Annotated in this window: 41 protein-coding genes and 3 rRNA genes (2 of these 44 cut by a window edge); 10 read left to right on the top strand and 34 right to left on the bottom strand. The window is 70.4% G+C overall.

Annotation, left to right across the window (positions count from 1 at the left end):
- The 5 genes from hflX to miaA all read right to left on the bottom strand — a co-directional run.
- Positions 1-730 carry the 5' portion of a GTPase HflX gene (gene hflX / locus FB465_RS24580; protein ID WP_145793921.1) on the bottom strand. Its footprint begins 776 nt before the window's first position, so only the first 730 of its 1,506 coding nucleotides appear in the window; it begins with the start codon at positions 728-730; its stop codon lies beyond the left edge, outside the window.
- Between the two features lie 38 nt (positions 731-768).
- The gene (locus tag FB465_RS24575) at positions 769-3,081 is read right to left on the bottom strand and encodes a RelA/SpoT family protein (RefSeq protein WP_246192815.1); all 2,313 of its coding nucleotides are present in this window, start codon (positions 3,079-3,081) and stop codon (positions 769-771) included.
- A 155-nt stretch (positions 3,082-3,236) separates the two neighbouring features.
- Positions 3,237-4,118 (bottom strand): diaminopimelate epimerase, encoded by an 882-nt coding sequence (gene dapF / locus FB465_RS24570; RefSeq protein ID WP_145793918.1) that lies wholly within the window; start codon positions 4,116-4,118, stop codon positions 3,237-3,239.
- 17 nt (positions 4,119-4,135) lie between these two features.
- The gene (locus FB465_RS24565; protein WP_145793915.1) at positions 4,136-4,621 is read right to left on the bottom strand and encodes a hypothetical protein; all 486 of its coding nucleotides are present in this window, start codon (positions 4,619-4,621) and stop codon (positions 4,136-4,138) included.
- 217 nt (positions 4,622-4,838) lie between these two features.
- The gene (miaA, locus tag FB465_RS24560) at positions 4,839-5,777 is read right to left on the bottom strand and encodes a tRNA (adenosine(37)-N6)-dimethylallyltransferase MiaA (protein ID WP_145793913.1); all 939 of its coding nucleotides are present in this window, start codon (positions 5,775-5,777) and stop codon (positions 4,839-4,841) included.
- 125 nt (positions 5,778-5,902) lie between these two features.
- Here miaA and FB465_RS24555 point away from each other — a divergent pair, with 125 nt between their 5' ends.
- Entirely contained in the window at positions 5,903-6,148 is a 246-nt protein-coding gene (locus FB465_RS24555; RefSeq protein WP_145793911.1) for an antitoxin, read from the top strand.
- Here FB465_RS24555 and FB465_RS24550 read toward each other — a convergent pair.
- Positions 6,138-6,848 (bottom strand): class III extradiol dioxygenase subunit B-like domain-containing protein, encoded by a 711-nt coding sequence (locus FB465_RS24550; protein ID WP_145793909.1) that lies wholly within the window; start codon positions 6,846-6,848, stop codon positions 6,138-6,140. The genes FB465_RS24555 and FB465_RS24550 overlap by 11 nt on opposite strands.
- 19 nt (positions 6,849-6,867) lie before the next feature.
- Entirely contained in the window at positions 6,868-8,364 is a 1,497-nt protein-coding gene (gene miaB / locus FB465_RS24545; RefSeq protein WP_281292355.1) for a tRNA (N6-isopentenyl adenosine(37)-C2)-methylthiotransferase MiaB, read from the bottom strand.
- Between the two features lie 78 nt (positions 8,365-8,442).
- On the opposite strand from miaB, the gene FB465_RS24540 reads away from it, so the two are divergent.
- The gene (locus tag FB465_RS24540) at positions 8,443-9,453 is read left to right on the top strand and encodes a TAXI family TRAP transporter solute-binding subunit (RefSeq protein WP_145793907.1); all 1,011 of its coding nucleotides are present in this window, start codon (positions 8,443-8,445) and stop codon (positions 9,451-9,453) included.
- Between the two features lie 50 nt (positions 9,454-9,503).
- Here FB465_RS24540 and FB465_RS24535 read toward each other — a convergent pair whose 3' ends face one another.
- A complete protein-coding gene (locus FB465_RS24535; protein WP_145793905.1) occupies positions 9,504-10,934 on the bottom strand; it encodes a sensor histidine kinase in 1,431 nt (476 codons plus the stop codon).
- A gap of 6 nt (positions 10,935-10,940) precedes the next feature.
- Positions 10,941-11,663, bottom strand: a complete 723-nt coding sequence (locus FB465_RS24530; RefSeq protein ID WP_145793903.1) for a response regulator transcription factor — start codon at positions 11,661-11,663, stop codon at positions 10,941-10,943.
- Positions 11,664-11,997: 334 nt separating this feature from the next.
- Between FB465_RS24530 and FB465_RS24525 the strand changes: the two genes are divergently transcribed.
- The 5 genes from FB465_RS24525 to FB465_RS24505 all read left to right on the top strand — a co-directional run bounded on the left by FB465_RS24525 (position 11,998) and on the right by FB465_RS24505 (position 17,147).
- Entirely contained in the window at positions 11,998-12,726 is a 729-nt protein-coding gene (locus FB465_RS24525; protein WP_211786002.1) for an amino acid ABC transporter ATP-binding protein, read from the top strand.
- A gap of 141 nt (positions 12,727-12,867) precedes the next feature.
- On the top strand, positions 12,868-13,779 hold the full coding sequence (locus tag FB465_RS24520; protein WP_145793899.1) for a glutamate ABC transporter substrate-binding protein: 912 nt from the start codon (positions 12,868-12,870) through the stop codon (positions 13,777-13,779).
- 43 nt (positions 13,780-13,822) lie between these two features.
- Entirely contained in the window at positions 13,823-14,473 is a 651-nt protein-coding gene (locus FB465_RS24515; protein WP_145793897.1) for an amino acid ABC transporter permease, read from the top strand.
- The gene (locus FB465_RS24510) at positions 14,470-15,369 is read left to right on the top strand and encodes an amino acid ABC transporter permease (RefSeq protein ID WP_145793895.1); all 900 of its coding nucleotides are present in this window, start codon (positions 14,470-14,472) and stop codon (positions 15,367-15,369) included. The genes FB465_RS24515 and FB465_RS24510 overlap by 4 nt, the downstream gene beginning before the upstream one ends.
- Before the next feature lie 110 nt (positions 15,370-15,479).
- Entirely contained in the window at positions 15,480-17,147 is a 1,668-nt protein-coding gene (locus FB465_RS24505) for an FAD-dependent monooxygenase (RefSeq protein WP_145793893.1), read from the top strand.
- Between the two features lie 27 nt (positions 17,148-17,174).
- Here the strand turns inward: FB465_RS24505 and rny are convergent, their stop codons facing one another.
- From rny to FB465_RS24475, 6 genes are all read right to left on the bottom strand, one after another.
- Positions 17,175-18,710: a ribonuclease Y gene (gene rny / locus FB465_RS24500; RefSeq protein WP_246192814.1), complete on the bottom strand. Its 1,536-nt coding sequence runs from the start codon at positions 18,708-18,710 to the stop codon at positions 17,175-17,177.
- A gap of 140 nt (positions 18,711-18,850) precedes the next feature.
- Positions 18,851-19,591 carry a regulatory protein RecX gene (locus FB465_RS24495; protein ID WP_145793892.1) on the bottom strand — a complete coding sequence of 247 codons (741 nt, stop codon included), beginning with the start codon at positions 19,589-19,591 and terminating at the stop codon, positions 18,851-18,853.
- Positions 19,592-19,598: 7 nt separating this feature from the next.
- Complete coding sequence (recA, locus tag FB465_RS24490) at positions 19,599-20,720, bottom strand: recombinase RecA (protein ID WP_145793890.1); 1,122 nt, start codon at positions 20,718-20,720, stop codon at positions 19,599-19,601.
- Positions 20,721-20,868: 148 nt separating this feature from the next.
- Positions 20,869-22,044, bottom strand: coding sequence for an AI-2E family transporter (locus tag FB465_RS24485; RefSeq protein ID WP_170290682.1), 1,176 nt, complete (start codon positions 22,042-22,044; stop codon positions 20,869-20,871).
- Between the two features lie 179 nt (positions 22,045-22,223).
- On the bottom strand, positions 22,224-22,418 hold the full coding sequence (locus FB465_RS24480; RefSeq protein WP_145793886.1) for a DUF3046 domain-containing protein: 195 nt from the start codon (positions 22,416-22,418) through the stop codon (positions 22,224-22,226).
- A 52-nt stretch (positions 22,419-22,470) separates the two neighbouring features.
- A complete protein-coding gene (locus FB465_RS24475; protein ID WP_145793884.1) occupies positions 22,471-23,979 on the bottom strand; it encodes a S8 family peptidase in 1,509 nt (502 codons plus the stop codon).
- Positions 23,980-24,132: 153 nt separating this feature from the next.
- On the opposite strand from FB465_RS24475, the gene FB465_RS24470 reads away from it, so the two are divergent.
- Positions 24,133-28,755, top strand: coding sequence for an ATP-dependent helicase (locus tag FB465_RS24470; protein ID WP_145793882.1), 4,623 nt, complete (start codon positions 24,133-24,135; stop codon positions 28,753-28,755).
- 205 nt (positions 28,756-28,960) lie between these two features.
- On the opposite strand, the gene FB465_RS24465 is transcribed toward FB465_RS24470, so the two are convergent.
- From FB465_RS24465 to FB465_RS24425, 9 genes are all read right to left on the bottom strand, one after another.
- Positions 28,961-29,191 (bottom strand): hypothetical protein, encoded by a 231-nt coding sequence (locus FB465_RS24465; RefSeq protein WP_170290439.1) that lies wholly within the window; start codon positions 29,189-29,191, stop codon positions 28,961-28,963.
- A gap of 62 nt (positions 29,192-29,253) precedes the next feature.
- Entirely contained in the window at positions 29,254-29,622 is a 369-nt protein-coding gene (locus FB465_RS24460; RefSeq protein WP_145793878.1) for a helix-turn-helix domain-containing protein, read from the bottom strand.
- 274 nt (positions 29,623-29,896) lie between these two features.
- A complete protein-coding gene (locus FB465_RS24455; protein ID WP_145793876.1) occupies positions 29,897-30,388 on the bottom strand; it encodes a CinA family protein in 492 nt (163 codons plus the stop codon).
- A 46-nt stretch (positions 30,389-30,434) separates the two neighbouring features.
- Positions 30,435-31,073 (bottom strand): CDP-diacylglycerol--glycerol-3-phosphate 3-phosphatidyltransferase, encoded by a 639-nt coding sequence (gene pgsA / locus FB465_RS24450; protein WP_145793874.1) that lies wholly within the window; start codon positions 31,071-31,073, stop codon positions 30,435-30,437.
- Entirely contained in the window at positions 31,070-32,527 is a 1,458-nt protein-coding gene (gene rimO / locus FB465_RS24445; RefSeq protein WP_145793872.1) for a 30S ribosomal protein S12 methylthiotransferase RimO, read from the bottom strand. The genes pgsA and rimO overlap by 4 nt, the downstream gene beginning before the upstream one ends.
- 94 nt (positions 32,528-32,621) lie before the next feature.
- On the bottom strand, positions 32,622-33,497 hold the full coding sequence (locus tag FB465_RS24440) for a helix-turn-helix domain-containing protein (RefSeq protein WP_246192813.1): 876 nt from the start codon (positions 33,495-33,497) through the stop codon (positions 32,622-32,624).
- 228 nt (positions 33,498-33,725) lie between these two features.
- Complete coding sequence (locus FB465_RS24435; protein WP_145793868.1) at positions 33,726-36,383, bottom strand: DNA translocase FtsK; 2,658 nt, start codon at positions 36,381-36,383, stop codon at positions 33,726-33,728.
- A 129-nt stretch (positions 36,384-36,512) separates the two neighbouring features.
- The gene (locus FB465_RS24430) at positions 36,513-37,148 is read right to left on the bottom strand and encodes a response regulator (protein ID WP_145797561.1); all 636 of its coding nucleotides are present in this window, start codon (positions 37,146-37,148) and stop codon (positions 36,513-36,515) included.
- Positions 37,149-37,402: 254 nt separating this feature from the next.
- Complete coding sequence (locus FB465_RS24425) at positions 37,403-41,902, bottom strand: HAMP domain-containing protein (RefSeq protein ID WP_145797560.1); 4,500 nt, start codon at positions 41,900-41,902, stop codon at positions 37,403-37,405.
- A gap of 577 nt (positions 41,903-42,479) precedes the next feature.
- Here FB465_RS24425 and FB465_RS24420 point away from each other — a divergent pair.
- Together FB465_RS24420 and FB465_RS24415 are read left to right on the top strand one after the other, a co-directional pair.
- Positions 42,480-45,044 (top strand): SpoIIE family protein phosphatase, encoded by a 2,565-nt coding sequence (locus FB465_RS24420; RefSeq protein ID WP_145793866.1) that lies wholly within the window; start codon positions 42,480-42,482, stop codon positions 45,042-45,044.
- Positions 45,045-45,371: 327 nt separating this feature from the next.
- Positions 45,372-45,932: an acetate uptake transporter gene (locus tag FB465_RS24415; protein WP_145793865.1), complete on the top strand. Its 561-nt coding sequence runs from the start codon at positions 45,372-45,374 to the stop codon at positions 45,930-45,932.
- Between the two features lie 72 nt (positions 45,933-46,004).
- On the opposite strand, the gene FB465_RS24410 is transcribed toward FB465_RS24415, so the two are convergent.
- From FB465_RS24410 to FB465_RS24360, 10 genes are all read right to left on the bottom strand, one after another.
- A complete protein-coding gene (locus FB465_RS24410) occupies positions 46,005-46,844 on the bottom strand; it encodes a phosphatase PAP2 family protein (protein ID WP_145793863.1) in 840 nt (279 codons plus the stop codon).
- Between the two features lie 154 nt (positions 46,845-46,998).
- Positions 46,999-47,115, bottom strand: a 5S ribosomal RNA gene (rrf, locus tag FB465_RS24405).
- Between the two features lie 83 nt (positions 47,116-47,198).
- A 23S ribosomal RNA gene (locus FB465_RS24400) occupies positions 47,199-50,320 on the bottom strand.
- 282 nt (positions 50,321-50,602) lie between these two features.
- Positions 50,603-52,126: ribosomal RNA gene (locus FB465_RS24395) — 16S ribosomal RNA — on the bottom strand.
- Together the 16S, 23S and 5S rRNA genes form the textbook arrangement of a ribosomal RNA operon.
- A gap of 446 nt (positions 52,127-52,572) precedes the next feature.
- Positions 52,573-54,258 carry a ribonuclease J gene (locus tag FB465_RS24385; protein WP_145793859.1) on the bottom strand — a complete coding sequence of 562 codons (1,686 nt, stop codon included), beginning with the start codon at positions 54,256-54,258 and terminating at the stop codon, positions 52,573-52,575.
- 174 nt (positions 54,259-54,432) lie between these two features.
- Positions 54,433-55,332: a 4-hydroxy-tetrahydrodipicolinate synthase gene (dapA, locus tag FB465_RS24380; protein ID WP_145793857.1), complete on the bottom strand. Its 900-nt coding sequence runs from the start codon at positions 55,330-55,332 to the stop codon at positions 54,433-54,435.
- A 216-nt stretch (positions 55,333-55,548) separates the two neighbouring features.
- Positions 55,549-56,283, bottom strand: coding sequence for an FAD-dependent thymidylate synthase (gene thyX, locus FB465_RS24375; protein ID WP_145793855.1), 735 nt, complete (start codon positions 56,281-56,283; stop codon positions 55,549-55,551).
- A 120-nt stretch (positions 56,284-56,403) separates the two neighbouring features.
- Positions 56,404-56,847, bottom strand: a complete 444-nt coding sequence (locus tag FB465_RS24370; RefSeq protein WP_145793854.1) for a tetratricopeptide repeat protein — start codon at positions 56,845-56,847, stop codon at positions 56,404-56,406.
- A gap of 7 nt (positions 56,848-56,854) precedes the next feature.
- A complete protein-coding gene (gene dapB, locus FB465_RS24365; protein WP_145793852.1) occupies positions 56,855-57,601 on the bottom strand; it encodes a 4-hydroxy-tetrahydrodipicolinate reductase in 747 nt (248 codons plus the stop codon).
- A gap of 13 nt (positions 57,602-57,614) precedes the next feature.
- Positions 57,615-57,671, bottom strand: the 3' portion of a protein-coding gene (locus tag FB465_RS24360) for a M16 family metallopeptidase (RefSeq protein WP_145793850.1). Its footprint extends 1,296 nt past the window's final position; 57 of the gene's 1,353 nt are visible here — the last part of the coding sequence; its start codon lies off the right edge, out of view; its stop codon occupies positions 57,615-57,617.

Below are 57,671 nucleotides of genomic sequence, written 5' to 3'. Positions count from 1 at the left end.
CGGTCTCGATCTTCGTCTCACCGGGACCACGGGTGGCCATACCGCCGCCGGACGAGCCGGAGCCACCACCACCCATCTGCCGGGAGAGCGACTGGCCCCAGCCTCGCAGCCGGGGAAGCATGTACTGCATCTGCGCCAGCGAGACCTGCGCCTTGCCCTCTCGGGACTTGGCGTGCTGGGCGAAGATGTCCAGGATCAGGGCCGTCCGGTCGACGACCTTCACCTTGACGACATCCTCGAGGTGGATCAGCTGGCCCGGGGTGAGCTCACCGTCGCAGACCACGGTGTCGGCACCGGTCGCCGCGACGATGTCGCGAAGCTCCTTCGCCTTGCCGGAGCCGATGTAGGTGGCGGCGTCGGGCTTGTCACGGCGCTGGATCACGCCGTCGAGCACCTGGGAGCCGGCGGTCTCGGCCAGCGCGGCGAGCTCGGCGAGGGAGTTCTCGGCCTCCTCGGCCGTGCCGTCCGTCCATACACCGACGAGCACCACGCGCTCCAGGCGGAGCTGGCGGTACTCGACCTCGGTGATGTCCTCGAGCTCGGTCGAGAGGCCGGCAACACGGCGGAGGGCCGCGCGGTCGCTGCGGTCGTACTGCTCGCCGTCGAAGTGCTGGTCGAGGTCCTCGTCGATCGCCGCGAGGTCCTCGTCCATGAGGGCTTCCGCCCTGAGGTCCGCGAGTCGCCGGGCGGACTCGCTGGAAGTGCTGCGGCTGTCGAACGTGGAGGTCATCTTGTCCTTTGCTTGATCGGGAGGCCGGTGCGCATCCCCTACCCCTGTGGGCCGCGGTCGACACCGGCGCTTCTGCCTCCGGTGAACACCACGGACCGGCCGTGAATTCCCTTCGATGGTCGCATGCCCGACGTGACCGGGTCATCCCCATTTCCGCTGCGGAAGCCCGGACGGCACACGTCGTACACCCCGGAGACCCGCAGCATGGCGCGCATCACCGCAGGCAGCGTCTCCGCCGTGGGGAGCTCGATGGTGTAGGTGTGCCGCACCCGGAGCTCCTCCGGCGGCTCGACGGAGGCCGAGATGATGCCGATGCCCTCGGCGGACATCACAGCCGTCAGGTCCGCCAGCAGCCGGGGGCGGTTGAGCGCCTCGGCCTGCAGGGTGACGCGGTACCCGCACGGGGGGCAGGCCCCGGCGACCCAGGCCAGCTCGACCGGGCCTCGCCCGGCCGCGCGCATCTGCTCCCCGTCGGGGCAGCCCGTACGGTGCACCGCGACGGCGCCGCCCCTGATCACGAAGCCGGTGACGGCGTCCGGGGGTACGGGCGTGCAGCAGCGGGCCAGCCGGACGAGCGCACCCGGCCGGCCCGCCACGGCCACCGGGGATTCACCGCGCCGGGTGGCCGGCGAGGCGGCCGGCAGGGGGTGGGCGCCGGACGGACCGGTCTCCTCGTCATCGGGGCCCGGCCCTGTTTCCGGGTGGTCCGCCAGCCAGCGTTCGATGGCGAGCCGGGCACGCGGCGTCCGGACGTGCTCCAGCCACTCGGGGGACGGCCCCGAGGGCTCGGCGCCGGGCTCGGCCTGGCCGCCCTGCTCGGTGAGGACGGCCACCACGTCGCCGTCGCCGAGGGCGGTGGAGAGCGCGACCAGGCGTCCGTTGACCCGAGCGCCGAGACATCGGTGGCCGGTCTCCTCACCGAGCAGGTAGGCGGCGTCCACACAGCTCGCCCCGGCGGGCAGCTGCAGGGTCTCGCCGTCCTCGGTGACGGCGGTGATCTCGCGGTCGTCGGAGAGGTCCGCGGTGAGGGCGGACCAGAAGGTGTCCGGGTCGGGCGTCTCCTGCTGCCACTCCAGCAGGCGGCTGAGCCAACCGGGGCGGGCCGGGTCGGTCCGGTCGAGTTCGTCGCTCTGCTGTCCTCCCGGCTGGTGCGGGTCGCCGAGGGCGACCACGCCGAACTCGGCCACCCGGTGCATCTGCCGCGTCCGCACCAGCACCTCGACCACCTCGCCGCCGGAGAGCGAGACGGCGGTGTGCAGCGACTGGTACAGATTGAACTTGGGCGCGGCGACGAAGTCCTTGAACTCGCCCGGCAGCGGGGTCCAGCAGGTGTGCAGCTCGCCGAGGACGGCGTAGCAGTCGGCGTTCTCCTCGACGACCACCAGCAGGCGGCCGAAGTCGGCGGGCTGCAGGCCCTGTGGGAGGCCGTCGGGCCCGGCCGCGGCGGTGCGCTTGAGCAGCACCCGGTGCAGCGAGACCCCGTGCCGGGGCCGGACCAGCACGGTGGCGGTGACCCCGGCCTCGGCGAGCTGCCGGGTGAGCGCGTCCGCGAAGGGCTGGAGCAGCTGGTCGGGCTCGGCCTCGTGGGCGGCGACCAGCGCACGGGTACGGGCGTGCTCCTCCGGGTGGAGGGTGGCGAAGACGATGTCCTCCAGCTCGGCCTTGAGCACCTGGATGCCGAGCCGCTCGGCGAGCGGGATCAGCACGTCCCGGGTGACCTTGGCGATCCGGATCCGGCTGGCGGGCTTCATGTGACGGATCGTCCGCATGTTGTGCAGCCGGTCGGCGAGTTTGATCACCATGACCCGGACGTCGTCCCCGGTGGCGACCAGCATCTTGCGGAAGGTCTCGGCCTCGGCGGCCGCACCGAAGTCGACCTTCTCCAACTTGGTGACGCCGTCGACCAGGTACGCCACCTCGGGGCCGAACTCCGCGCTGACCTGGTCCAGCGTCACCTCGGTGTCCTCGACGGTGTCGTGGAGCAGCGAGGCCACCAAGGTGGTCGTGCCGGCGCCCAGTTGGGCGAGGATCATGGTCACCGCGAGCGGGTGGGTGATGAACGGCTCGCCGCTCTTGCGGGTCTGCCCGCGGTGGCTGGCCTCGGCGGTGCGGTAGGCGCGGCTGAGCAGCGCGAGGTCGGCCTGCGGGTGGTGGCGCCGGTGGGCCTCGACGACGGGCTCGATGGCGTCGGGTACGGGCGTACGGCCGGTGGCCAGCAGCGCCGCCCGGCCGGCCCGGCCGAGCGCGGCGCGGTTCAGCCGGCCCAGCGGGCGCTTGGCCCCGGCAGCAGGACCGGTCTCGGACGGGACGGCTTCCGCTAGTCGCCCGCTCGCCTCGGGGCGGATGGTCATCTGCACCTCCGGCAGCGATCCACCGGAGCGACTCCCGACCCGGTGGTCCATGCTACCGAGCACAGCACGTTCCGCGATGGGTTGCTTCCCGTCCGTCAGCGAGATCACTCGATCGGGGGGATTCACTCATCGCGGAACGGGGGAAAGCGGACGCCTCAGCCGGACAGCAGGCCCGGCTCGATGACGCCCTCGGCGACGATCTCGGCCGGGCCGGTCATCTCGACCCGCCCGTCCGGGTGCTCCGCGATGACCAGGCGGCCGCCCGGGACGTCCACCGTGTAGGTGACCGGCTCGCCCGTGACGGCCGGGTCGATCCCCTCGCGACGGGCGGCGGCCACGGCCACCGCGCAGGCGCCCGTACCGCAGGAGCGGGTCTCGCCGGAGCCGCGCTCGTGCACCCGCATGGCGACGTGCCGCGGCCCGCGGTCCACCACGAACTCGACGTTGACGCCCTCCGGGTACACCCCGTCCGGGCTGGTCAGCGGCGCGGTCCACAGGTTCCCGGCCTGGTCGAGGTCCTCGACGAAGGCGACCGCGTGCGGGTTGCCCATGTTGACGTTGCGAGCCGGCCAGCTGCGGTCGCCGACCATGACCTCGATCCCGTCCGGCCCCGGCAGCAGCGCCCGGCCCATGTCCACGGTGACCTCACCCGAGTCGCCGTCGGCGACCACGACCTGCCGGACGCCCGCCCGGGTGGCCACCGCCAGCGGTCCGGGCTTGGCCAGGCCGGCGCGGACCAGGTAGTGGGCGAAGACCCGGACACCGTTACCGCACATCTCGGCGATCGATCCGTCGGAGTTGCGGTAGTCCATGAACCACTCGGCCCGGTCCGCGAGGGCCGCTGCCTCCGGGTCCGCGGCGGAGCGCACCACGCGCAGCAGGCCGTCGCCGCCGATGCCCGCCCGGCGGTCGCACAGCCTGGCCACCGCGGCCGGGCCGAGGTCGAGCAGGCCGTCCGGGTCGGGGACGATCACGAAGTCGTTCTGGGTGCCGTGGCCCTTGAGGAAGGGGAGACCGGCCGAGGTGGATGCGCTCACAGAGCCGATAGTACTGATCAGCCCCGCAGGTGGACGACCCGCCAGACGGCCAGCGCCACCGCGACCACGGCGAGCAGGGTGTAGACGACGACCGCGCGCCGGCTCGCCCGGCGGCCGCTGCCCCGGCGCGGCAGGCCCGGCCACTTGTAGCCGGCGACCCTGGCGGCCATCGCGCCCCAGCCGACCGAGGCCGCGGTGAGCAGCAGGCCGAGCATCCCGATCATGGACGAGGCGCCGTCACCCGAGCCGAAGGCGAGCGGGAAGGCGAACATCAGCGAGCCGAGGGTGGCCACCAGGGCGATCGGCAGGGTCTGCCACCAGCGGAGCCTGCGGCGCGGGCGGATCTCCCGCTCGTGCACCACTCCGGGGGCGGCCAGGTCGGTGAGCGCGGGCAGGGCGATCGCGTACGAGGTCGGCATCGTCAGTTCGGGCAGGGTGAGCTCGGTGCTGTCGGCTGCACTGTGCGGCAGCTGCTCGGTTTCGGGGCCGGTACCCGTCGACACGCGGCCTCCCCTGACGGTTCGACACGAGTTCGCGGATTTGCGAACGGTGAGGCCGGCCCGCGCGACTGACCCCTGATGCCCTCGATAATGGCATGTCCAGAGCCGCCGACAGGGCGTCCTGAGGGGTAGGCGGGTGATCCGTGGCCAGGACGTGATGCGGCCGTAACCCCCGGTTCGTCATGCACCTGCAGCTGCACCGGACGATGGCCGGAACCGGTCAGATCTGAGGCCGGATCAGTTCGAGCGAGCGGGCCAGGAGCTCGGCCGGGTCGGCGCCGGCCGGCCGGGAGAGCCAGTGGATGCGGTCGTCGCGGCGGAACCAGGACTCCTGGCGGCGGGCGAAGCGCTTGGTCGCCCTGACCGTCTCCACGCGGGCCTCCTCCTCGCCGCACTCCCCCGCGAAGTGGGCCAGCACCTGCTGGTAGCCGAGCGCCCGGGAGGCCGTCCGGCCCTCCCGCAGGCCCAGCTTCTCCAGGGCGCGGACCTCGTCCAGCAGCCCGGCCTCCCACATCCGGTCGACCCTCAGGGTGATCCGCTCGTCCAGCTCGGGCCGCGGCACCTGCACGCCGATCTGCACCGTCTCGTACACCGCGGTGTTGCCGGGGAGGCTGGCGGTGAAGGGGCGGCCGGTGATCTCGATGACCTCCAGGGCACGGACGATCCGGCGGCCGTTGCTGGGCAGGATGGCAGCGGCGGCGGCCGCGTCGAGAGCGGCGAGGCGCAGGTGCAGCGCACCGGAACCGGCCTCGGCCAGCTCGTCCTCCAGGCGGGCCCGGACGGCCGGGTCAGTGCCAGGGAACTCCATCTCGTCGATGGCGGCCCGCACGTACAGGCCGGAGCCGCCGACCAGGACGGGGGTGCGGCCGTCGGCCAGCAGCCGGTCGATCTCGGCGCGGGCCAGGCGCTGGTACTCGGCGACGCTGGCCGCCTCGGTGACGTCCCAGATGTCCAGCAGGTGGTGCGGGATGCCGCCGCGCTCGTCCAGGGTGAGCTTGGCCGTGCCGATGTCCATTCCCCGGTACAGCTGCATCGAGTCGGTGTTGATCACCTCGCCGCCGAGGCTGGTGGCGATGGCGACGGCCAGGTCGGACTTGCCGGCGGCGGTCGCGCCGACCACGGAGACGACGCGGGGCTGGGGGACACGGGAGCTGCTCACGGATCAAGTCTCCCAAAAGCGCGAGTGGCGACGTGTCTCAGCTGATCTCCATGGGGAAGGATATGGATGGTTTGGGATGGTTACGGCGGGTTCCTACCCGCGAACCCGCGCAAGGAGACGAAGCCATGAGCCTGAAGGACACCCTCAAGGGCAAGGCCGGGGAGCTCAAGGAGAAGGCCAGCGAACTGACCGGCAAGCACGAGGAGAAGATCGACGACGTGGTGGACAAGGCAGGCGCGGCCGCGGACAAGGTCACCAAGCACAAGTACACCGAGAAGATCGAACACGGCACCAACAAGGCCAAGGACGCGGTCGACCACTTCGCCAGCAAGCCCAAGCCCAAGGACGAGGAAGAGGGCCCTACGAGCTGATCAGCGACCAGGAGGCGACGAAGTAGCCGACACCGTACGGCGCCTCGTCGTGGCGCAGCCGTGCAGTCAGCCCGGCACCCTGGGCAGCGCCCGCGAGCACCTGCCAGGGGGCTCGGCCGTCGGCGAGCAGCTCGGCCGAGAGCACCGGGTCGAGCGCCGCCAGCGCCTCCGTGTCGGCCGCGCCCAGGGCCCGGGCGGCCGCCGCGTCATAGCCGTCGGCACGCTCGTCCAGGTAGCCGGGCGCCTTGACCGAACGGCGGGCACTGCCGTCGCCCAGCACCAGCAGCCCGACCCGGTCGGCGAGGTCGGCCAGGCCCTTGCCGAGGCCCAGCATCCGCGCGGACGAGGCATCCGCGGGCACCGCACAGGCATGGGTCGGCAGCACCGCACCGGCCTGCTCGAGCAGCCAGGCCCCGACCGTCAGCGAGGGTGACAGCTCCGGCCCCTCCACCCCACCCGACGGCAGCCGGACGGCCAGCTCGACCCCGTACCGGTGGAACGACCCGGCTCCGCCCTCGGTCCAGACCTCGGGGGTGGGACCGGTGCCGACCACCACGATCAGTTCGGCGCCGGAGGCCAGCAGCTCCCCGACCGCCTCCGCGCAGGCCGCGCGCAGCGGCTCCAGCTCGGGCGCCGCCCCGGCGGCGACCTCGGGTACGAGCAGAGGCGGGCAGGGGCAGACGGCAGCGGCAACCAGCATGCCGATCACTCTAGACGGATCAGGCTCCGCAGCAGTCGCCGCCCGCTGCGGCCGGCAGCGGTGCGGGCGCACCGATGGTGGGCAGCCCGAGCATCACGCCCGCGGGCTTGGCGGCGGGCGCAGCCTGGCGCTTCTCCCAGGCGTCGCCCGCACGCGTACGGCGGACGGCCAGGGTCGGCCCCTCGGCGAGCAGGTGGTGCGGCGCGGCGTAGGTGATCTCGACGGTCACCGTGTCGCCCGGCCGGACCGGCTCGGTGGGCCGGGTGAAGTGCACGAGCCGGTTGTCGGGTGCCCGGCCGGAGAGCCGGTCCGTACGGTCGTCCTTCTTGCCCTCGCCCTCGGCGACCAGGATCTCCAGCGTCCGGCCGACCTGCTTCTTGTTCTCCTCCCAGGAGATCTCCTCCTGGAGGGCGATCAGCCGGTTGTAGCGCTCCTGCACCACGGCCTTAGGGATCTGGTTCTCCATCTCGGCCGCCGGGGTCCCGGGCCGCTTGGAGTACTGGAAGGTGAAGGCGTTGGTGAAGCGGGCCTCGCGGACCACGTGCATGGTCTGCTCGAAGTCCTCCTCGGTCTCGCCGGGGAAGCCCACGATGATGTCGGTCGAGATCGCCGCGTCGGGCATCGCCGCGCGGACCTTGTTGATGATCCCGAGGAAGCGTTGCTGCCGGTACGAGCGCTTCATCGCCCGCAGCACGGTGTCCGAGCCGGACTGCAGCGGCATGTGCAGCTGGTGCATCACGTTCGGGGTCTCGGCCATCGCGGCGATCACGTCGTCGGTGAAGTCGCGCGGGTGCGGCGAGGTGAAGCGGATCCGCTCCAGGCCCTCGATCTGCCCGGCGGCACGCAGCAGCTTGGAGAAGGCCTCGCGGTCGCCCAGGTCGGAGCCGTACGCGTTGACGTTCTGGCCGAGCAGGGTCACCTCGATGACGCCCTCGTCGACCAGCGCCTCGATCTCGGCGAGGACGTCGCCGGGGCGGCGGTCCTCCTCCTTGCCGCGCAGTGCGGGGACGATGCAGAAGGTGCAGGTGTTGTTGCAGCCGACCGAGATCGCGACCCAGGCGGCGTACGCGGACTCGCGGCGGGTGGGCAGCGTGGAGGGGAAGGTCTCCAGCGACTCCAGGATCTCCACCTGGGCCTGCTGCTCGACCCGGGCGCGCTCCAGCAGCGCGGGCAGGTGCCCGATGTTGTGGGTGCCGAAGACCACGTCGACCCACGGCGCCTTGCGCACGATGGTGTCGCGGTCCTTCTGCGCCAGGCAGCCGCCGACGGCGATCTGCATGCCCTTGTTGCGGGTCTTCGCCGGTGCGAGCTGGCCGAGGTTGCCGTACAGCTTGTTGTCGGCGTTCTCGCGCACGGCGCAGGTGTTGAAGACCACCAGGTCGGGGTCACCGTCCTGGGCGGCCTTCACGTATCCGGCGTCCTCCAGCAGCCCGGAGAGGCGCTCGGAGTCGTGGACGTTCATCTGACAGCCGTACGTGACGACCTTGTAGCTCTTGGAATCCTGGCTCGTACCCACGGACCCAAGAGTACGAGACCACGGTCCGCACCCGTGACCCTCTCCCGTTCCAGGGCCGGGCCTGGCAGTATCCAGCGCATGACTTCCGCCCCGACCGCCCTGCTGCGCGCGGCGGCCCGCAGCAGACTCTGCCGCGCGGCCGCCGCGTTGCTGCTGGTGGCCGGGGCTTTCGGCGGCTGGTGGCTCTCCTCGCCCGACACCGCCGGCTACCCCAAGGGCGAGAGCGGGTTCGCCACCGGTGTGCCGCGCGGGGTGTACGACAAGTACGGGCAGCTGCTGCGCGAGTACCTCGGCACCTCGATGCCCGGGGTCCGGCTGCGGCTCGACAACTCCCAGGGGTCGGTCGACAACCTGGAGCGGGTGGCCTCCGGCCAGGACTCCTTCGCGATAGCGACCGCCGACGCCGTCGCCACCTACCCGGGGCCGGGCAAGGACCGGCTGCGGGCGATCGCCCGGCTGTACGACGACTACCTGCAGCTGGTCGTCCCGGCCGGCTCACCGGTCAAGCGTGCGGCGGACCTCAAGGGTCTGCGGGTCGGCGTCGGCCAGAGCAAGTCCGGCGTGAACCTGGTGACCAAGCGCCTGCTCGCGCTGGCCGGGCTGGACCCGGACCGGGACGTCACCGCCTCGATGCTGGGCGTCGGCGACGCCGCCGACCAGCTGCGCGCGGGGAAGCTGGACGCCTTCTTCTGGTCGGGCGGCCTGCCGACCGCGGCGCTGACCGACCTCTCCGAGCAGTTCCCGATCCGGATCGTGCCGCTGGGCGACCTCGCCGAGGCGGTCCACCTTCGGGAGGGCGGCGGCACCGACGCGTACCGGGCCGCGACCATCCCCGCCGACGCGTACCCGCAGGCGCACCCGATCGCTACGGCGGTGGCCACCCTTGCCGTCCCGAACCTGCTGGTCACCCGCGACGACGTCGACCCGCTGCTGGTGCAGGGCATGACCCGGGCCGTGATCGACAGCCGCGACCTGATCGGCGCCCGCGTCCACGCGGCCCAACTGGTGGACCTCCGCACGGCCGTCTACACCGACCCGCTCCCCCTCCACGAGGGCGCCCGCCGCTACTACACCTCCGTGAAGCCGTAGCGGCACAGGAGCCAGACGCGTCCTGCGGGATAACCCCAGGGGCGCGCGGGTCAGCTCTTGAGCCGTGGCACGGTCAGGTGGACGGCGAGGCCGGTCGGGTCGACGGGGGCGAAGTCGAGGGAGCCTCCGCCTGCGAGCAGCAGGGTGCGGGCGATCGAGAGGCCGAGGCCCGAGCCGTCCACGTTCTGGTGGCGGGGGCTGCGCCAGAAGCGGTCGCCCACCCGGGCCAGTTCCTCCTCGGTGAGGCCGGGCCCGGCGTCGGCGACCGTCACCGTGACCTCCCGCTTGCGCGTCTCCACGCCCAGCCGGACGTGCTCCCCGGCCGGGGTGAACTTGAGCGCGTTGTCGAGCACGGCGTCCAGCGCGCTCCCCAGGCCGATCGGGTCGGCCAGCCCGAGCGCGGACGGCGGCCCGTCCCAGTCGAGCCGGATCCCCCGCTGCTCGGCCACCGGGCGCCAGGCGTCGATCCGGGCGAGCACCAGGGCGGTGAGATCGACGGACTCGGGCTCGGGCCTGGCGTGCTCGGCGGTGGCCAGGCCGAGCAGGTCGTCCAGCACCCGCGCCAGTCTGGTGCCCTCCTCGCGGACGCCGCCGAGCTCCTCCTCATGGCCCTCGGGGAGCTCCATACCGAGCAGCTCGACCCGCAGCAGCAGGGCGGCCAAGGGGTTGCGCAACTGGTGCGAGGCGTCCGCGACGAAGGCCCGCTGCTGGTCCATGGCGAGCACCACGTTGTCCGCCATGTCGTTGAACGAGCGGGCCAGGCGGCGCAGTTCGGGCGGTCCGACGCTGGCCGCAACGCGGGCGTTCATCCGGCCGGTGGAGATGTCGTGGGTGGCCCGGTCCAGCGTCCGGACGGGGCGCAGGACCCAGCCGGTGAGCCGGATCGCCAGCAGGATGGCGACGATCATGGCGAGGACCTCGCCCGCGCCGAGCAGCATCCAGCGGTGCAGCACCCTGGCGCGCAGCGGTCCGGTCGGGGAGTCGGTGAGCACCACGGCGATCACGTCGCCGTCGCGGACCACCGGGGCGGCGACGGTGAGCGTACGGTCCGGCGTCCAGGGCCAGACCTGGGGCGGGTTGTGGCTGCGCCGCCCGTCCAGCGCCTCCTGGAAGGCCTGCGAGCCGAAGCCGCCGCTCGGGACCTGCCAGTTGTCGGGCGCTATGGCCACCGCGCTGCCGTCCCGGTGGAAGATCCCGACCCGCACGCCGTACAGCTCGTGGTAGCGGGCGGCCTCGGTGGTCAGGGCGTGCAGGCGGCTGGTGTCGCCCTGCAGCGGGGTGGAGTCGCCCTTCATCGCGGCACCGGCCGTCGGCCGGCCCTGGGTGGGCATGTCCTGAGCGAAGCGGGCCGCGTCGTCGATCCGGTCGACCACCACCTTGCTCTGCTCGGCGGCCGCCACGGCGACAGCCAGCGGCACCCCGAGAGCCGCGAGCACGCAGGCCATCAGGGAGAGCAGGATGCCGAGCAGGCGGTTGCGCACGAGCGGTCAGCGCCCCGGTTCGGTGTCGGCGGGCTGCTCGGGGATCAGCCGGTACCCGACCCCGCGCACGGCCTCGACCAGGCCCGGCAGCGCCAGCTTGGTGCGCAGCGAGCCGATGTGGACCTCCAGCGTGCGGCCGTTGCCCTCCCAGCCGCTGCGCCAGACCTCGCTGAAGATCTGCTCGCGCCGGTAGACCACGCCGGGGCTCTGGGCGAGCAGCGCGAGCAGGTCGAACTCCTTGCGGGTGAGCGGCACGTCTCGGCCGTGCACAGTCACCCGGCGGCGCTCGCGGTCGATGCTGATGCCGCGCGCCTCCAGCGGACCGGGCGCCGGCGGCTGCTCGGTCGGCTCCGGCGCCGCGGCGAGTCCTCGGCGGGCCACCGCGTGGATCCGGGCGAGCAGCTCACCCATGTCGTACGGCTTGGTGACGTAGTCGTCGGCGCCGAGGTTGAGGCCGTGGATGCGCGAGCGGACGTCGGCCCGCGCGGTCACCATGATCACCGGGACGCCGCTGTGGGCACGGATCCGGCTGCACACCTCGAAGCCGTCCCGGTCGGGCAGCCCGAGGTCGAGCAGCACCACCCGGTACGGCTCGTTGCCGTCGGGCACCAGCGCATCGAGCGCCTCGTGCCCGCTGCGGGCGTGGCGGACCTGGAAGCCGTGCCGGCCCAGCACGGCGACCAACGCCGCGGCGACCCTTTCGTCGTCCTCGACGAGCAGCAGACGCACCCCGGCCTCCTTTCCGTCGGATCCATGAGTCAGGCCTGGTCCTGCGGAGTATTGTCCAGTCCGCCCGTCCTGTCACCACGCCCCCTGGATCACACCCGCCCGGCGGAGCCGCGTGGCCGGATCGTGATGCTCAAGTTCCGCTCAGATCGGCTGACGTGACATTGTCAGCCCTTCTATGGTCGGCCCACCGGGGGCTGCGAGCTCCGCCGGCTTCCAGCCCCCGGCACCAGCACTACCAGCACTGCAGCCCGGAGGAGTCCGCCCCCGGGTCACACACGAGGGAGCCAGGCGCGCGATGACCGAGACCACCGTCAGCGACACACGGCCCGCTCCGCTGGTGAAACTGAGCGGTGTCAACAAGCACTTCGGGGCGCTGCACGTGCTTCAGGACATCAACCTGGACATCGCCCAGGGCGAGGTCGTGGTGCTGATCGGCCCGTCAGGTTCCGGCAAGTCGACGCTGTGCCGCACGATCAACCGGCTGGAGACCATCGACTCCGGCTCCATAGCCATCGACGGCCGCCCGCTGCCCGCCGAGGGCAAGGAACTGGCCCGGCTGCGCGCCGAGGTCGGGATGGTGTTCCAGAGCTTCAACCTCTTCGCGCACAAGACCGTGCTCGAGAATGTGATGCTCGGCCAGATCAAGGTCCGTAAGGTCGCTCGCGACCAGGCCGAGAAGACCGCCCGCGCCCTGCTCGACCGGGTCGGCGTGGGCGCCCAGGCGGACAAGGTCCCCTCACAGCTCTCCGGCGGCCAGCAGCAGCGCGTGGCGATCGCCCGTGCGCTGGCGATGAACCCCAAGGTGATGCTCTTCGACGAGCCCACCTCGGCCCTCGACCCGGAGATGATCAACGAGGTCCTCGAGGTGATGCGCCAACTCGCCGCCGAGGGGATGACGATGGTGGTGGTCACGCACGAGATGGGCTTCGCCCGCTCCGCGGCCAACCGCGTGCTGTTCATGGCGGACGGCCGGATCGTCGAGGAGAACACCCCCGAGGCCTTCTTCACCGCGCCGAGCAGCGACCGCGCGAAGGACTTCCTTTCGAAGATCCTGCACCACTGAGGCCTTCACTGATCTAGCGTCAGAGCCGATCGGGCGGCCGAGCCCGTTGACGTGCCCGGCCGGGCCGCACTGCGCCCGCCCGGAACTTCAAGCCCACAGCGCCCGGTTGACCCGTGGCCAAGACCGAGGAGAGCAACCCTCATGAGGACTCGTCGCACCATCGCCGCCGCACTGTCCGTGCTCGCGCTGACCGCCGTCGCCGCCTGCGGCAAGGACGGCTCGCCGAACGCCGCGGCCGGCGACAACGCCCCCAAGCTCCCGACGTACCAGGTGAAGACGGACGTCAAGCTGGACGGCTCGAAGACGTGGGCCGCCGCCAAGTCGCGCGGCAAGCTGATCATCGGCGCCAAGGCCGACCAGCCCTACCTCGGCTTCGAGGACCTGTCGACCAACACCCGCAACGGCTTCGACATCGAGATCGCCAAGATGATCGCCGCCGACCTGGGCTTCTCCTACCCCAGCCAGGTCGAGTTCAAGACGGTCGTCTCGGCCAACCGTGAGAACGCGATCTCCCAGGGCCAGATCGACTACTACGTCGGCACCTACACCATCAACCCCAAGCGCAAGGAGTCCGTCTCCTTCGCCGGCCCGTACTTCGTCGCCGGCCAGGACCTGCTGGTGCGCAAGGACAACACCGACATCACCGGCCCGGACTCTCTCAAGGGCAAGAACGTCTGCTCGGTCACCGGTTCCACCTCGGTCAAGCAGATCCAGCCGTACGTCGGTGCGGACAAGAAGGTCACCCAGTACGACACCTACGCCCAGTGCGTGGACAAGCTGCTGACCAACGAGATCGACGCGGTCACCACCGACGACGCGATCCTCATGGGCTACGGCGCCAAGAACGCCGGCAAGACCAAGGTCGTCGGCAAGCCGTTCTCCAAGGAGCCCTACGGCGTCGGCCTGAACAAGGACGACCAGGTGCTCCGTAACGCGATCAGCGACGCGCTCAAGGCCCACGAGGACAACGGCGACTGGAAGAAGGCCTACGACGCCACCCTCGGCCTCTCCGGCGCAACCGCCCCCGCGATCCCCGCCCTGGAACGGTACTGACCGGGCTCTGACAGCCCCTTAGATCGAAAGGAGGGCCGCCGGCATGGGCATACTCTTCGAGGACGGCAACTTCGCGCTGTTCCGCGACGGCTTTCTGCAGACGGTCGAGCTCAGCGCGATCAGCGCCCTGCTCGCCCTGCTGATAGGCACCCTGCTGGCGGCCTTCCGGGTCTCCCCGGTGCCGGCGCTGCGCGCCTTCGGCACCGTCTGGGTCAACGTCTTCCGCAACACCCCGCTGACCGTGCTGTTCTTCGCGGTGGTCTTCGGCCTCCCCAGGCTCGACGTCCACTTCGACAACTTCACCTTCGCGGTGATCGCGCTCAGTGCGTACACCGGCAGCTTCGTCTGCGAGGTCCTCCGCTCGGGCATCAACACCGTCCCGATGGGCCAGGCGGAGGCCGCCCGCAGCCTCGGCATGACCTTCGGCCAGACCCTGCGCCTGATCATCCTCCCGCAGGCGGCCCGTACCGTGCTGTCGCCGATGAGCAGCATCTTCATCGCCCTGCCCAGGAACTCTGCGATCGCCGGTGCGTTCAGCGTGAGCGACCTCTACTTCACGCAGATGACACTGACCGACCGGGGGTACGCCATCTTCGCGATCTTCTTCTGGGTGGCGCTCGCCTACCTGGCCGTCAGCGCCACCGTCGCCCTGCTCTTCCGCTACCTGGAGACCCGCCTGGAGGTGGCCCGATGAGCAGCGACTCCAGCGTCCTGACCGCTCTGCTCTCCGGTAACGAGCCCGGGCGCACCCCCCGGGTGAGCAAGAGCTCCAGCGTCCTGTACGACACCCCCGGCCCCCGCGCCAGGGCGCGGTACCGGGCCTTCGGCGTCCTCTCCGTTCTCGGCATCGCCGGCCTCCTCTGGTACGCCTACGACAGCCTGGCGAGCGCCGGGCAGTTCTCGGCCGCCATGTGGGAGCCGTTCCAGTACACCGCGGTCCAGCAGCGCATCGTGGACGGGCTCCTCGACACCCTGACCGCCTTCGGCGTGGCCGCGCTGCTCTCCCTCGTCCTCGGCGCGCTCCTGGCCGCCGGCCGGCTCTCCGACCACAAGCCGCTCCGCGCCGTCGCCACCGCCGTGGTGCAGTTCTTCCGCGCGATGCCGCTGCTGATCATGATCTTCGCGCTGTACCACTCGCTCTTCGGCACCTCGCCCTTCTGGGCCCTGGTGACCGGGCTGACGCTGTACAACGGCTCCGTCCAGGCAGAGATCATCCGCTCCGGTGTCAACGCCGTGCCCCGTGGCCAGAGCGAGGCCGCCTACGCGATCGGGCTGCGCAAGACCCAGGTCATGCTCACCATCCTGGTCCCGCAGGCCGTCCGGTCCATGCTGCCCGCGATCATCGGCCAACTGGTCGTCACCCTCAAGGACACCTCGCTCGGCTTCGTGATCACGTACACCGAGCTGCTGTACGCCGGGAAGCTGATCGCCAGCAACACGTCCACCGCGGACGGGTATCCGTACATCCCCGTGGTCATCGTGATCGGCACGATCTACATCGGCATGTGCCTGCTGCTCACCGCGCTCGCCAAGTGGATCGAGGCGCGCGGACGCCGCGGCGCGAACCGGCGCACACCTGCCGCTGCTTGACGGACACGCAGGTGATCTGTTGCATTGCTCTTCGTGACACCACCAGGGACCTCCCCCGCCGCAGCTGACGCCGCATCGGCCGCTCTGTCCGTACACCCGGAGGCCCTGCCGTGGACCCGGTGATCATCGTCGGGGCCGGGCCGGTCGGCCTGGCCCTGGCGCTCGCCCTGGCCCGGCACGACGTCCCGAGCATCGTGCTGGACGAAGGCACGGGTGTCTGCCCCGAGGGGCCGCGCAGCGTCGTCCTGACCACCGACACGACCGCGTTCCTCACCCGCCTCGGCTACACCCGCGCCGCCTCCGACGCGGCCCGCTGGGACGCCTTCACCATCTGGCGCCGACGCACCGAGGTCCTGCGGCTGCCGCTCGCCGACACCCCGGTCCTGCACCTCCCGCAGCACCGCCTCCAGCGCGGCCTGCGCGACGCCGTCACCGCCACCCCCCTGATCCAGCTGACCCCGCTCACCCGGGTGGCCGAACTTGAGCAGGACCGCGACGGCGTCAGCGTCCGCACCGTCAACACCCAGGACGGCAGCTCCACCTGGTGGCGCGGCAGCCACCTGGTCGGCTGCGACGGAGCGCGCTCCACCGTCCGCAAGCTGCTCAAGATCCGCTTTCCCGGCCGCCCCGCCGTCGACCGGCACGCCGTCGCCACCATCCGGGTCGACCTGCCGTTCACCGAGGCGCGCCTGCACCGCGAGCCCCCGTGGCGCGGCGACCGCGAAGCCTCCGCCCGCCCGCTGCCCGACGGCCTCTGGCGCCTCGACTGGCGGCTCCCTCCGGGCCGCCCGGCGCCCGCCACCCCCGTCGACCCGCACGCCACCTGGCCCGGCATCGTCACCGGCGACACCCTCCTCGCCCGCGTCAAGGCGACCCTCACCGGCTGGTGCGACGAGCTGCCCCCGTACGAGCTGCTCGCCGCCGCCGACCAGACCGCCCAGCACCGCCTCGCCGCCCGCTTCCGCAGCGGCCGCTGCTTCCTGGCAGGCGACGCCGCCCACCTGCACGGCGCCCTCGGCATGCAGAACCTCGCCGACGGCCTGCGCGACGCCGACAACCTCTCCTGGCGCCTCGCCCTCGCCTGGCATCTCCACGCCGGCGGCCCGCAGCCCGGCGGCTCCCTCCTCGACGGCTACGAGACCGAGCGCCGCGGCGCGGTCGGCGCCCGCCTGCGCGCGGTCGACCAGGCCATGCCCCTGCTCCGCCCGCTGCGGGGCTGGCAGCAGACCCGCCGCTCCCTGCTCACCGGTTCCTTCCGCAAGCACGCCGTCCTCCTCGCGGACGGCCAGCTCGGCACCGGCCGCTTCGGCGGCGCCCCCGCCTACCCGGCGGCGCCCTCCGGCGTCCCCACCCGGGTACCGGTCCAGCGCGGGACCCGGGCCACCTCGCTCACCGAGAGCCTCCCCCCGACGGCACCCGGCGTGCTCGTCGCCGATGTCCCGGTGCTCACCACCGACGGCTCCAAGGACTTCCTGCACGCCCGCCTCGGCGCCGGCTTCCTCCTGCTGCTGGTCGCCCCGGGCACCACGGTCTGGTCCTCCCAGCACTGGCTGAGCGCGGGCCTGATGCCGCGGCTGTCGGAGGTGGCCGCCGCCCTCCCCGTCCCCGCCGAGGTCCTGGTCGCCGAGAGCTACCCCGAGGCCGGCCCGCACACCGTCCTGCTGGTCCGCCCCGACGGCCACCTGGTCGGCACCACCCAGGGCTGCGACGCCGAGGACCTCCAGGCTCTGGCACACCGGGCCCGGGGCGGTCCGGCCACCCTCACCGGGGCGAGCTGAGGCGGCCGCCCCATGGACCGACCGGTCTCAGCGGGCGAACTCCGTCGCACGGCTCTCCCGCACCACCGTTATCCGGATCTGCCCCGGGTAGGTCAGCTCCTCCGCGACCTGCTTGGCGACCTCGCGCGCGATCACCTGCGCGCCCAGGTCGTCGACAAGCTCCGGCTGCACCATCACCCGTACCTCGCGACCCGCCTGCATCGCGAACACCTTCGCCACCCCGTCGTGCGCCCCGGCGATCTCCTCCAGCCGCTCCAGCCGCCGGACGTACGACTCCACCGACTCCCGGCGCGCCCCGGGCCGGCCACCGGAGCACGCGTCGGCCGCCTGCGTCAGCACGGCCTCGACCGTCCTCGGCTCCACCTCCCCGTGGTGCGCCTCGATCGCGTGCACGACCTCCGCCGACTCCCCGTGCCGCCGCGCGAACTCCGCGCCCACCGCCGCATGGCTCCCCGCCACCTCATGGCTCAGGGCCTTGCCGATGTCGTGCAGCAGCGCCGCCCGCCGGACCAGCTCGGCGTCCACCCCCAGCTCCGCCGCCATCATCCCGGCGATGTGCGCCGACTCCACCAGATGCCCGAGCACGTTCTGCCCGTACGAGGTCCGGAACCGCAGGGTCCCCAGCAGCCTGACCAGCTCCGGCCGCATCTCCCCCACCTGCGTCGCCAGCAGCGCGTCCTCACCGGCCCGCACGCACAGCCGCTCCACCTCGGCCCGGCTGCGGTCGTGGAGCTCCTCGATCCTCGCCGGATGGATCCGCCCGTCCGCGACCAAGGCCTCCAGCGTCAGCCGCGCCGTCTCCCGGCGGACCGGGTCGAAACAGGAGAGCTGCACCAGCTCCGGGGTGTCGTCGACGATGAGGTTGACCCCGGTGACGGCCTCGAAGGCCCGGATGTTCCGGCCTTCCCGCCCGATGATCCGCCCCTTCAGATCCTCGCTGGGCAACCGAAAGGCGGACACCACGGTGTCCGCCGTCTGCTCCGCCGCCAGCCGCTGGATCGACCCGGCGATGATCTCCCGGGCCCGCTGGTCCCCTTCGGACTTCGCCCGCCGCTCGATCTCCCGTACGGCGACCGCCGCCTCGTGCCGCGCCTCGGCCTCCGCGAGGCGCACCAGCTCGGCCCTGGCCTGACCAGCGGTCAGACCGGCGGCCCGCTCCAGAACGCGCCGCTGCTCGGCCTCCAGCTCCCGGACCTCCGCCCTCAGCTGGTCCAACTCGGCAGCTCGCCCGGCCAGTTCGGCCTCCCGGGCGCGAAGGCGTCCCAGCTCCTCGGTGAGCCGTTCCTCCCGGCGGTCGAGCTCGGCGCGCAACTGCGCGGCCTGCGTCTCTGCCCACTCCCGGGCCCGCGCCGCCTCGCCGACGGAGCGGCGCTGGGCGGACTGCAGCCGACGGATCATCAACCAGGTGAGCACCAGGACGAGGCAGAGCGCCCCGGCCGACATCACGGCGGCAACCGATCCGACACCCATCGCGATCTTCATCCGGCGCCACTCCCCGTCCCTGCGCGCTCCGCTGCTGCGACGGTGAGGGAGCTGCCGGGGCCGCAGGGTGTTGAGCAGCACGGAACCGACTCCGACCGGCCCTGTGCATGCCTGCCCGCGGCATGATCGAAGTGATCCCTCACTGCTTGTGAGGCTAAGTGCAGGTTACGAAACGGTCAAGATGCGATCGAGAGTTGACCCTCCCCGGACCTGACCGGGCGTCACCACTCCTCCACCACGTCCTCGCCCTCCTCACGCAGGGCGTCCCGCACCACCCGGAAGGCCAGGCCCTCCGGGTAACCGCGCCGCGCCAGCATCCCGACCAGCCGACGCGTCCTGGCCTGCTGCTCCAACCCTCTGGTGGCGCGCAGCTTCCGGTCGACCAGCGCCCGCGCCGCCTGCGCCTCGTCGTCCGCGTCCACCTGCGCGACGGCCTGCTCGACGACCTCGCCGGACACTCCCCGGGTACGGAGCTCCTGGGCCAGCGCCCGCCGGGCCAGGCCCCGCACCGCGTGCCGGGACTCGACCCAGGCCGCCGCGAAGGCCGCGTCGTCGATCAGCCCGACCTCCTCGAGACGGGCGAGCACCTCCTCCGCGACCTCGTCCGGGATCTCCCGCTTGCGCAGGGCGTCGGCCAGCTGCTTACGGGTCTTCGCCGTCCCGGTGAGCAGCCGCAGACAGATGTCCCGCGCCCGGACCGCCGGATCGACGGACTCCTCCTCCGGGCGCTCCCGCTTCTTCTTCCGTCGCTCACGCGGGGGCTCGGGCGGCGCAGCCTCGGGGGCCCGCTCGTCCCGTTCGGCCGTACGCCGCCGGCGCCGGCCCGCGGGCAGCTCGGAAGCCGGCACGACAGCCGGCAGCTCGGCAGCCGCCTCGCCGACCCACCAGTCCGGCGGCCCCCCGTCACCGGGCTCGCTCGGCTCCCCGACCGAGCCCGGCACTCTCTCGTCCCTGTGCTGCATCGACGACTCAGGCCTTGGCGGCAGCCGTCTTCTTCGCCGCGGTCGTCTTGGCAGCCGTCGCGGTGATCGGCTTGGCCGCACCGTCGGCCTCGGCCGCCGGCGCCGCAGCAGCACCCTCCGCCGCCGCCTCGGACTTCGGGCCGATACCCAGCTTCTCCTTGATCTTCTTCTCGATCTCCTCGGCCAGCTGCGGGTTGTCGCGCAGGAAGTTGCGGGCGTTCTCCTTGCCCTGGCCGAGCTGGTCGCCCTCGTACGTGTACCAGGCGCCGGCCTTGCGGATGAAGCCGTGCTCGACACCCATGTCGATCAGGCCGCCCTCCCAGCTGATGCCGTGGCCGTAGAGGATGTCGAACTCGGCCTGCTTGAACGGCGCGGCGACCTTGTTCTTGACGACCTTGACACGGGTGCGGTTGCCGACCGCCTCGGTGCCGTCCTTCAGCGTCTCGATCCGGCGGATGTCCAGGCGGACCGAGGCGTAGAACTTCAGCGCGCGACCACCGGTCGTGGTCTCCGGCGAGCCGAACATGACGCCGATCTTCTCGCGCAGCTGGTTGATGAAGATCGCGGTGGTGTTCGACTGGTTCAGCGCACCGGCGATCTTGCGCAGCGCCTGGCTCATCAGACGGGCCTGCAGACCGACGTGCGAGTCACCCATCTCACCCTCGATCTCCGCACGCGGGACGAGCGCCGCGACGGAGTCGATGATCACCAGGTCGATCGCGCCGGAGCGGATCAGCATGTCGGTGATCTCCAGGGCCTGCTCGCCGGTGTCCGGCTGGCTGACCAGCAGGGCGTCGGTGTCGACGCCGAGCTTCTTGGCGTACTCGGGGTCGAGGGCGTGCTCGGCGTCCACGAAGGCGACCGTGCCGCCGAGCCGCTGGGCGTTGGCCGCGGCGTGCAGGGTCAGCGTCGTCTTACCGGAGGACTCCGGCCCGTAGATCTCGATGACGCGGCCGCGCGGCAGGCCGCCGACACCGAGCGCCACGTCCAGCGCGGTGGACCCCGTGGGGATCACGTCGATCGGGGCGCGGGCCTGGTCGCCGAGGCGCATCACCGAGCCCTTGCCGAACTGCCGCTCAATCTGGGCGAGTGCGGTCTCAAGAGCCTTCTCGCGGTCCGTACCTGCCATGGCTTCCACCCTCGGGTTCTGTGCTGTGCGCTTCATCGTCCTCGACGCTAGCGCGTCCCACTGACAAACGACCCGGATCGGGTTCAGCCTGTGGAAAACTCGCCACCAAGCAGTATAAAGAACATGCGTTCGAATCGAACGCGCAGCCCTACTTCTCCTGGTCACCACCGCCCTGACCTGCGGAGTCCCCCTCCGGGCCGCCCCCGACCATGCGCCGCAACCGGCGCGCGGTCTGCCGTCTGCGCTCCCTCGCCGCCCGGCGGCGCTCCGCACCCCGGTCGATCCGGGGATCGGTCGCGACCTCGTACCGGCGGACATAGGTCCCGACGAAACCCTGCAGCGTGGCGGCAGCCGGGATGGCGATCAGCGCACCGACCGCGCCGAGCAGCGCCGCACCCGCGATCACCGAGCCGAAGGCCACCGCCGGGTGCACGTCCACCGTCCTCGCGGTGATCCGGGGGTGCAGCAGGTAGTTCTCGACCTGCTGGTAGACGATCACGAAGGCCAGCACCCACACCGCGTCCACCGGCTGCACGGTGAGCGCGACCAGCACCGGCAGCGCCCCCGCCAGATAGGTACCGATGGTGGGCACGAACTGCGACATGACCCCGACCCAGACGGCCAGTGCCACCGCGTACGGCAGGCCGATGATCTGGAACATGATCCAGTGCGCGATGGTCGAGGCGACGGCCAGCAGCGCCCGGGAGTAGAGGTAGCCGCCGGTCTTCGCCAGCGCGATCTCCCAGGCCCGCAGGACCTCGGCCTGCTTGGCGGGCGGCAGCAGCGAGCACACCGTCCGCCGCACCCGGGGCCCGTCGGCGGTGAAGTAGAAGGTGAAGAGCCCGACCGTGAAGGCCTGGAACAGCCCGCCGATCAGCGTGCTGGACAGGCCCCACACGTTGTCCGCGGCCTGCTGGGCGTACTTCTCGATGCTCCCGGAGTCCTTGAGCACCTTCTCCTGGAGCTGGTCCATCGACAGGTTCTGGTGGAAGGTCCGGTTGATCCAGTCGATCAGGTTGTTCACCAGGTGCGGCAGGTCCCCGGCGATCTTCGCCACCTGGTCCACCAGGAGCGTGCCGAGCGCGGCGAGGAAGCCCGCGATGGCGACCGCCAGCCCGATGAAGACCAGGAAGGTACCGAGCCCGCGGCGCACTCCGCGGGCGGCCATCCGGTCCACCGCGGGTTCCATGGCCAGCGACAGGAAGAAGGAGACCAGCAGCATCACGAAGAGGTCGATGAGCTGGCGGAACGCCCAGTCGGCGAGCTGGAACACGCCGACCAGCAGCAGCGCCAGCACCATGGCCTTCGGCAGCCAGCGGGGCATCGACTCACCCCTCGGCACGGAGCGCCGGCCGGTGGGCTCATCGGGAGGGGACTGGTCCTGGTACTGGGGAGGAGAGCTGGTGACCACCCGCCCAGTCTCACCCATCAAACGGTCGGGACCGGTCGCCGATCGGTCCCGGTGCGTCGCGATCCCGTCAGCGCTCCGCTCAGCGCCCCGCGTCAGCGCAGCAGTGCGGACACCCCCTGCGTCCGGCAGATCACCCGCCACACGTCCTTGGCCTCCCAGCCGGCCTCCAGCGCCTGGTTCACCGTCCGCCCGCCGAGCTCGCTCATCAGGTGGTCCTTCGCGAATGACTCCGCGTACACCTCCCCGAAGTGCTCGTACATCCGTCGCCAGAACTCGGTCAGCCTCATGTGACCAGTATCCCCAAGCCGCTCCGGACGCCGACGAGCGCTCGGCCTCCGGTCACCCTCGAGGCAGCGCGAGCACACCGGCACCGAAGTACTGGCGCTCGACGCAGCTGCCGGACCCGAACGGGCAGTTGGCCGCCGCGGTCTCGGCCAGCAGCGCGGTCAGCCGGTCGGGGCCCCAGTCGGGGTGCGTGGCGGCGACCACCGCGACCGCTCCGGTGACGTGTGCGGCGGCCATCGAGGTGCCGGCCAGCGCGGCGTACTGCCCGCCCGGCCAGTCGGAGACGACCGCGCCCTGCGCCCCGCCGTCCGGGTCGCCACCGGGCGCGGCCAGCGAGATCCGACCCCGTCCGAAGTTGGAGTACGCGGTCGGCATCCCGCTGCGGTCGACCGCGCCGACCGTCAGCACGCCGGGCAGCTCGCCGGGCAGGCGGATGCACTCGGTGCCCAGGAGCCGGGTCTGCGGGGGGCCGGAGTGCCGGTCGTTGGGGCTTCGCCGGTCGGTCCGGGAGGCGCCGAGGTCCTGGCCGTCGTTGCCGGCCGAGGCGACCACCACCGCACCCTGCCGCTGGGCGTAGGCGACCGCCCGGCCGACGGCCGTGATCAGCGCCGCCTGGTCCCGGTCCTCGGGGCAGTTGTACTTCCAGGGGTCGGCGAAGTAGCTGTCGTTGATCGCCTTGGCGCCGTGGTCGGCGGCCCAGAGCATCCCGCAGACGATGTTCTCCGTGTAGTACTGCCCGAGCGGGCCGAGCAGCCGCACCGCGGCGATCCGCACGCCGGGGGCGACCCCGGTGACCCCCTTGCCGTCCCTCGCCGCGCCGACGATCCCGGCGACATGGGTGCCGTGGCCGCTCTCGCTGACGCCCTGGTCGGGGCGCCAGGCGCCGTACCGGGCGTCGGGCCGGCCGTCGGCGCAGGATGCCGAGGCGCGCGGGTCGACGGCACTGCGCAGGTCCGGATGGGTGTCGTCGACGCCGGAGTCCAGGACCGCGACCAGCACCCCGCGCAGCGCCTGGGCGGTGGGGACGGGGCGGTCGGCGGCCGGGGTGTGCAGCAGGACCGCCGAGGCGGCCGGGGTTGCGGTGGCGCCGATCATGGCCAGGTTCCAGTCGGCCGACTCACCCGGATCGGGCAGCGTCGCCTCGGACTCGTCCCGCGCATCGGCGGACCCGCTGCCGCGCCCGAAGTCACCGGCCCCGACGAGCGGCCCGGGCGGGCTCGGCACGCCCGCCGTCCTGGTGGCACCGACGGCGGCTATGCCCGGGCGGCCGCGCAGCCGGTCGGCGAAGCTGCCGGTGGCGTACACGAGGACGGCGCCGATCTGCGGGTACTCCTGGAGGACCCGCCCGCCCGCCGTCCGCGCCTGGCCGGCGGCCAGCGCCGAGCCCTGCGCGTCCTGGCGTTCGGCCAGCACCAGATAGCTGAGGTACGAGCGGCCGGGCCCGGCGACGTACGGCACGGCCCCGCCGAGCAGGAGGGCGATCACCAGCATCACGAAGAGGACGCGGACAGGGCCGTTTCGGTGCTTTCCGGAACTGCAGTTGGCCAGGCCCACCCGTTCCATCGCGCGGCCTCCGCTCATTCGGCCCGCCCAGGTCACGGGTCCGTTACATAACCATATGAGCGGTATATCCCTTTTGCCCGGTCGAGCTAGGGCAGACGGTGCTTCGGGGCGGGCGCCGCCCTGACTGTCAGTGCGACCCGGCACCATGGGGGCATGGCGCGACGCAGCACCGCAGACCCACTGGAGGGCTTCGCCCCGGCGACCAAGGCCTGGTTCACGGGTGCCTTCAATGCGCCCACCGACGCCCAGACCGAGGCCTGGGCCGCCATCGGCCGCGAGACGGACGTCCTGGTGGTCGCGCCCACGGGCTCGGGCAAGACGCTGGCGGCCTTCCTCTCCGCGCTGGACCGGCTCAGCCACACGCCGCCCCCGGCCGATCCCAAGCGCCGCTGCCGGGTCCTCTACATCTCGCCGATCAAGGCCCTCGCGGTCGACGTCGAGCGCAACCTCCGCGCCCCGCTGGCGGGGCTGCGCCAGGCCGCCGTCCGGCTCGGCCTGCCCGAGCCCGAGGTGCAGGTCGCCATCCGCTCCGGCGACACCCCGGCGGCCGACCGCCGCCGCTTCGCGAGCCACCCACCCGACATCCTCATCACCACCCCCGAGTCGCTCTTCCTGCTGCTCACCTCGGCCTCCCGGGAGGCCCTGCGCGGCATCGACACGGTGATCCTGGACGAGGTCCACGCCGTCGCCGGCACCAAGCGGGGCGCCCACCTGGCGCTCAGCCTGGAGCGGCTGGACGAGCTGCTCGAGCGGCCCGCCCGCCGGATCGGTCTCTCCGCGACGGTGCGGCCGGTCGAGGAGGTGGCCCGCTTCCTGAGCCCGCAGCGCGGTGCGGCGATCGTCCAACCCCCGGCGGCCAAGGAGTTCGACCTCTCGGTGGTCGTCCCGGTGGCCGATCTGGACGAGCTGCCGGCCGACACCGACGACCCGTCACGCCAGGCCTCCATCTGGCCGCACGTCGAGGAGCGGATCGTCGACCTGGTCCAGGCCCACCGCTCGACCATCGTCTTCGCCAACTCCCGCCGCCTCGCCGAGCGGCTCTGCAACCGGCTCAACGAGATCGCCGTCGAGCGCGCCGACGGCACGCCACTACCCGGCGCCCACGCCCCGGCTCAGCTGATGGGCGGCTCGGGAGCCGCCGCAGGTGCTCCGCCCGTGCTGGCCAGGGCGCACCACGGCTCGGTCTCCAAGGAGCAGCGCTCGCTGGTCGAGGAGGAGCTGAAGGCCGGCCGGCTGCCCGCCGTGGTCGCCACCTCCAGCCTGGAGCTGGGCATCGACATGGGCGCGGTCGACCTCGTCGTCCAGGTGGAGTCGCCGCCCTCGGTCGCCTCCGGCCTGCAGCGGGTCGGCCGGGCTGGCCACCAGGTCGGCGCGGTCTCCACCGGCGTGGTCTTCCCCAAGTACCGGGGAGACCTGGTGCAGTCCGCCGTGGTCACCGAGCGGATGCGCGCCGGGCAGATCGAGGCCCTGCGCGTCCCGCGCAACCCGCTGGACGTGCTGGCCCAGCAGCTGGTCGCCATCACCGCCCTGGACACCTGGGATGTCGACGAGCTGCTCGCCCTGGTCCGCCGGGCCGCGCCGTTCGCCACCCTCCCGCAGTCCGCCTTCGACGGCGTGCTCGACATGCTCGCCGGGCGCTACCCCTCGGACGCCTTCGCCGAGCTCCGCCCCCGCCTGGTCTGGGACCGCGTCGCCGGTACGGTCACCGGCCGCCCCGGCGCGCAGCGGCTCGCCGTCACCTCGGGCGGGACGATCCCCGACCGAGGGCTGTTCGGCGTCTTCATCGCGGGCGCCGACCCCAAGAAGGGCGGCGGGCGGGTCGGCGAGCTGGACGAGGAGATGGTGTACGAGTCGCGGGTCGGCGACGTCTTCACCCTCGGCACCACCTCCTGGCGGATCGAGGAGATCACCCACGACAAGGTCCTGGTCACCCCCGCGCCCGGCATCCCGGGCCGACTGCCCTTCTGGAAGGGCGACACCCTCGGCCGTCCGCTGGAGCTCGGCCGGGCGCTCGGCGCCTTCGTCCGCGAGCTCGGCGGTCTGAAGCCAGATCAGGCCACCGAGCGGCTGCGAAAAGCCGGCCTCGACGACTGGGCGGCGGGGAACCTGCTGACCTACCTCGCCGAGCAGCGCACCGCCTGCGGCCACCTGCCCGACGACCGCACCATCGTGGTCGAGCGCTTCCGCGACGAGCTCGGCGACTGGCGGATCGTCATCCACTCCCCCTTCGGCGCCCAGGTGCACGCCCCCTGGGCGCTGGCCCTCGGCGCCCGCCTGCGCGAGAAGCACGGCCTCGACCCGCAGGTGATGCACGCCGACGACGGCATCGTGCTCCGCCTGCCCGACGCCGACCTGCTGGACTTCCCGTCCGACAAGCCGACACCCGAGGAGGCCCCGGTCGGCGCCGACGCCGCCCTCTTCGACTCCGGCGAGATCGAACAGCTCGTCACCGACCAGGTGGGCGGCTCCGCTCTCTTCGCCTCCCGCTTCCGCGAGTGCGCCGGCCGCGCCCTGCTCCTCCCGCGCCGCAGCCCCGGCAAGCGCACCCCGCTCTGGCAGCAGCGCCAGCGCGCCTCCCAGCTGCTGGAGGTCGCCTCCGAGTACGGCTCCTTCCCGATCGTCCTGGAGGCCGTCCGCGAGTGCCTGCAGGACGTCTTCGACGTGCCCGGCCTGGTCGAGCTGATGGGCGATCTGGAGTCGCGCGCCGTACGGCTGGTCGAGGTCACCACCCCCGAGCCCTCGCCCTTCGCGCGCTCCCTGCTCTTCGGCTACGTCGCCCAGTTCCTGTACGAGGGCGACTCCCCGCTCGCCGAGCGGCGGGCCGCCGCGCTCTCGCTGGACTCCCGGCTGCTCTCCGAGCTGCTCGGCCAGGCGGAGCTGCGCGAACTGCTCGACCCGGCCGTGCTCGCCGAGCTGGAGGCGGAGCTCCAGCGGCTCACCCCCGACCGGCGGATCAAGGACGTCGAGGGCGTCGCCGACGCCCTGCGGCTGCTCGGCCCGCTGAGCGAGGCGGAGCTGACGGCACGTGGGGCCGAGCCGCTCTGGGCGCTCGAGCTCGAAGCCACCCGCCGGGTCATCCAGGTCCGGGTGGGCGGCGAGCAGCGCTGGGCCGCGATCGAGGACGCCGGACGGCTGCGCGACGCGCTCGGCACCCCGCTGCCGGTCGGCGTACCCGAAGCCTTCACCGAACCCGTCAAGGATCCCCTCGGCGATCTGCTGGCCCGCTATGCCCGCACCCACGGCCCGTTCACGGCCGCCGAGGCGGCCGACCGCTTCGGCCTGGGCACCGCCGTGGTCACGGGCACCCTGCACCGGCTGACGGCCGGGGGCCGACTGGTCCAGGGCGAGTTCCGGCCCGTCGAGGGCCATACCGCCACGGTCGAGTGGTGCGACGCCGAGGTGCTCCGCCGACTGCGCCGCCGCTCGCTGGCCGCACTCCGCCAGGAGGTCGAGGCCGTACCGCCGCGGGCGCTCGCCGCCTTCCTCCCGCAGTGGCAGCACCTGGGCGGCCACCGGCTGCGCGGCCTGGACGGGCTGCTGCGGGTGGTCGAGCAGCTCCAGGGCACCGCCCTGCCCGCCTCCGCCCTGGAGAAGCTGATCCTCCCGGCCCGGCTGACGGACTACTCGCCGGGCATGCTGGACGAGCTCACGGCGGCCGGCGAGGTCAGCTGGTCCGGCGCGGGCGCACTGCCCGGCAACGACGGCTGGGTCAGCCTGCACCTGCCGGACTTCTCCCACCTGCTGCGCCCGGAGCCGGTGCCGCCCGCCCTGACACCCGTGCACACCGCCCTGCTGGAGGCCCTCGCGGGCGGGTACGGCCTGTTCTTCCGTCAGCTGGGCGAGCGTCTGCCCGAGACCCCGGAGCCCGAGATCGTCGAGGCTCTCTGGGACTTGGTCTGGGCCGGGTACGTCACCAACGACACCCTGGCCCCGCTGCGCGCCCTGCTCGGCTCCGGCCGGACGGCGGGCTCGACCGCCCACCGCGCACCCAGGTCCGTCCCTCGCGGCCGGTACGGCGGCGCCGGGCGAGCCCTCGGCCGCCCGGCCGGGGCCCTGCGCTCCGGGCCGCCGACGGCCGCCGGGCGCTGGTCCCTGCTGCCCGAGTTCGCCGCCGAGCCGACCGCCAGGGCCGCCGCCCAGGCGCAGAGCCTGCTGGACCGGCACGGCGTCCTCACCAGAGGCACCGTGGCCGCCGAGCGGGTGCCGGGCGGCTTCGCGGGGGTGTACCGGGTGCTGGCCGCCTTCGAGGAGCGCGGGCGGGCCCGGCGGGGCTACTTCGTGGAGGGCCTGGGCGGCGCCCAGTTCGCCATGGACGGCGCGGCCGACCGGCTGCGCGCGGTCAACGGGCGCCTGGAGCGAGCCGGTGCCACCGAGTGGCCGGGTACGGGCTCCGCCGAGCCGCCGCAGGTCCTGGTGCTGGCCGCCGCCGACCCGGCCAACGCGTACGGCGCCGCCCTGCCCTGGCCCGAGCCGCCCACCGCGGCCGATGCCAAGGCCGCCGCGCACCGGCCGGGCCGCAAGGCGGGAGCGCTGGTGGTCCTGGTCGACGGCGAACCGGCGCTGTACGTCGAGCGCGGCGGGAAGTCCCTGCTGGCGTGGAGCGCGCAGGCCCCGGCGGTCGAGGCGCTGGCCGCGGCCGTACGTGAAGGCGCTCTGGGCCGGAGCGTGACGATCGAGCGTGCCAACGGCGAATCGGCGCTCACCTCACCGCTCGGCCAGGCCCTGGAGGCCGCGGGCTTCCACCCCACCCCGCGCGGCCTGCGCCTGCGCAGCTGAGGCAGTCGGCGCACCCACAGGGGCGCGTGGGGGCACCTCCCGGCCGAAGGCTGGGGGAGAACTGCGCGAAACCGGAAGGCCCCAGTGCCGAACTGTTCACGGGGCAGCAGGTTGCACCTTTGCCGCCGTTGCCGAGCAGTGGGTGGTCGCCTTCCGAGTTCGCGCAGTTCCCCGCGCCCCTACTGGGCCGGCCCGGTGCACAAGGTCAGCCCTGATCGAAGGACACGGGGCCCGGCTCGACGGGTTCACTCGTACGGCGTCGTGGCCCGGTCAGCAGACGGTTGCTGTGGACCGGGACGAGGCCGAGACCCCAACCACCGGCGGCCAGCAGGCCGAGTGCCGCTCCGCCCGTGCGGAGACTGCTGCCGAGCAGCAGCCACCAGCAGAGCGCGCACAGCAGACCGGCAAGGACGCGCCGCCATCTCGGGCACGACAACCACTGACTCCGCACACCGGCCTCCTTCTCTCGTCCCCGCAGCACGGGGAGGCGAGGTCCGGTCAGGCCGCTACCACGTCCACGGCGGCGGCCTTGGGCGAGATGGAACTCATCCGGTCACCGGGAGCCGGCAGCGGTACCGGTTCGAGCACCGGCCTCAGCAGCTCACCCTCCGAGAGGGTGGCCATCGCCGCAAGTTCGGCGAGCGACAGCTCGTCGCTGACCTCGCGCATGACCTCGGACATCCGGACATCGAGTGCGTCGCAGATGGCGGAGAGCAGCTCGGAGGACGCCTCCTTCTGCCCCCGCTCGACCTCGGAGAGGTAACCGAGCGAAACCCTGGCGGCCGCCGACACCTCGCGGAGTGTGCGGCCCTGGCGCTGGCGCTGCCGACGCAGTACATCGCCCAGTAGGCGACGGAGCAGGATCATCGGTGCCTCCCTCCTCGGACTGCGGATCGAGATGTCACGCCCCCACCGTACCGCCTTGTCCGCATCGCGTGCGGGGACCATGGTCGTGTTCACTCTGGGCTGCAATGCTGCCCCCTCCCCTGCTTGTTCCCCGCCCGGACCGTCCGCGCGCCCGCCTCAGGCGCGCGACCTGGGCCACGCGACTCGTCAGCTACCTGGTTTCTGCCCAACCAGGCCATCTGGTGTAACACGATCCTCCACCCCGGGCCGCTGCTTCAGCCATTTCCGACAAAGCTCAGCGCGAGTGGTCCTCAACCGCTACACGATCCAGCAGAAGCTCCAGTGCCGCGCTGACGGCGCCGCTGCGGATTGTGTCACGTGTCCCTGACAACTCGGGCGAGGCGACCAGACTTCCCCCCGGACCGGCCACCGCGACGTACACCGTGCCGACCGCCCGCCCGTCCTGGGGCTCCGGGCCGGCCACACCGGTGGTCGCGAGGCCGTAGGTGGCCCCGAGCAGCCTCCGCACGCCCTCGGCCATCTGGCGGGCCACCACGGGGTGCACGGGGCCGTGGACGGCCAGCAGGCCCTCGTCCACGCCGAGCACGGAGGACTTCACCTCGGTGGCGTACGCCGTGACCGAGCCGCGGAAGGTCGCCGAGGCACCCGGGACGTCGACCAGTGTGGCGGCCAGCAGACCGCCCGTGAGGGACTCCGCGACGGCCAGCGTGGCACCGCGCTCGCGCAGTGCCTGGTGCGCCTTCTCCGCCGCTCCGTGCTCGTTCACGAGACCTCCCCCTCCGTGCTCGTTCACGAGAACTCCCCCTCCTCGTTCACCGGGCCGCCCGCTCCTTCGCCATGCCCTCGCGGCGCAGCCTGATGGCCTGGTTCACGTAGTCCAGACCGGTACCGACGGTCAGCACGACGGCGAGGCCCATCAGCACGGCCCGGCCCGTGGCAAGCCAGCCGGTGAGCACGAGCACGTACATGCCGACCGCGATGCCCTGGGTGAGGGTCTTCAGCTTGCCGCCCCGGCTGGCCGGGATGACGCCGTAGCGGATCACCCAGAAGCGCAGCACGGTGATGCCCAGCTCGCGGGCCAGGATCACCGCGGTGACCCACCAGGGCAGGTCGCCGAGGACGGAGAGGCCGATCAGCGCCGCACCCATGATCGCCTTGTCGGCGATCGGGTCCGCGATCTTGCCGAAGTCGGTGACCAGGCCCTTGCGCCGGGCGATCTCGCCGTCGAAGAGGTCGGTGATCATCGCGATGGCGAACGCGGCCCAGGCCACCGAGCGCCACTTCGGGTTGTGGCCGCCGTCGGCGAAGAGCAGCAGCACGAACACCGGCACCAGCAGCAGCCGGACCATGGTCAGCACATTGGCGATGTTCCAGATCCCGGCCTGCGGGGGCGGCGCGGCCCCTGGGCGGCCGGGGCGGGCCGCCGCCGGGGCACCGGGCCCCTTGGTCATTCGCCGGCTCCAAGGGCTCCGGAGAGGGCCTCGGCGACGAGGTCGACGCCCTCGGTACCCACCACGCGGGCGCGGTAGAACTCGCCGACCTTGGCGTCGTCCGCGCCGAGCAGGGTGGTCAGGCCGTCCGTCTCCGGGGCCTGGTGGGCGGCCCGGCCCTCGACCACACCGTCCTCCACCGACTCGACCAGCACCTCGACCTCGCTGCCGATCCGCTGCTCCGCTCGCTGGGCGGTCAGCTCCTCGGCGAGCCGGGAGAGCTTGGCGAGCCGGTCGGCGACCACGTCCTCGGGCAGCTTGCCGTCGTAGGTGGCGGCCTCGGTGCCGTCCTCGTCCGAGTAGCCGAACACACCGATCGCGTCCAGGCCGGCCTCGGTGATGAACCGTTCCAGCTCGGCGAAGTCCTCCTCGGTCTCGCCGGGGAAGCCCACGATGAAGTTGGAGCGGGCGCCGGCCTCCGGAGCCTTGCCGCGGATGGTGCCCAGCAGCTCCAGGAACTGCTCGGTGTTGCCGAAGCGGCGCATCCGGCGCAGCACGGCCGGGGCCGAGTGCTGGAACGAGAGATCGAAGTACGGGACGACGCCAGGCGTACCGGTCATCACGTCGATCAGGCCGGGCCGCATCTCGGCGGGCTGCAGGTAGCTGACCCGGACGCGCTTGATGCCCTCGACGGCGGCGATCTCGCTCAGCAGCGTCTCGAGCAGGCGGATGTCGCCGAGGTCCTTGCCGTACGAGGTGTTGTTCTCACTGACCAGCACGACCTCGCTGACGCCCTGCTCGGCCAGCCACTGGGCCTCGTGGAGCACGTCGGAGGGGCGGCGGGAGATGAACGAGCCGCGGAAGGCGGGGATCGCGCAGAACGAACATCGGCGGTCGCAGCCGGAGGCCAGCTTGATCGAGGCCACCGGGTTGTCGTCCAGCCGCTTGCGCAGCGTGCGCGGGCCGGACGCAGGGGCCACACCCTCGGGCAGGTCCTCGGGGGCGCCGTGGCCGGGCAGGGCGACCTCGGCGGCTGCCGCCTGGCGCTCGACCGGGGTCAGCGGGAGCAGCTTGCGGCGGTCGCGGGGGAGGTGCGAGGCGTGGTGGCCGCCGGAGAGGATGGTCTGCAGGCGGTCGGTGATGTTGGCGTAGTCGTCGAAGCCGAGCACCGCGTCGGCCTCGGGCAGGGCGTCCTGGAGCTCCTTGCCGTACCGCTCGGCCATGCAGCCGACGGCGACGACGGCCTGGGTGCGGCCGTGCCCCTTGAGGTCGTTGGCCTCCAGCAGGGCGTCGACGGAGTCCTTCTTGGCGGCTTCGACGAACCCGCAGGTGTTGACCACGGCGACATCGGCGTCGGCGGCGTCGTCGACCAGCAGCCAGCCATCGGCCTCCAGTCGCCCGGCGAGTTCCTCGGAGTCCACCTCGTTGCGGGCGCATCCGAGCGTGACAAGGGCGACTGTACGGCGTTCAGGCATAGCGCCAAGATTAACGCGCGGCCCCCGGTGCCGTGGGCCCCGGAGGCCGCGAGCCTCGGTTTGCAAGATCCTCTTCGCCCGGTTCGGCCCGGGTTCAGCCTGCCTGGGGGTCGCCGGGGGTGTACGTGAGGTGCACCACCTGGCCGTCCTCGCCCGCCGGGCCCAGGTCCTTGCCGTTGACGTAGACGTGCACGGCGCCCGCGTTGCCGATCACCAGCTTGATCTGCTTGGGGTCCGTGAAGGTCTGGTCGGAGCCCTCTTCGAGGTTGTTCTGGAAGAGCGACTTGCCCTTGCCGTCCACCGCCGAGACCCAGCTGGTGTCCTTCTCCGCGACCAGCTTCACGGTGACCTTGTCCGCCGGGGCGGCCGCGACCGCGGCGACACTCGGCGCCGGAGCCGGCGGCTGGACGGACGGGGTGGCCGGGGCCGAGTTGCTGGGCAGCGGTGCGCTGGCCGTGCCGGCCGTCGAGTGGCTCGGCTTGCCGTTGAACAGGTTGAAGCCGATCAGGGCGACCACCGCGACGATGGCGGCGACCATCGCGGTCGTCCAGTTGGGGCGGCGGTGGTCGTTGATCTTGATCTGGCCGGTGTCGAGCAGCTGGGTGGGCCGCTTGGTGGCCGGGGCGCCGCCGTGCGCGGCGTCGTACTGGGCGACAAGGGCGTCGCCGTCCACGCCGACCGCCCTGGCGAGCGCGCGGATGTGACCCCGGGCGTAGAAGTCGCCGCCGCAGCGGGCGAAGTCGTCCTCCTCGATGGCGTGCACTATCGGCACCCGGACCCGGGTGCTGGCACTCACCTGATCGACCGTCAGCCCGGCCTCCAGGCGGGCCGCGGCGAGCACCCGGCCGATGCTCACCGCGTCGGCGGCGGGATCGCCGGGCTCCGCAGGGCCGAGCTGCCCCGGTACGGCGCCGGAGCCGCGGCCGGAGGACCGGCGGTTGTCGCGGTGGGGGGACTTGCCGATGGTCACTGGGCGCGCCTTTCGAGCGTTGGCCACCTGCTGAGAAGACAGTCTAGGGGCGGGGTCGGGACCTTTCTCAAGCGGAGCAGGCCCGAACGTGCGCAGCTGGGCCGATACGGCCTGACACGAGGTCAGCCGGCTCGGTGCACAGAGCTCCCCGCCCTGAGTGGACGCGCGAGCACCTCAACCGGTTCCCCGCCCGCCACCTTCCTCCGAACGAGTGAGACCCGCAACCGGTCACCCTCGGATGTCGAGGATGACCCCGTCCAACTCCTCCGGGGTGACCAGGACGTCGCGGGCCTTGGAGCCCTCGCTCGGGCCGACGATCCCCCGAGACTCCATCAGGTCCATCAGACGGCCGGCCTTGGCGAAGCCGACCCGCAGCTTGCGCTGGAGCATCGAGGTCGAACCGAACTGGGTGGAGACCACCAGCTCGGCCGCCTGGATCAGCAGGTCGAGGTCGTCCCCGATCTCCTCGTCGATCTCCTTCCTGGGCCCGCCGCCGACCGTCACGTCGTCGCGGTAGACCGCCGTCAGCTGATCCTTGCAGTGCTGGACCACCCTGGCGATCTCGGCCTCGGTGACGAAGGCGCCCTGCATCCGGACGGGCTTGCTGGCACCCATCGGCAGGAAGAGCGCGTCGCCCTTGCCGATCAGCTTCTCCGCGCCGGGCTGGTCCAGGATGACCCGGGAGTCGGCCATCGCCGAGGTGGCGAAGGCCAGCCGGGAGGGGACGTTCGCCTTGATCAGACCGGTGACCACGTCCACCGAGGGCCGCTGGGTGGCCAGCACCAGGTGGATGCCGGCCGCGCGGGCCAGCTGGGTGATCCGGACCACCGAGTCCTCGACGTCGCGCGGAGCGACCATCATCAGGTCGGCCAGCTCGTCGACGATGACCAGCAGGTACGGATACGGCGTCAGCTCGCGCTCACTGCCGAGCGGCGGGGTGACCTTGCCGGCCTTCACCGCCGCGTTGAAGTCGTCCACGTGCCGGAAGCCGTACGCCGCGAGGTCGTCGTAGCGCAGGTCCATCTCGCGGACCACCCACTGGAGGGCCTCGGCGGCCTTCTTGGGGTTGGTGATGATCGGCGTGATCAGGTGCGGGATGCCCTCGTACGCCGTCAGCTCGACGCGCTTGGGGTCGACCAGCACCATCCGCACCTCGTCGGGGGTGGCCCGGGCCAGCACGGAGGTGATCAGGCAGTTGATGCAGGAGGACTTGCCGGCTCCGGTGGCACCCGCGACCAGGATGTGCGGCATCTTGGCGAGGTTGGCCATCACGGTGTGGCCCTCGACGTCCTTGCCCATGCCGACCAGCATCGGGTGGTCGTCCTCGGCGGCGCTGCGCGAGCGCAGCAGGTCGCCGAGGTTGACCATCTCGCGGTCCCGGTTGGGGATCTCGACGCCGACCGCGGACTTGCCCGGGATCGGGCTGATGATCCGGACGTCCGGGCTGGCCACCGCGTAGGCGATGTTCTTCGCCAGCGCGGTGATCCGCTCGACCTTGACGGCGGGGCCCAGCTCGACCTCGTAGCGGGTGACCGTCGGGCCGCGGGTGAAGCCGGTGACCCTGGCGTCGACCTTGAACTCCGAGAAGACGAGGGTGAGCTGGGCGACCACGTCGTCGTTGAGCTTGCTGCGGGTCTTGCCGGGGGCGCCGCGCTCCAGCAGGTCGAGGGAGGGCAGGGCATAGGTGATGTCGCCGGAGAGCTGGAGCTGCTCCATCCGGGCGGGCGCCTGGCCGTGGTCGTCCGGCGCACCCGCCGTACGGGCGGCCGGGACGGCGGGCTCCTCCGGCGGGGCCGTACGGTCCTGGACCTGGTGCATCATGCTCGCCACGGCCGGGGAGGCGGGCACCCCGTAGAGCAGGGCGCCGTCCAGGTCGGCGGCGACCCCGGCGGCGAGGTCCCTGGTCTCGTAGGGGTCCTTGACGAACATGTCGGGGACGGCCGACTCCAGCTCGGGCTCGTCCAGCTGCTTGCGCCGACGGCGGCGCCGTCGGGCGCCCACCTCGTCCTCGGGGCTGCCCTCCACGATGAAGGGCAGCGCGGACGGGTCGGCGTCCTCGGGCGGGTCGGTGGAGAACTCGCGGGCCGGGGTCTGCATCTCGCCCGCGTAGGCGGGCTCGACGACGCCGAGCTTCTCGCCGAGCCCGCGCAGCCGCTCGGGGATGCGGTTGACGGGGGTGGCGGTGACCACCAGCAGGCCGAAGAAGGCGACCAGCAGCAGCAGCGGCACCGCGAGCGGCGGCCCTGCGGCGGCCATCATCGGCGTGGAGGCGGCCCAGCCGACGATGCCGCCGGCCTGCCGTATCCGGGTCGCCCCGCTGGACATCACGGGTGCGCCGCAGCCGATGTGCACCAGGCCGAGCACGCCGACCACCAGTGCGGTCAGGCCGATGGCGATCCGGCCGTTGGCCTCCGGCACCTCCGGGTGACGCATCAGGCGGACGGCGATGGCGCCGAGCAGCAGCGGGACGAGAACGTCGAGCCGGCCGAAGAGGCCGGACACGACGTTGGTGGCCGCCTCACCGAGCCAGCCCTGCGGGCCGAACCACGTCCCGACGGCGGTGACCAGGGCGAGAGCGAGCAGCAGCAGCGCCACGCCGTCCTTGCGGTGGGCCGGGTGCAGGTTCTTCGCGCCGTCCCCGAAACCGCGGAAGACCGCGCCGACACTGTGCGCGATACCGAGCCAGACGGCCAGCACGGCACGGAAGAGTATCGGCCGCGGCGAGGGTGGCGGCGGGGCCGCCGGGGGCTTCGCGGCGGCCTTCTTCGCGGGTGCCCTCTTGGCAGGTGCCTTGGTGGCAGTGGCCTTCTTGGCGGCGGCCGGGGCCTTTTTGGCCGGCCCGGGCTTCGGGTTGCGATGAGAGCTTCCGGGCGAACGTGTGGCCATGGGTCAGCAGCCTACCGGCGGCCGTCCTCGCCGGACATGTGAGCGAGGTCAATCCCGCGCGCGTGTCGCCGATACTCCGTCAAGCTGAATCCGTGCCACTCGCCCGGAGGAACCGGGGGCGCGCCTGGCTCAGCCCGAGCCGGGGCGGAGCGCGTCGAGCGCCCGGCGCAGGCCGGTCAGTTTGCGCTCCAGGTGCGCGGCGGTGGCCGCCGCGCCCGTCTCCGTCGAGCCGTCCAGCTGCTTGCTGAGGGCCTCGGCCTGCTCCTCGATCGCTGCCAGCCTCGCGGAGAGCTCGCCGAGCAGGGCACCGCCCAGGACCGGCGTCTCCCCCGCCTCCAGCTGCAGTCGCAGCAGTGCCGCCTGCTCCTTGAGCTGGCAGTTCTTCATGTAGAGGTCGACGAAGACGGAGACCTTGGCGCGCAGCACCCACGGGTCGAAGGGCTTGGAGATGTAGTCGACCGCACCGGCCGCGTAGCCGCGGAAGGTGTGGTGCGGGCCGTGGTTGATCGCGGTCAGGAAGATGATCGGGATGTCCCGGGTGCGCTCCCTGCGCTTGATGTGCGAGGCCGTCTCGAAGCCGTCCATGCCCGGCATCTGGACGTCGAGCAGGATCACCGCGAAGTCGTCGGTGAGCAGCGCCTTGAGCGCCTCTTCGCCCGACGAGGCACGGACGAGAGTCTGGTCCAGCGCGGAGAGGATCGCCTCCAACGCCAGCAGGTTCTCCGGCCGGTCGTCCACCAGGAGGATCTTCGCCTTCTGCACCAGGACCCGCCCTCCTACCGGTTGTTTTCCGAGGGAAGGCACCCGCGTGCCGCCCACCACTGCCCCGGTCATGCTAGCCGCACCCCCTCGCCCGCCACATCGCTCTGCGCGATAAGGCCTCGAGACACTGACGAACCGCACACCGGACAGCGGCCACCCGAGCGCCACGTCACCGTTCGGTCACTGTTCGCAACGATGGGTGACCCTACCGGGTTCCCGGCTCGACTCGCCAGTACGGTCCGTTTCTCGGTCGGCGGTTACCGGCCGGGCAGCCACTGGCGCATGACCGCCAGCAGATGGTCGGTCTCGACCGGCTTGGTGACGTGGTCGGTCGCGCCCGCCTCCAGGCTCTTCTCCTTGTCGCCCTTCATCGCCTTGGCGGTCAGCGCGATGATCGGCAGCCCCGCGAACTGCGGCATCCGGCGGATCGCCTCGGTGGTCGCGTAGCCGTCCATCTCCGGCATCATGATGTCCATCAGCACCAGCGCGACGTCCTCGTGCTGTTCGAGCACCTCGATGCCCTCCCGGCCGTTCTCCGCGTACAGCACGGTCAGGCCGTACTGCTCCAGCACGCTGGTGAGCGCGAAGACGTTCCGGATGTCGTCGTCCACGATCAGCACCTGCTCGCCGTCGAAGCGGCCGTGGAACTGAGCGGGGGTGGCCGGCCTGGCGGCGGGCTCGGCGGCCTGGCGGGGGATCGGCTCCTCCTCGGCGGCGGCCCGCCGCCGCTCGGCCGCACCCCTGCGGCGCTCCTCGGCGAGCTCGCGGACCTCCTGCGCCCAGTGCTCCGCGGGGTTCTCACCCACCGGTACGGGCGTTCCGGCCGGGGTCACCGCGACGGCGGCCCGGACCGCAGGACCGGCCGGACGGTCCTGGACGAGGGCGCCCGGCGCATCGCTGCGCAGCGGCAGGTAGAGCGTGAAGGTCGAGCCGCGGCCCAGCTCGCTCTCGGCATGGATCTCGCCGCCGAGCAGCCGCGCGATCTCCCGGCTGATCGAGAGCCCGAGACCCGTTCCGCCGTACTTGCGGCTGGTGCCGCCGTCGGCCTGCTTGAACGCCTCGAAGATCTCGCGCAGCTTGTTGTCGGGGATGCCGATCCCGGTGTCGGAGACCGAGAAGGCGATCAGCGGCTCGTCCGGGTCGGTGATGGCGTTGTTCTCCAGCAGCTGCTCGCGCACGTGCTGCGGGACGCCGCTGTCGGCCGACCGGATCCGGAGCTCGACCGCGCCGGAGTCGGTGAACTTGACCGCGTTGGAGAGCAGGTTCCGCAGCACCTGCTGCAGGCGCTGTTCGTCGGTGTGCAGGGTGACCGGGAGGTCGGGCGAGACCACCACGGCGAAGTCCAGGCTCTTGTCCACCGTGAGCGGGCGGAACGCCGCCTCGACGTAGTCGACCAGCTGGACCAGCGCGATCTTCGCCGGGCGGACGTCCATCTTGCCCGCCTCGACCTTGGAGAGGTCGAGGATGTCGTTGATCAGCTGGAGCAGGTCGGAGCCCGCGCCGTGGATCGTCTCGGCGAACTCGACCTGCTTGGGCGAGAGGTTGCCCTCGTTGTTGTCGGAGAGCAGCTTGGCCAGGATCAGCAGCGAGTTCAGCGGGGTGCGCAGCTCGTGCGACATGTTGGCGAGGAACTCGCTCTTGTAGCGCGAGGCGAGCGCGAGCTGCTCGGCGCGCTCCTCCAGGACCTGGCGCGCCTCCTCGATCTCGCTGTTCTTGATCTCGATGTCGCGGTTCTGCTGGGCGAGTTGCTCGGCCTTCTCCTGCAACTCCTCGTTGGTGCGCTCCAGCTCCTCCTGGCGGGCCTCCAACTCGGCGGACCGCATCGAGAGTTCGGCGGTGAGCCGCTGGGACTCCAGCAGCAGGCCCTCGGTCTTGGTGTTGACGCTGATGGTGTTGACAGTGACGCCGATCAGGTCGGCGATCTGGTTGAGGAAGTCCAGCGCGACGGTGGTGAAGGAGCTGAAGGTGGCCAACTCGATCACGCCGAGCAGCCGGCCCTCGAAGAGCACCGGGAGGACGACCACATGGGCCGGGGAGGCCTCGCCGAGGCCCGAGGCGATCTTGAGGTAGCCGGGCGGGGTCTCCTTGAGGATGATCGAGCGCTTCTCCACCGCCGCCTGGCCGACCAGACCCTCGCCAGGCCGGAAGGTGGTCGGCATCGCACGCCGCTGGTAGCCGTAGCTGCCGATCAGGCGCAGCACGGTGTCGTTCTCGTCGTCGTCCTCGGTGACCAGCTCGGCGGTCCGGCCGGCCGGCTGCGCGAGGAAGAAGGCGCCGTGCTGGGCGGAGACCACCGGGGTGAGCTCCGTCATGATCAGCGCGGCGACCGCCTCCAGGTCCCGGCGGCCCTGCAGCAGGCCGGAGATCCGGGCCAGGTTGGTCTTGAGCCAGTCCTGCTCCTGGTTGGTACGGGTGGTCTCGCGCAGGTTGGCGATCATCTGGTTGATGTTGTCCTTGAGCTCGTCGAGCTCTCCGGACGCGTCCACGTCGATCCGCAGACTCAGGTCGCCGCGGGTCACGGCCGTGGCGACCTGGGCGATGGCGCGGACCTGGCGGGTCAGGTTGTTGGCGAGCTCGTTCACCGACTCGGTGAGGTCCTGCCAGGTGCCGTCCACGCCGGGGACGCGGGCCTGGCCGCCCAGGCGGCCGTCGGTGCCCACCTCACGGGCGACACGGGTGACCTCGTCCGCGAAGGCCGACAGCTGGTCGACCATCGTGTTGATGCTGGTCTTGAGCTCCAGGATCTCGCCGCGGGCGTCCACGTCGATCTTCTGCGAGAGGTCGCCGCGGGCGACGGCGGTGATGACCAGGGCGATGTTGCGGACCTGCCCGGTCAGGTTGTTGGCCATCTGGTTGACGTTGTCGGTCAGGTCCTTCCAGATACCGGCCACGCCCGGTACACCGGCCTGGCCGCCCAGGATGCCGTCGGTGCCCACCTCGCGGGCGACGCGGGTCACCTCGACGGCGAAGGCCGACAGCTGGTCGACCATGGTGTTCAGGGTGCCCGCCAGGGCGGCGACCTCACCCTGCGCCTCGATGGTGATCTTCTTCGACAGGTCGCCTCGGGCCACCGCCGTGGCGACCTCGGCGATGTTGCGGACCTGGCTGGTCAGGTTGGACGCCATGAAGTTGACGTTGTCGGTCAGGTCCCGCCAGATTCCGGAGACCCCGCTCACCCGGGCCTGACCGCCCAGGATGCCCTCGGTACCGACCTCGCGGGCGACGCGGGTCACCTCGTCCGCGAAGGCCGACAGCTGGTCGACCATGGTGTTGACGGTCATCACCAGCTCGCGGATCTCGCCGCGGGCGTCGACGGTGATCTTCTTGGAGACGTCGCCGCGGGCGACCGCCGTGGTCACCTCGGCGATGTTCCGGACCTGGCTGGTCAGGTTGTTGGCCATCAGGTTGACGCTGTTGGTCAGGTCCTTCCAGGTGCCCGAGACTCCCGGCACGCTCGCCTGGCCGCCCAGGATGCCCTCGGTACCCACGTCACGGGCGACCCTGGTGACCTCGTCGGCGAAGGCGCCGAGCTGGTCGACCATGGTGTTGATGGTGTTCTTCAGCTCCAGGATCTCGCCGCGCGCATCGACCTGGATCTTCTGCGACAGGTCGCCCTTGGCCACCGCGGTGGTCACCTGGGCGATGTTGCGGACCTGACTGGTCAGGTTGTTGGCCATCGAGTTGACGTTCTCGGTGAGGTCCTTCCAGACCCCGGCCACGCCCGGCACCTGCGCCTGGCCGCCCAGGATGCCCTCGGTACCGACCGCGCGGGCCACTCTCGTCACCTGCTCGGCGAAGCCGGACAACTGGTCGACCATGGTGTTGATGGTGTTCTTCAGCTCCAGGATCTCGCCCCGGGCGTCGACCTCGATCTTCTGCGACAGGTCGCCCTTGGCCACCGCCGTGGTCACCTGCGCGATGTTCCGCACCTGGGCCGTGAGGTTGTTGGCCATGAAGTTCACCGAGTCGGTGAGATCCCGCCACACCCCGGCGACGCCCGGCACCTGCGCCTGACCGCCCAGCCGGCCCTCGGTACCCACGTCACGGGCGACCCTGGTGACCTGGGCGGCGAAGGAGTTCAGCTGGTCCACCATCGTGTTGACGGTGTTCTTCAGCTCCAGCATCTCGCCGGCCACGTCCACCGTGACCTTGTGCGAAAGGTCACCCTTGGCCACCGCCGTGGTCACCTCGGCGATGTTGCGCACCTGGGCGGTCAGGCGGCCGGCCATGGTGTTGACCGAGTCCGCCAGGTCCTTCCAGCTGCCGGTCGCGCCGCGTACCCGGGCCTGGCCGCCGAGCTTGCCCTCGGTGCCCACCTCGATGGCGACCCGGGTCACCTCGTCCGTGAACTCCGAGAGCTGGTCGACCAGCCCGTTCACCGTCCGGCCCACCTTGAGGTACTCGCCGCGCAGCGGGTGGCTGACCCCGTTGGTGTGAACCGAGCGCAGCTCCATCCGCTGGTCCAGGTCGCCCTCGGCGATCGAGCTGAGCACCCGGCCCACCTCGGCCATCGGGCGGGCCAGGTCGTCGATCAGCGCGTTGCAGTTGTCGACGGCCGCCATCCAGGCGCCCTCGCCGACCCCCGTCTCCAGCCGCTCGGAGAGCCGCCCCTCCCGGCCCACCGCCCGGCGGACCCGGGCCAGCTCACCCGTGAGGTGCTGGTTACGCTCGGCGACCTCGTTGAAGACCGCCGCGATCTCGGCCAGCGGTCCGTCCCCCGGCACGGTCAGCCGCCGCCGGAAGTTCCCGTCGCGCATCGCGGTCAGCGCGCCCAGCAACTTCCGCAGATCGGCCGGCTCGGCGCCGCGGTTGTGGTTCGGGCGCCGCCCGGAGGTGCCGCGCGACTGCGCCGCCACCCGGCCGCCGCGCGCGGTCGCCGGAGTCGTGCCGGGTACTTCTTTGGTGGCCGAACTCAACGGGGCCCTCCCACATCGTGACTGTCCAGTACCGCCCGGGAGCGGGCACCGGCTCACTCCCGAGCACCGCTGCGGTGCTGCGGGCAGCCACCGGCGCCGCATCGACCGTACTGTGTCGGCCGGGTGCTGCGGACCCCCCAGTCTGGCAGTACTGGCGCCGCGTGTACGTCCGGTTGCACAGGGTTGGTGACGGCCCGGCACAAAACGGTGGTCAGAATCACCCGCAGGTAGCGGTTTCGACGCCCCGGCCCCACGGGGTACCTAGCGGAAAGTAGGGTGGGACGCTGCATTGGGCCCGTGGGCGCTCGCGATCGGGATCCTGGGCGCTTGCGATGGCCCCTGGGCCCTCGCATCACCCGAACCCGGGCCGAGCAGCCGGGCCGGAGCAGAGTCGTCGACCTGATGGGAGAAGTGGCACGTGGTCACCGCGCGCGCAGCCGCCACCTTCGAACCGGTCGGCCGGTCGGCCGCCGCCGCGCGCGGCTTCGTCCGCGACGCCCTGCTCGGCTGGGGCCTGCCCGAGGTCGTCGACGACGCCGTCGTCCTGGTCAGCGAACTGGTCACCAACGCCGTGGTGCACGCCGGCACCGCCGCCGAGGTCCGCTGCCTGCGCGAGGAGGAGACGGTACGGATCGAGGTGACCGACCGTCACCCCGAACGCGGACTGCCCTCCTTCGCCAACGTCTCCACCGTCTCCTCCGACCGGTACGCCGACCCGGACGGCGAAGGCGGCCGCGGCCTGCTGATGTGCTCCGCGCTCTCCTCGTGCTGGGGCGTCGAGTACACGGCCGGCCGGAAGACCGTCTGGTTCCGGCTCACCCTGCCCGAGCACGTGATCGGCACCCGCTACGCCCTCCCGAGCCTCCCCGGCGGCGAACTCCCCTCCGCGGACGGGCCGGTGCACGTAGCGGTCGTCCAGGTGGACGAGCACGACCGGGTCCAGGCGTGGAACGCCGACGCCGAGGCCCTCTTCCAGTACCCCGCCGAGCAGGTCCACGGCCGGCCCTGGGCCGACCTCGCCGCCTGGCCGCAGTCGGCCGGGATCGGCCTCGGCCTGAGCGAGACCCTGCGCCTGGCCCGCTGGGAAGGCAGCTTCGGCCTGCGCCGCGCCGACGGCCTGGTGGTCGAGGTGTACGGCCTGCAGGTGCGCGTACGCGACACCCACGGCACCCCGTCCACGCTCTGTCTGCTGGTCCGCGAGCCCGACCGGAGCATCCTGCGCTCCCCCGGCACGGCCGCCGAAACCCCCTCGGCCGTCGAACCCCTGGACCTGCTGGTCGGCCCCGTCGCCCCCGACGACCTCGGCGCGCTGCTGCAGCGGATCGTCGAGCGGGCCCGCGACCTGCTCGACGCCGACGCCGCGTACCTGCTGCTCACCACCGACGACGAGACCGAGTTCGAGGTCCGCGCGGCCACCGGCCTGGCCGTCGCCGCGGGTCGCTTCGCCCGGCAGCCGATCGAGTCCGGCGGACGCTTCGACTCCGCCCGGCTGCCCTCCGTCCACGAGGACCTCGCCGTGCGGCCGACCGCCGCGCCCATGCTCACCGGCACCGGCCTGCGCTCGCTGATCACCGTCCCGCTCAAGGTCGAGGGCCGGCTCACCGGTTCGCTGGGCGTCGCGGCCGCGACCCCGGGCCGGTACGACAACGAGGACGCGCTGCGCCTGCAGTTCGCCGCCGACCGGATCGCGCTGGCGCTGGAGAGCGCCCGGCTGACCGAGCTCGAACGCCTCCGCCGCGGCTCGCTCTCCTTCCTGGTCGAGGCCTCCGACCTGCTGGCCGGCACGCTGGAGCACGAGCAGACGCTGGCGCTGATGGCGCAGATGGCCGTGCCCACGCTGGCCTCCTGGTGCGCCGTCTACACCACCGTCGAGCAGGGCACCGGGGCCGGCCTGGCCTTCGTCCTGCACGAGGACGAGGACCGGATCGACCAGCTGCGCGCCCTGCTCGACAAGACCCCGGCCCCGGACTCCGGCCCGGCACCCGGGGCGGCCCCCGGCGCGCGGTTCTGGAAGGCACCCTCCGAGACCGCCCGCGCCTCCGGCCTGACGGACAGTCCGGAGCTCTCCGGGCTGCTCGGCGAGACGGTGGTGCTTCCGCTGGCCGCCCGCAACCGGGTGATCGGGCTGCTGGTGCTCGGCGTCGGCTCGGGCGTGCGGTTCCGCCAGGAGATCCTGGAGCTCGCCGAGGACCTCTCACGCAGAGCCGCCCTCGCACTCGACAACTCCCGGCTCTACTCGGAGCGCACCGCCACCAGCCAGGCCTTCCAACGCGCGCTGCTTCCCCCCGAGTTGCCGAAGATCCCGGGCGTCGAGGTGGAGGTCTTCTACCAGGCCGCCGGCGAGGGCAACGAGGTCGGCGGCGACTTCTACGACATCTTCCCGATCCGCGAGGGAACGTACGGCTTCGCGATCGGCGACGTCTGCGGCACCGGCCCCGAGGCCGCCTCGGTCACCGGCCTGGCCCGCCACTCGCTGCGCCTGCTCGCCCGCGAGGGCCTGGACGCCCCCCAGGTGCTCACCCGGCTCAACGCCGCGATCCTCGACGAGGGCACCCGCAGCCGCTTCCTCACGCTGCTGTACGGGGAGTTGACGCCCCGCCCGGACGGCAGCACGGCGCTCTCTCTGGTCTGCGCGGGCCACCCGCTGCCACTACGGCTGCGCACCGACGGCCGGGTCGACGCGGCCGCCTCGCCCCAGCCGCTGCTCGGGGTGATGGACGATCTGGAGCTGACGGCCGAGGAGTTGGTGCTCCAGCCGGGCGAGGTGCTGCTCTGCGTCACCGACGGCGTCACCGAGCGGCGAGAGGGTCGACGGATGCTCGGCGACGACGGGCTCGCCCAAGTCCTCACCGGCTGTACGGGGTTGACGGCCGGAGCGGTCGCCGCCCGGGTGCAGCGGGCGGTCGAGCGCTTCGCTCCCGAGCCGCCGTCGGACGACATGGCGATCCTCACGCTGCGGGTGCCGGCCCAGCGGGTGGGGTGATCCCGGGCGGGGTGATCCGGGGTGGCTTGACCACCTTCGACACCTGGATGCTCACTCCCGTTCAGCAACCGTCCAATCATCGCCGCCCTACAGCTGACGACTGTACAAATTGTGAGATTCACAAGGGTACAAGCGTGTCGGAGCCGGGTACACCGGATTCACCGGGGAATCCCCCGGAGGGGACATCGACCAGCAGCTGACCTGCTGGTTCTTCACCGGCCGCAGCCGCCCGCACGCTACTTCCGTGCGCCCACGGCCCGGCATCGCGCATCCACCTTCACCGAACTGCAGCCGCCATCCCGGCACACAGAGTGAAAGGAGCCTCCGGTGAGCAATGAAGCTACCGGGGCGAACGCCCGATCCACAGGAGCCGACGCGGGTCCGCTCGGATACCTGGCACTCGGACTGACCCTACTCGCGTACGGCCTGCTGGCCACCGGCATCTTCAGCGGTGCCGGAGTCAAGGACGCAGCCTCCCTCGCCCACCTCGTCGGCGGACTCGTACTGTTCATCGCCGGCCTGTGGCAGCTCCGCGGCGGCGAGGCCTTCACCGGCATCGCCTTCACCAGCCTGGGTGCCTTCTGGGCGACCTGGTCGGCCGCGGGCGGAGCGGGCAAGAACGCCGCCGGCCTCTTCTTGCTCCTCTGGGCACTGCTCGCACTCACCCTGACCGCCGCGAGCTGGCAGTCCGGGCTCTTCAGCCGCGCCGTGTACGGGCTGCTGACGGTCTCGCTGCTGCTCAGCGCATTCGCCACCTTCGGCAGCAACGACGGGCTCGCCAAGGTCGCGGGCTGGGTCGCCGCGGCTTCCGGCCTGGTCGCCTGGTACTGGGCCACCGCCACGCTGACCAACAGCGGGTGGGGACGGGCCGCGCTGCCGGTGAAGTAACGCACACGCAAGGGTGGTTGGCCGGGCCTCGTCCGCGAGGCCCGGCCCACCACCGTGCGTACGCTTCTCTGCTCAGCCACCGACGGAGGTCCGCTGAGGCTCCGCCTCCCGGATGCCTCCGGCGTCCCCCTGCCCGCCGGAGCGCCAGCCACTGAAGGCATGCTGGACGAGGTAGGCGATCAGGAGGAGCGCGACGGCCACCAGTCCGTCCGCCCAGAAGTGGTTGGCGGTCACCACGACGACGAAGACCGTGAGGAGCGGGTGCAGCACCACCAGCCAGCGCCAGGGCCCTCGGGCCACCTTCACCACGGCCACAGCCACGATCACGCACCACGCGACATGGACGGAAGGCATCGCGGACAGCTGATCCGCCACCACCCCGCCCACCGCCCCGCCGTACACCGACTGCCCGTACTCGGCCGCCACGTCGACGAACCCGTTGCCCGGCAGCATCCGGGGTGGCGCCACCGGGATGAACTGGATGGTCAGACAGGCGGCGGTGGTCAGCACGACGGTGGTCCGCACCCAGGAATAGCGTTCCCGATGGCGGGCGAAGACCCAGACCAGGAGCGCGATCATCACCGCGAAGTGCATGGTGGCGTAGTAGTAGTTGCTCGCCGCGATCAGCCACGCGTGCGGAGTGACGGCCCGCTGCCAGGCCGCCTCGTCGGGGAAGCCCAGGCGCAACTCCGTGCGGTGGATCCAGTCCGCCCGGTCGAGGGCGTGGTCCGGGCTCACCAGGGAGAGATGGCCGACCAACTGCCAGAGCGCGAAGAGCGCAAGCAGGGTGCCCGCCTCACGCAACACGGTGGCGGCAGGCAGGCGATTGGCGCGCTTGACCGCATACGCCGCGCCGAACAGCGCCGCGGACGCGCCGCCGGCGGTCTGCCACGTGAGGGTCAGGTTCTGCATTGGCAGAGGTTAACGCAGGCTGCGTTCAGCACCCAGGGCGTTCCACCCATCGGCCCTGCCGGCGGGGTGGGGGGCGCGGGCCGGCCTTACGGCCGGCTCCGGAAATGCAGAAAGCCCCCTCCCGTTCCCGGGAGGGGGCTTTCTGTGAATGATTGTTCGGCGACGTCCTACTCTCCCACAGGGTCCCCCCTGCAGTACCATCGGCGCTACGAGGCTTAGCTTCCGGGTTCGGAATGTAACCGGGCGTTTCCCTCACGCTATGACCACCGAAACACTATGAAACCGTTGACCGCACCACACCGTGACCTGGTGTGGGGTCGTTGTTTCAGAACAACACAGTGGACGCGAGCAACTGAGGACAAGCCCTCGGCCTATTAGTACCGGTCAGCTCCACCCCTTACAGGGCTTCCACATCCGGCCTATCAACCCAGTCGTCTACTGGGAGCCTTACCCTCTCAAGGAGGTGGGAGTGCTCATCTCGAAGCAGGCTTCCCGCTTAGATGCTTTCAGCGGTTATCCCTCCCGAACGTAGCCAACCAGCCATGCCCTTGGCAGGACAACTGGCACACCAGAGGTTCGTCCGTCCCGGTCCTCTCGTACTAGGGACAGCCCTTCTCAACACTCCTACGCGCACAGCGGATAGGGACCGAACTGTCTCACGACGTTCTAAACCCAGCTCGCGTACCGCTTTAATGGGCGAACAGCCCAACCCTTGGGACCTACTCCAGCCCCAGGATGCGACGAGCCGACATCGAGGTGCCAAACCATCCCGTCGATATGGACTCTTGGGGAAGATCAGCCTGTTATCCCCGGGGTACCTTTTATCCGTTGAGCGACGGCGCTTCCACAAGCCACCGCCGGATCACTAGTCCCTGCTTTCGCACCTGCTCGACCCGTCGGTCTCACAGTCAAGCTCCCTTGTGCACTTACACTCAACACCTGATTGCCAACCAGGCTGAGGGAACCTTTGGGCGCCTCCGTTACTCTTTAGGAGGCAACCGCCCCAGTTAAACTACCCACCAGACACTGTCCCTGATCCGGATCACGGACCCAGGTTAGACATCCAGCACGACCAGAGTGGTATTTCAACGACGACTCCACCCAAACTGGCGTTTGGGTTTCAAAGTCTCCCACCTATCCTACACAAGCCGAACCGAACACCAATATCAAGCTATAGTAAAGGTCCCGGGGTCTTTCCGTCCTGCTGCGCGAAACGAGCATCTTTACTCGTAATGCAATTTCACCGGGCCTATGGTTGAGACAGTCGAGAAGTCGTTACGCCATTCGTGCAGGTCGGAACTTACCCGACAAGGAATTTCGCTACCTTAGGATGGTTATAGTTACCACCGCCGTTTACTGGCGCTTAAGTTCTCAGCTTCGCCCGACCGAAATCGGACTAACCGGTCCCCTTAACGTTCCAGCACCGGGCAGGCGTCAGTCCGTATACATCGCCTTACGGCTTCGCACGGACCTGTGTTTTTAGTAAACAGTCGCTTCTCGCTGGTCTCTGCGGCCGGCCCCAGCTCAGGAAGCAAGTCCCCTCACCAGATCCGGCCCCCCTTCTCCCGAAGTTACGGGGGCATTTTGCCGAGTTCCTTAACCATAGTTCACCCGAACGCCTCGGTATTCTCTACCTGACCACCTGAGTCGGTTTGGGGTACGGGCCGCCATGAAACTCGCTAGAGGCTTTTCTCGACAGCATAGGATCATCCACTTCACCACAATCGGCTCGGCATCAGGTCTCAGACTATATGTCGTGCGGATTTGCCTACACGACGTCCTACACCCTTACCCCGGGACAACCACCGCCCGGGCTGGACTACCTTCCTGCGTCACCCCATCGCTCACCTACTGCAGACTTGGTCCGGCGGCTCCACCACGTCCCTTTGTCCGAAGACTCCGGGCCGGCTTCGCGGCCTTAGCATCACCTGGTTCAGCGTTGGCGCTTCAAAGCGGGTACGGGAATATCAACCCGTTGTCCATCGACTACGCCTGTCGGCCTCGCCTTAGGTCCCGACTTACCCTGGGCAGATCAGCTTGACCCAGGAACCCTTGGTCAATCGGCGCAAGAGTTTCCCACTCTTGTATCGCTACTCATGCCTGCATTCTCACTCGTGTACCGTCCACAACTGGTTTCCACCGCTGCTTCACCCGGCACACGACGCTCCCCTACCCATCACAGCAGGCGTTGGCCCTATTGCTGCAATGACACGACTTCGGTGGTGTGCTTGAGCCCCGCTACATTGTCGGCGCGGAATCACTTGACCAGTGAGCTATTACGCACTCTTTCAAGGGTGGCTGCTTCTAAGCCAACCTCCTGGTTGTCTCTGCGACTCCACATCCTTTCCCACTTAGCACACGCTTAGGGACCTTAGTCGGTGTTCTGGGCTGTTTCCCTCTCGACCATGGAGCTTATCCCCCACAGTCTCACTGCCACGCTCTCACTTACCGGCATTCGGAGTTTGGCTAAGGTCAGTAACCCGGTGAGGCCCATCGCCTATCCAGTGCTCTACCTCCGGCAAGAAACACGTGACGCTGCACCTAAATGCATTTCGGGGAGAACCAGCTATCACGGAGTTTGATTGGCCTTTCACCCCTAACCACAGGTCATCCCCCAGGTTTTCAACCCTGGTGGGTTCGGTCCTCCACACGGTCTTACCCGCGCTTCAACCTGCCCATGGCTAGATCACTCCGCTTCGGGTCTTGGGCATGCAACTCAGACGCCCTATTCGGACTCGCTTTCGCTACGGCTACCCCACACGGGTTAACCTCGCTACACACCGCAAACTCGCAGGCTCATTCTTCAAAAGGCACGCAGTCACGAGACACACAGTAAACTGCATGTCCGACGCTCCCACGGCTTGTAGGCACACGGTTTCAGGTACTATTTCACTCCGCTCCCGCGGTACTTTTCACCATTCCCTCACGGTACTATCCGCTATCGGTCACCAGGGAATATTTAGGCTTAGCGGGTGGTCCCGCCAGATTCACACGGGATTTCTCGGGCCCCGTGCTACTTGGGAAATGAGCAAGCAAGCCGCTGATGTTTCGTCTACGGGGGTCTTACCCTCTACGCCGGACCTTTCGCATGTCCTTCGACTACACCAACGGTTTCTGACTCGCCGACCGGCCGGCAGACCGATCAAGCTCACTCCCACGACCCCGAAACGGCAACCCCTGCCGGGTCTCACATCATCTCGGTTTAGCCTCATCCGGTTTCGCTCGCCACTACTCCCGGAATCACGGTTGTTTTCTCTTCCTGCGGGTACTGAGATGTTTCACTTCCCCGCGTTCCCTCCACATACCCTATGTGTTCAGGTATGGGTGACAGCCCATGACGACTGCCGGGTTTCCCCATTCGGAAACCCCCGGATCAAAGCCTGGTTGACGGCTCCCCGGGGACTATCGTGGCCTCCCACGTCCTTCATCGGTTCCTGGTGCCAAGGCATCCACCGTGCGCCCTTAAAAACTTGGCCACAGATGCTCGCGTCCACTGTGCAGTTCTCAAACAACGACCAGTCACCCACCATCAACACGCACACGCGCATCTCAAGTAGGACCGGCATCTCTGAAGCAACGACCATGACGGCCGTTCCCTCAGGACCCAACAACGTGCCCGACACACCCGACCCATGAACCGTCTTCCACGCACCGAAGTGCAGTACTGGCGGCCATCAACCGAGCGTGCCGAATAGTCAACGTTCCACCCATGAGCAACCGTGCGAGACATTCGCTCGCAGTCGGCTATTGCTCCTTAGAAAGGAGGTGATCCAGCCGCACCTTCCGGTACGGCTACCTTGTTACGACTTCGTCCCAATCGCTGGTCCCACCTTCGACGGCTCCTCCCCTTACGGGTTAGGCCACCGGCTTCGGGTGTTACCGACTTTCGTGACGTGACGGGCGGTGTGTACAAGGCCCGGGAACGTATTCACCGCAGCATGCTGATCTGCGATTACTAGCAACTCCAACTTCATGGGGTCGAGTTGCAGACCCCAATCCGAACTGAGGCCGGCTTTTTGGGATTCGCTCCGCCTCGCGGCATCGCAGCCCTTTGTACCGACCATTGTAGCACGTGTGCAGCCCAAGACATAAGGGGCATGATGATTTGACGTCGTCCCCACCTTCCTCCGAGTTGACCCCGGCAGTCTCCTGTGAGTCCCCATCACCCCGAAAGGCATGCTGGCAACACAGAACAAGGGTTGCGCTCGTTGCGGGACTTAACCCAACATCTCACGACACGAGCTGACGACAACCATGCACCACCTGTATACCGACCACAAGGGGGCGACTATCTCTAGCCGTTTCCGGTATATGTCAAGCCTTGGTAAGGTTCTTCGCGTTGCGTCGAATTAAGCCACATGCTCCGCTGCTTGTGCGGGCCCCCGTCAATTCCTTTGAGTTTTAGCCTTGCGGCCGTACTCCCCAGGCGGGGAACTTAATGCGTTAGCTGCGGCACCGACGACGTGGAATGTCGCCAACACCTAGTTCCCAACGTTTACGGCGTGGACTACCAGGGTATCTAATCCTGTTCGCTCCCCACGCTTTCGCTCCTCAGCGTCAGTAATGGCCCAGAGATCCGCCTTCGCCACCGGTGTTCCTCCTGATATCTGCGCATTTCACCGCTACACCAGGAATTCCGATCTCCCCTACCACACTCCAGCCTGCCCGTATCGAATGCAGACCCGGGGTTAAGCCCCGGGCTTTCACATCCGACGCGACAGGCCGCCTACGAGCTCTTTACGCCCAATAATTCCGGACAACGCTCGCACCCTACGTATTACCGCGGCTGCTGGCACGTAGTTAGCCGGTGCTTCTTCTGCAGGTACCGTCACTTGCGCTTCTTCCCTGCTGAAAGAGGTTTACAACCCGAAGGCCGTCATCCCTCACGCGGCGTCGCTGCATCAGGCTTTCGCCCATTGTGCAATATTCCCCACTGCTGCCTCCCGTAGGAGTCTGGGCCGTGTCTCAGTCCCAGTGTGGCCGGTCGCCCTCTCAGGCCGGCTACCCGTCGTCGCCTTGGTGGGCCGTTACCCCACCAACAAGCTGATAGGCCGCGGGATCATCCTGCACCGCCGGAGCTTTCCACCCACCCCCATGCGGAGGCAGGTCATATCCGGTATTAGACCTCGTTTCCAAGGCTTGTCCCAGAGTGCAGGGCAGATTTCCCACGTGTTACTCACCCGTTCGCCACTAATCCACTCCGAAGAGCTTCATCGTTCGACTTGCATGTGTTAAGCACGCCGCCAGCGTTCGTCCTGAGCCAGGATCAAACTCTCCGTGAATGTTTACCCGTAATCGGGTGAGACACTCGCGTTGAGCGGCACGGCAACCACCGGAATAGGGTGATCCCGCGCACTGCGTCCTCGCTGTGTTTTTACTTCAAAAGGAATCTCCAACCCGGACCGAAGTCCAGGCCAGGGATGTCAACATATCTGGCGTTGACTTTTGGCACGCTGTTGAGTTCTCAAGGAACGGACACTTCCTTCAAAACACTCTCGTGTCTCTCCGGGCGCTTCATTCTTTCGTGTTTCAAGCTTATCAGACGATTTCCGCTCCGTTTTCCGGAGTTTCACTCACCAGACTTACTCTTGCCTTTCGGCGCTCCCGAACTCTAACAGAGTTTCTCGGGCTGGTTTCCCCTCTCGAATTCCATTCGAGAGCGTCCCACCTGCCGTTGGGGCAACCCGGAGAACATTACGCACCGGGTCGCCCCACGTCAAATCGGGGGTCAGACCTCCACGACGACCGGCAGGATCATCGGGCGGCGGCGGTAGTTGTCCGCCACCCACTTGCCGATCGTGCGCCGGACCAGCTGCTGGATCTGGCGCACCTCGAGCACACCATCGCTGGCCGAGCGCTCCAGCGCCTCCTGCAGCTTCGCGACGACGGGCACGAAGGCGCTGTCGTCGATACCGGAGCCGCGGGCCTGGATGGTCGGGCCGCTCACGATCTTGCCGCTGCTGGAGTCGACCACCACGAAGACGGAGATGAAGCCCTCCTCGCCGAGGATCCGCCGGTCCTTCAGCGATGCCTCGGTGATGTCACCCACCGAGGAGCCGTCCACGTACACGTAGCCGGCCTGGACCTTGCCGACGATCTTCGCGACGCCGTCCACCAGGTCGACGACGACGCCGTCCTCGGCGATGACCGTGCGCTCCTTCGGGATGCCGGTCTTGATGCCCAGGTCCGCGCAGGCACGCAGGTGGCGCCACTCGCCGTGTACCGGCATCAGGTTGCGCGGCTTGCAGATGTTGAAGAAGTACAGCAGCTCGCCGGCCGAGGCGTGACCCGAGACGTGCACCTTCGCGTTGCCCTTGTGGACGACGTTGGCGCCCCAGCGGGTCAGACCGTTGATGACCCGGTAGATCGCGGTCTCGTTGCCGGGGATCAGCGACGAGGCGAGCACGACGGTGTCGCCCTCGACGATCCGGATCTGGTGGTCGCGGTTGGCCATCCGGGAGAGCGCCGCCATCGGCTCGCCCTGGGAGCCGGTGCAGATCAGCACCACGTCCTTGTCCGGCAGGTCGTCCAGCGTCTTCACGTCGACGATCAGGTTCCCGGGAACCTTCAGGTATCCGAGGTCCCGGGCGATGCCCATGTTGCGAACCATGGAGCGGCCGACGAAGGCCACCTTGCGCTTGTACTCGTGCGCGGCGTCCAGCACCTGCTGGATCCGGTGCACGTGGCTGGCGAAGGAGGCGACGATGATGCGGCGCTCCGCGTTCGCGAAAACGTTTCGCAGGGCGGCCGAGATGTCCCGCTCGTGCGGGATGAAACCGGGGACCTCGGCGTTGGTGGAGTCCACCAGCAGCAGGTCCATGCCCTCCTCGGCCAGCTTGGCGAAGGCCGGCAGGTCGGTCAGGCGGCCGTCGAGGGGCAGCTGGTCCATCTTGAAGTCGCCGGTGGCGACGACCATGCCCGCGGGGGTGCGGATGGCGACGGCCAGCGCGTCCGGGATGGAGTGGTTGACGGCGATGAACTCGCAGTCGAAGGGGCCGATGCGCTCGCGCTCGCCCTCCTTGACCTCCAGCACGTACGGACGGATCCGGTGCTCGGCGAGCTTGGCCTCGATCAGTGCCAGCGTCAGCTTCGAGCCGATCAGCGGGATGTCCGGGTTCTCGCGGAGCAGGTACGGGACGGCCCCGATGTGGTCCTCGTGCCCGTGGGTCAGGACGATGCCGTCGATCTTGTCCAGGCGGTCCCGGATCGACGAGAAGTCCGGCAGGATCAGGTCGATGCCGGGCTGCTCGTCCTCGGGAAAGAGGACACCGCAGTCGACGATGAGCAGGCGGCCGCCGTACTCGAAGACCGTCATGTTGCGGCCGATCTCGCCGAGGCCGCCGAGCGGAGTGATACGGAGGGCGCCCTCCTTCAGGGCGGGCGCCGCGCCGAGTTCGGGGTGCGGGTGGCTCAAAAGACTCTCCTCACGACGCACGCCATATGCCCGGGGTCCTCCCCTGGAGACATATGGCGTGCGTACTTCGTTGGTTACCTGCTTACTAGGTTTTTGTGCTCTCGCGCCTTGTCTCCGGTCCAGCGGCAGACCCGAGGGGGGTCTGGCGAGCCGGGGCGCGCACGTCTGTGTCTGCTACAGGTGTACCCCGCCGGCGGCGAGATCCTCCTTCAGTTGCGCAATCTCCTCCGTCGTGGCGGAGACCAGCGGCAGCCGGAGCGGTCCGGCCGGGTGTCCCTGGAGGTTCAGCGCGGCCTTGCTGAGAATGACGCCCTGGGTGCGGAACATACCGCTGAAGACCGGCAGCAGGCTCTGGTGGATCGCGGTCGCCTTGGCGACGTCACCGGACAGGTAGGCGTCGATCATGGACCGGAGCTCCGCCGAGACCACATGGCCGACCACGCTGACCACACCGACGGCCCCGACCGACAGCAGCGGCAGGTTCAGGATGTCGTCACCCGAGTACCAGGCCAGGCCGCTGCGGGCGATGGCCCAGGAAGCCGCACCCAGGTCGCCCTTGGCGTCCTTGTTGGCGACGATCCGCGGGTGCTCACCGAGCCGGACCAGCGTCTCGGTGCTCAGCGCGACACCGCTGCGGCCCGGGATGTCGTACAGCATCACCGGCAGCTCGGTGGCGTCCGCGATCGTGACGCTGTGCTGGTAGAGCCCCTCCTGCGGGGGCTTGCTGTAGTACGGCGTGACGACCAGCAGCCCGTGCGCACCGGCGGCCTCGGCCTGCCGGGCGAGCTCGACGCTGTGGTGCGTGTCGTTGGTCCCGACGCCCGCGACGATGTGGGCCCGGTCCGCTACCGCCTCCACCACCGCGCGTACGAGCTGGGCCTTCTCGGCGTCGCTGGTGGTCGGGGACTCACCGGTGGTGCCGTTGAGCACGAGTCCGTCGTTGCCGGAGTCCACGAGGTGCGTGGCGAGGCGCTGCGCGCCGTCGAGGTCGAGACCGCCGTCGGCGGTGAACGGGGTCACCATCGCGGTCAGGACCCGGCCGAAGGGCGTCTGGGAGGTGGAGGTCGGAGCCATGCGTCCAAAACTACTCGTAGGCGGCCGGGGGGTACCTAAGCCGGTCCAGGGTTCGGACAGGTGGGGGGACGACTGCCGGGCAAAGAATGGGATTCCGGTGCTGCATGCTCGGGGGTTCAAGCAGCACCGGAATCCGTGACTTGAGCCTAGGGAGCGGCCCTTCAAGCCGCAATCCAGACATGCCCGGCAAGCCGTCCATATGCCTATCGGCCCAGGTCAGGGCGCGACGCGGCCATGGGTGTTGAAGGCCGCATGGGTGAGCGGCATGAGCTTGGCCCACTCCGCCTCCATCTGCTCGGCGACCATCTCGATCTCGCGCTGCGGGAAGGACGGCACGGTGGCCCGCTCGTCCTTGGTCCGCAGCGAGAGGAAGTGCATCAGCGAGCGCGCGTTGCAGGTCGCGTACATCGAGGAGAACAGGCCGACCGGCAGGACGGCGCGGGCCACCTCGCGGGCGACACCGGCGTCCAGCATCTCCTGGTAGGCCTGGTACGAGGCCCGGTAGGAGGCCTCCATCGCCTCGGAGACGACCTTGGTCTGCTCCGGGGTGCCGTCGACGAACTCGTACCGGCCGGGGCGGCCCTGCTGGACGAGCTTGCGCTCCTCGCCCGGGACGTAGAAGACCGGCTGCAGCTCGCGGTAGCGGCCGGACTCCTCGTTGTAGGACCAGCCGCTGCGGTGCCGGTGGAACTCGCGGAAGACGAAGATCGGCGCGCTGATGAAGAAGGTCATCGAGTTGTGCTCGAAGGGGGTGCCGTGGCGGTCCCGCATCAGGAAGTTGATCAGGCCCTTGGACTTCTCCGGGTCCTGCTGGAGAGCCTCCAGGGACTGCTCGCCCGCCGTCGAGACCCGGGCCGCCCAGATCACGTCCGAGTCGGCCGCGGCGCTGCGGACCAGCTCCACGGTGACGTCGCTACGGAACTGCGGGACCGATCCCACTTCGTCGCTCATGCGCCCGCCTCGCTGCGCTCAGCGGTCGCTTCGCGAAACGCGCACCGCTTGATTGTTCGCTCGCTTCGCTCGCTCACGCGAAGATCCTCCAGAGATAAACCGTCTGTGACGGGCGCAAGCCTAGCCCGCCGAGGGGTGGAGCCTGATGGCGTGCTGCATGGTCTTGCGCGCCCGCGGCGTGTCGCCGGCGTCGGCGTACGCCACCGCAAGCCGGAACCAGACCCGCCAGTCCCCCGGCTGGGACTCTGCCTCGGCCCGGCGCCTGGCGAAGACCTCGTCGGCCGAGGACCGGTCGATCCGGCCGCCGGTGGTGCGCTTGAGCTCGTCCACGGGGAGGCCGCCCTCGGCCTCGAGTTCGCGGGCCAGCTGTTCGCTGGCCCGGCCGAAGCGGACGGTCTGGCGCAGGAACCAGACGCCGATCGCCGGGATGACGAAGGCGCAGAGCCCGATGCCGATGCCGAGCGGCTTGCCGGTGGCGACCAGCTGGACGCCCTCGCCGACGCAGAGCACGGCGACCACCAGCAGGACGCCGGAGAGCAGGAAGAAACCGGTACGCGAGGTCATGCGAGGCTCACAGGTCCAGGAAGTGCTCGAGGCCGAGGGTCAGACCCGGCTGGGCCACGACCTTGCGCACGCCGAGCAGGATGCCGGGCATGAAGCAGCTGTGGTGCAGCGAGTCGTGACGGATCGTCAGGGTCTCGCCGGTGTCGCCCAGCAGGACCTCCTGGTGGGCCAGCAGGCCGCGCAGCCGTACCGAGTGCACCGGCACGCCGTCCACGTCGGCGCCGCGCGCGCCCTCCAGGCCGTGGGTGGTCGGGTCGGACTGCCGGGGCAGGCCGGCCGCGTCGCGGGCCGCCGCGATCAGCTGGGCGGTGCGGGTGGCCGTACCGGACGGCGCGTCCGCCTTGTTGTTGTGGTGCAGCTCGACGACCTCGACGGTCTCGAAGTACTTGGCCGCCTGCTGGGCGAACTGCATGGCGAGCACGGCGCCGATGGAGAAGTTCGGCGCGATCAGGACGCCGATCTCGGGTGCACCCGCGAGCCAGTGGTCGAGTTCGGCGAGCCGGATGTCGTCCCACCCCGTGGTGCCGGTGACCACGTGGATGCCGTTGTGGACGCAGAAGTCAATATTCCGCATCACGGCATCCGGGTGGGTCAGCTCGACGGCGACCTGGGCACCGGACTCGACCAGGGTCTCCAGCTTGGACCGGCTGTCCAGGGTGGCGACCAGCTCCAGGTCGGGAGCGGCCTCGACGGCCTTCACGGCCTCGGAGCCGATCCGGCCGGTGGCGCCGATCACGGCAACGCGCAGAGTCATCTCAGGTGTCCTCTCAGACCAGCAGGTCGGCGAGCCTGGCGGCCCGCTTGTCGTTGATCGGGCCGATCAG

It is taken from the genome of Kitasatospora atroaurantiaca, from assembly GCF_007828955.1.
GTDB lineage: Bacteria > Actinomycetota > Actinomycetes > Streptomycetales > Streptomycetaceae > Kitasatospora > Kitasatospora atroaurantiaca.
The sequence above is the reverse complement of the archived record's forward strand: the minus strand, read 5'-3'. Positions and strand labels throughout refer to the sequence as shown.

Bases quoted from the DNA above. Each gene is read 5' to 3' on its own strand.
- FB465_RS24370 (WP_145793854.1), bottom strand. From the start codon at position 56,847: ATGACCTCGCGTACCGGTTTCTTCCTGCTCTCCGGCGTCCTGCTGGTG.
- FB465_RS24510 (WP_145793895.1), top strand. From the start codon at position 14,470: ATGAGCAGCGACTCCAGCGTCCTGACCGCTCTGCTCTCCGGTAACGAG.
- FB465_RS24550 (WP_145793909.1), bottom strand. From the start codon at position 6,848: ATGCTGGTTGCCGCTGCCGTCTGCCCCTGCCCGCCTCTGCTCGTACCC.
- rimO (WP_145793872.1), bottom strand. From the start codon at position 32,527: ATGCCTGAACGCCGTACAGTCGCCCTTGTCACGCTCGGATGCGCCCGC.
- FB465_RS24555 (WP_145793911.1), top strand. From the start codon at position 5,903: ATGAGCCTGAAGGACACCCTCAAGGGCAAGGCCGGGGAGCTCAAGGAG.
- FB465_RS24470 (WP_145793882.1), top strand. From the start codon at position 24,133: ATGGCGCGACGCAGCACCGCAGACCCACTGGAGGGCTTCGCCCCGGCG.
- FB465_RS24435 (WP_145793868.1), bottom strand. From the start codon at position 36,383: ATGGCCACACGTTCGCCCGGAAGCTCTCATCGCAACCCGAAGCCCGGG.
- pgsA (WP_145793874.1), bottom strand. From the start codon at position 31,073: ATGACCAAGGGGCCCGGTGCCCCGGCGGCGGCCCGCCCCGGCCGCCCA.
- FB465_RS24540 (WP_145793907.1), top strand. From the start codon at position 8,443: ATGACTTCCGCCCCGACCGCCCTGCTGCGCGCGGCGGCCCGCAGCAGA.
- FB465_RS24515 (WP_145793897.1), top strand. From the start codon at position 13,823: ATGGGCATACTCTTCGAGGACGGCAACTTCGCGCTGTTCCGCGACGGC.
- FB465_RS24575 (WP_246192815.1), bottom strand. From the start codon at position 3,081: ATGACCATCCGCCCCGAGGCGAGCGGGCGACTAGCGGAAGCCGTCCCG.
- FB465_RS24520 (WP_145793899.1), top strand. From the start codon at position 12,868: ATGAGGACTCGTCGCACCATCGCCGCCGCACTGTCCGTGCTCGCGCTG.
- FB465_RS24485 (WP_170290682.1), bottom strand. From the start codon at position 22,044: ATGCCCCGCTGGCTGCCGAAGGCCATGGTGCTGGCGCTGCTGCTGGTC.
- FB465_RS24475 (WP_145793884.1), bottom strand. From the start codon at position 23,979: ATGGAACGGGTGGGCCTGGCCAACTGCAGTTCCGGAAAGCACCGAAAC.
- FB465_RS24425 (WP_145797560.1), bottom strand. From the start codon at position 41,902: ATGCGCGACGGGAACTTCCGGCGGCGGCTGACCGTGCCGGGGGACGGA.
- FB465_RS24460 (WP_145793878.1), bottom strand. From the start codon at position 29,622: ATGATCCTGCTCCGTCGCCTACTGGGCGATGTACTGCGTCGGCAGCGC.
- FB465_RS24480 (WP_145793886.1), bottom strand. From the start codon at position 22,418: ATGAGGCTGACCGAGTTCTGGCGACGGATGTACGAGCACTTCGGGGAG.
- thyX (WP_145793855.1), bottom strand. From the start codon at position 56,283: ATGAGCGACGAAGTGGGATCGGTCCCGCAGTTCCGTAGCGACGTCACC.
- FB465_RS24410 (WP_145793863.1), bottom strand. From the start codon at position 46,844: ATGCAGAACCTGACCCTCACGTGGCAGACCGCCGGCGGCGCGTCCGCG.
- dapA (WP_145793857.1), bottom strand. From the start codon at position 55,332: ATGGCTCCGACCTCCACCTCCCAGACGCCCTTCGGCCGGGTCCTGACC.
- FB465_RS24495 (WP_145793892.1), bottom strand. From the start codon at position 19,591: ATGCAGCACAGGGACGAGAGAGTGCCGGGCTCGGTCGGGGAGCCGAGC.
- dapB (WP_145793852.1), bottom strand. From the start codon at position 57,601: ATGACTCTGCGCGTTGCCGTGATCGGCGCCACCGGCCGGATCGGCTCC.
- recA (WP_145793890.1), bottom strand. From the start codon at position 20,720: ATGGCAGGTACGGACCGCGAGAAGGCTCTTGAGACCGCACTCGCCCAG.